Raw genomic sequence first — 56,221 nt, forward strand, 5'->3', positions numbered from 1 at the left:
GTCGTGAAGAAATGCGCCAGATGGGGATCACTGAAAGCCTGGTGGCCGATATGATTCAGAACAGCCCTTGCGCCTGGGTTGCGGTTGAAAGCGAAAAAATCATCGGTTTCTCTATGATTTTGCCGGATGAAGGCTGCCTGTTTGCGGCATTTGTTCTCCCGGAATATGAAGGCAAGGGAGCGGGACGCAGACTGGTGATGGCCGCTGAGCAGGAATTATTTAAACACCATGATATCGCCTGGCTGGAAACCGATAAGAACAGCCGTGCTGCGAACGTTTACCTGCATCTCGGCTGGGGCAATAAAACGGATATTAATGACACTGATATCCGTTTAGAAAAGGCCAGAGGATAACGCTCTGTCAGTTAAGGATACGCATTGCGCCGGGAGACTTGCCTGTTACACGCTTAAAAGCCCGGCTGAAAGCGGCCTGTGAGGAGTAGCCCAGCCGCTGGGATACCAGGTCGACGGTGATTTTTTCTGACGATAACCAGCGGACAGCGAGGTGCATCCGTACTTCCGTGGCATACCGCAACGGTGGAATACCGATGGTGGTCTGAAACCTTTCGGCGAAGGCGGATCGGGATATATGCGATTCAGCGGCGAGTTCTGCCACGCTCCAGTCGCGGCCCGGTTCGCGGTGAATCGCCAGGATGGCCCGAGCCAGACGCGGATCGCGCAGTGCTGCAGCGAGCCCCTGGCTGGTGCCGCAACCACCCTCCACCCACCCTCTGATAAACATCGCCGCAACCACATCGGCCAGCCTGGCAAGAATCCCGGCATAGCCCACGCGCCCGGAACATATCTCACGCTTCATCGCATCCAGGATATGCATCAGTCCCGGCCAGTTAGCCCCCTTCGCATCAGCACGCATAACCTCAGGCATCACGCCTGCCAGTCGTTGCATGCTTCCCAAATCAATTTCCATGCAGCCAAAGAACAGCACGGCACCTGGCGTTTCCTGGGTGCTGGGACAGGTATCAATGCCACTCACGTTTTCATCCAGGGGTACCGTTTCAAAGTCATCGATATCCATCACGTCAGCGGCTGTTGCCGACATTAGCTGGTGCTCTCCGCCGTGAGGAATAAACAGGGCTTCCCCGGCTGAAAGCGAGAAACAATCGCCGTTTGCAGTCTGAAGCACCGCATCCCCCACCGCGACATAGTGCAGGTAAGCATGGCCGGGGCGGCTGGCGAAATTCAATCCAAACGTATTGCCCGTTTGAATACGCTGATACCGCACACCGTTAAGTCGCAGACCAGAAAGCAGTTCACTGATGAGTTCAGATGAGAGGGCAAAAGGTGAAGTCATGACCATATTCGGGTTTTCGGGTAATAAAGGAGGTTTTTAGAGCATAGCTCATCCAGCCACACCTGAATAGACTTCATCCTTTAACCCCTTTACCTGGAAACTCAGTCATGACCAATGAAGTCTCTATCAGGCAGCACAAAGCCGTATTAACCACCGATGAGCCAATCCGGCCTGCCTGGCGGGCGGTGTTTTCGTTAACCATGGGTGTTTTTGGCCTACTCACCGCTGAATACCTGCCGGCCAGTTTATTAACCCCGATGGCTCAGGATTTTGGTGTGTCCGAATCTCTTGCCGGACAGGCCGTCACGGCGACGGCGGTCATTGCGTTATTTGCCGGATTACTGGTCCCGCGATTTACGCGTGCGTTTGACAAGCGCGCCGTACTGTTGAGCTTCACTGCGTTGATGGTCTTTTCAAACCTGCTCGTGGCGCTCTCTTCAGGCATTGTCATGCTGCTGGCAATGCGCGTCTTGCTGGGTATCGCACTGGGTGGATTCTGGAGCATGGCTGCGGCGGTGGCGATGCGCCTGGTGCCAGAAAGGCTGGTGCCGCGCGCCCTGTCGATCATTTTTAGTGGTATCGCGGTAGGTACGGTGGTTGCCGTGCCGCTGGGAAGCTATCTGGGGGGGATTTGGGGCTGGCGTAGCGCCTTTATTGCCGCTGCCGCGGTGGGTGTCGTCACTTTGCTTTTCCAGTATTTCACGCTGCCCGGAATGCCACCGCTGATTCGGAGTAAAACGGCATCGGTCTTTTCTCTACTGCGACGGCCTGGTGTTAGCATCGGTATGATGGGGTGCGTGCTGGCACACACCGGCCAGTACGCGCTATTTACCTATATACGGCCTGCGCTGGAAGGTCTCGCACAGGTGGATGCCGAAGGGCTGGCGTTACTGTTGCTCGGATTTGGGCTGGCTAACTTTTGCGGGACGCTGTCGGCGGGATGGCTGATGGAACGCAGCTTGCGTTTGACGCTCATCATGATGCCCGCTCTGGTGGGTGCAGCCGCACTGGGCATGATCATCATGCCACTATCGATAGTGGGGCTCACGATGCTGGTGATGCTGTGGGGTCTGGCATTTGGCGGCGTACCGGTGGCGTGGTCAAACTGGGTCGCACGGACGCTTCCAGATGAAGCAGAGAGTGCGGGAGGTATGGTGGTCGCCGCCGTTCAATCCTCCATTGCTGCCGGTGCGGCCATCGGTGGCCTGATATATGGCATCAACGGCGTGACGGGGGTATTTATCACAGCGGCATGCATCATGTTCAGTGCCGCGCTGATTATTGCCTTCCGGGTCAGAGTCTCTTCATCACCGACAGAAACGCAAAGCAGGACATTTCACTGACACGTTAACCACGCCGGGGACATCGCGTCCGTTCAGCTAGCGGAGTAGCCCACAAGCCGTTATCAATGCGGAAAATCACAGACATCTTTTAATGTAATGGGTAAAAGCAGAAGAGGCGGGTTCTGCTTTTACCCTTGTAACAACGGAATCTACACGGTCAGTATCACACTTCCTGTTGTACGTCCGGCTTCGAGGTCAGCGTGTGCTTTCGCCGCCTGCGTCAGGGAATATTCCGCTCCGACGGGATTTTCCAGACCATTCTGCAGGGCCGCCATGAGGTCGCTGGCCCCCTGTCTGTAGAGATCGGGGTCGTCAGCATAGGCAATGGAACTTGGCCGCATCAGTGCGATTGAGCGGGCGAAGCCAAGATCCTCTACACGCACCGGTGGAATAGGCCCGGCAGGCTGACCCAGGCTTGCGACAATGCCAAAAGGGCGCACCACGCCGAGCGTTGCAGCAAGCATGTTTCCTCCAATCCCATCAATGGCAAGATGCACCCCGCGACCCTCCGTAATTTCGCGCACGGTTTCCGCCCATGCCGCATCGGTATGAAGCAGCACTTCAGCGGCCCCTGCATTCTGCACAATGTTCACTTTAGCAGCGGACCCCGTTGTCCCAATCACCCTGGCACCTTTCATGGTTGCCCAGCGGGTGACAATCTGGCCCAGACCGCCCGCGGCAGAATGAACCAGCAGCCAGTCACCCGCTTTAACCTCCCGTACCTTGTGAAGCAACATATGTGCGGTAAGCCCCCTCAGCATCGAGCTTCCGGCGGTCCGAATCGTTACCCCATCGGGTATTTTAATGAGCCGACTGGCAGGGATATTCCTGAGTGCTGTATAGGCTCCCATCGGGTTCCCGGTATAAGCAACGCGGTCCCCGGGGATAAATGCGCGAACGTTATGCCCCACGGCCGTTACCACTCCGCCCCCTTCAAAGCCGGGCACTGTCGGGGAAGAGGACAAAGGGTAAAGCCCTGAACGGAAGTAAATATCCACAAAGTTGACGCCGATCACCTCATGCTGAATCTGAACTTCATCGGGGCCCGGTTCATTCTGCGTCATTTCAATGGCTTTAAGGACGTCGGGACCGCCCGGCTGACTGATAACGATGGCTACTGACATATTGCTGTCCTCACTGTTTACGTGAGAAAAATTATAAAGTCGTTTATGTCAGGAAAAATACGGGTATAAAAGAACCATGTATGTGTAAAAATGCACAAGGAAAGAGTGAATGGACTGGCAGGATTTACATTACTTTCTTGCTCTGGCCCGCTGGGGTTCCATGTCCGCTGCGGCAAAAGAGCTTCACGTTGACCATGCCACCGTAAGCCGCCGCATCGCCGCCCTCGAAACTTCGCTCGGCCTTCGTCTTACTGAACGATTGCCCCGGCGTACCGCGCTGACGGAACAAGGCAAAGTCATCGCCTCTTTGGCTGATGAAATGAACAGGATTGCCGACCGGGTGGGTATACAGGCGAAGTCGCTGTCTGCTGCGCCAGCGGCGGCTGTCAGGATCAGCGCATCCCCGGCGGTGGCTGCACAGCTGATTGCACCGGCCGTGGCTGAGTTTACGCAGCGTCACCCGACTATCTCACTCTCATTATCAGGCGTATCCCATCATGTTCAACTGAACAAAGGCGAGGCTGATATCGCGGTCCGTCTGACAAGACCGGATGATCCCGATTTGCTGACGCGCCGTATCGGGACGATGCGTTTCGGTCTGTATGCTTCACCTTGCTGGCTGGATAAGCCGCCCGACAGTTGGGTATTCATTGCCTACGAGAACTCGCTGGATCATGTGACGCAGCAGCAATGGCTGGAATCCCTGCTGGACGGAAGGCGGATTATATTCAGGGCCAGCGACCTGATGGCACAGCAGCAGGCTGCAAGGAGTGGGCTGGGCGTGGTGACGTTACCCTGCTTTATGGGGGACAATGACAGCTCGCTGATAAAACTGCCTGTCAGTTCGCGCCCCCCAGGCAGGAGCATGTGGCTGGTTGCCTATCCAGAGTACAGACGCGATCCCTTCGCGGTGATGGTCATGGAATTTCTGGCTGATGTTATTGGCAAGGCATGTCCGCCTGACAGAACGCCCTGAACCGTGATGTGGGTGACTTCTTCCATGGAGTATATTGACCAGCCCCCGGGTTATTAACGTATCGCGATGTTGGCTGTGAATTCAACCGATGGATCCAACACAATAAACCGTTGAACTCACATAACATTTGAGACATTAATAACAATATCCTCCCAACTCCCTGCCCGGACGGGCCATCAGCCCAACTTCTTTAACCAGCATCGCCGAACCATCAGAAGAGGCGTTTCGGGCCTCTGCGGAGGGGTCTTATGGCAAGGGCACAGAGCTTAGATGCGCAGCTCTGTTAACTCTCTCAGGTTATGACTCAAGAGTGCCTCCGAACATGCGCATAGTATTGAGCTGATCGATGCTATAAGGCCGGGAAATCCAGTCACTGTCGAACTGCTCAACGCCGAATTCTTCATGATTAATACCATTTATGGCAATAATTCGACCATTAGGAAGTTCAACCTGATAGTTAGGCCTGACGCCTGTTCCTGACATACCGATACGTATACAGATATTCTTGTCATTTACTTTCGGATCTTCAGATTTTCTGCGTCGTTCCGCAAGATCGCGTGCAGCCGACTTCATCTTTTCGAAATGATCTAAAGGGATATCCTTAAAATTACCGTCCCATGACTTATCCATACAGCCTCCTAAAACTCAGATTAATGCGCCGCATTTGCAGCAATGTCGTCAGGCGCGAATGATAACTTCAATACTATCGACTGAAACCTCATACTTTTTAGATAACAGTATCTTCGCTTGCTGAATTGTTATCCCTTCTGGGAAAGGATCTTCCTCAAGTACAGCCTTAGGTGGCTCAATCGTCACTTCAGGCATCTTTTTGAATTTTAGTTTATTTTCCTCAATACCCAATTCAAAAAGTGATGAGTAAGCAACGGGGTTTCGAGCGCCATCCCACATGTCCGGGTATGCTACTTCAGCGTACTGGCTGACTTTGACTAGCCATCTTTTAGGATGCTTTCCATCCCATTCAGGGGAAAGTAGGACGTCCGATATCATGCCAACAAAAAAGGCGTATTTGTGCGGGGCGGTTACGGTTCCCCAGTCGTCATTATGATTATCAGCAGGGTCTCTGTTCTGTACACAAACCACGTATTTACAACGCGATGCACGTTTTTCACTGAGAACCCAGGCGCTAGATCCTCCATCACTTATCAGACGATCAAGACCACGGGCAGTGAATACAACCAGAGCTGAATCGCTCATATACATCTCCTTAGTAAAGTATTAGTCAACTATATACATAAAAATAGATAGTCAACATAATGCAATAAAAAGTATATAAATGCATGTGAAAGTATCTTGGAGCAAGCCATTAAACTGGTTTTAAGCAGGAGTTCTGGACGTCGTGGTTAGAATTTGTGGGTTTCTGACACTTACCGTCAGACTCGTAAGCTTCACTGAACCGACAGATGCGGCGTTTCAATCTGGTGGCAGAGGTCTGAAGGTTCATTCAGAACGCTCAGCGCAACAGGCATAGCATCCCTGTTTCGCATTGTGTATCTGGATATAACTAATCAGCGGATCGGCAAAAAAAAGGCCAATAAGATTTTCAGAAAATTGTCCCTCACAGATATCTGCCCGTCTTAAAAAGTGATTTTCATCATAGGCCCGCAATGACAGCACTCTGGTTTTCATCACCTCAGGTAATTCATTGAGGTAAATGCCTTGTTGGGTACATACCTCCCATATATAGATGGCATGAGAGCCGAAATAAGGGGTATCTGCAGGCTGGTAGATGTGGTTGATCAGAAGCGCGGTTTCGCCAGCAGGGATATCGCACAACGAGATTCTGTCGGGATAGCCGGGGTAGCTCACTACCGTTTTTCTGATGGCACCGTATCTTTTTAGATAGGTATCGCTCTGTCCAAAAAGATGGGTAAACTGCTCGGCTCTCAGGCCAGAAATTCTGTATTTCATCATGTCTCCTGTGGTTTTCAGCATGACATTAGCGGTTATTTGCAGGAGGAACTCGCTGTTATCGGTCAGGGAAATTATCACTTAGCTTTAACCGAGGCGCGGACATCCCCTTCTTACCGTCCCTGCCCTACGCTTTCACTCATCAATGATGTACTCAAATTTTTGGATGACATCATTGTGAGCGACTGGCACAGGCCCAACGACAGACTTTTCGGAAGCCATCATGGACAAGAAAGCAAAGAACATACTGTTCAAAACATATTGGAGCAGCAGCGGCTGGCTCTCTGAACAAAAGACCGCCCCCGACGACTTCGCTTATGCCAAATCCCAGGGGATGATGTTCGATCCGGTCAACGTGACCCACGACGAATGTCTGGAGAACGTCCTGGCGATGGCGAAACGGATGTCGCCAACCAAAGCGGCACACGCCTTTCTGGCCAGCCTGTCGGCAAAAAGGCTCGACTGGCGGTCAGGCATCGCCTCATACAACCTCGCCCGTCAAATGGTTCCACATCAATACGCGCCGGTTATCAGCGGGCAAAGTTTTCGGCCGGACGGTTCCATAGAGAGCACGAGCCATACCTGCAGCGTTTGCCGGAATGTCGTACCCGGCCTCACGATTGGCGCTGAGCGCTATGAGAATGAGGATCTCAACGTCCTCAATTTCGAACGCATTAAGTGGGGCGGCGTCCGTCACGGCCAGCTGATCTATACGTGGTTTGATCTGCAAGAGTTGGAACGCGCCGATATTCCAGAGCCGACGGAGGAGGACATCGTAATCCTCCAGAGCATCCTCTCGACCATCGAATCAAGCCAACCGACCGACCATGCCGGTGCGCTAGAAAAGCGACTGGCTGCCGCCGTTAAATCGTCGAAGGACGAACGACGTACAATCATCGACATCCTTGCCCACCTGGACGTGCTCAGGCCAGCATCCTTTGATCGCCCGATTCACGGCAAGAGCGACTGGTCAGCGGCGGCCGCAGCATGGCGTGGCGAGGACAAATATGACAGGGAGGCTGTTCGCCTCTACTTTGGGGAATGGTTGTATCGCTGATTCAGGCTCTGTCGCGTTAACGGATGAACGATGAAAATCGGGGTCGTCGTCGTTTTAGACGACCAGCAGATAACAGGAGCCCTTAGTTTTCAAGTGCAGCCAGGATAGCAGCTTCCATTTTCTCGGGGGAGGTGAACGGGGCAAAACGCTTCAGCGGTTTGCCGTCGCGTCCGATCAGGAACTTAGTGAAGTTCCACTTGATCCGTCCACCCAGCACGCCGGGCAAGGCGTCTTTCAGGTAACGAAACAGCGGGTGCGTAGCGTTTCCGTTGACCTCCACTTTCCCGAACATCGGGAAGCTCACGCCGTAGTTGATGTGACAGGTCTGCGCGATGTCGTCGGCACCGCCGGGTTCCTGCTTACCGAACTGGTTGCAGGGGAAACCCAGCACCACCAGCCCCTGTGCAGCATACTTCTTGTAGAGCGCCTCAAGGCCTGCGTATTGTGGCGTGAAGCCGCAATGGCTGGCGGTATTCACCACCACAACCAGCTTGCCAGCGAAGTCGGCCATCGGGATGAGCTCGCCACCCAGACTGGTGGCGGTAAGTTGGTGAAAGGCGGTCATATCGGGATCCTCAGATCGTCTCTTGTTCAGGCTGACGTGAATTAAAAACGTACCGGCGAAACATCAGCCAGATGAAAAGAGCACAGAGCGCAATGCCTGCCAAAATCATATAGGCGAAGCTCCATGACGTATGGCTTACGATGACGCCAGCCAACGCCGGACTGAATGAGGCACCCAGCCCCTGGAGTAACATAACCAGCCCAAGCGCTGCGTTGATATGTCCTGAGCCATTAAACAATGAGGCGATAAGTCCGGGTACGGCCACGCCCAAAATTCCCGCACCGACACCGTCTAACGCCTGGACTGGAAATATAACAAATTCATTGCCCCAGAAAGACGCAATCGCGGCACGAACAGGTAATACGATCAACGCAATGACGATAAGCCTGGCATAGCCATACTGTGCGGCATATCTTGCCGTGAGCAATGCAACAGGGATCATCACCGCCTGAGAAATCGCGACCGTCAGGGCGGCATAGGTGCCAGGCGTAAACAGGGAACCCGAGGGAGAGGAGGCGACCTGCATGCTTAACATCGGCAGTTGTGCCGCATTGGCCAGGTGGAAGAGGAGCAGTGTCACCCCCGTTACCGCCAGTTCAGGTCGCTTTAGCAACGCCAGAACAGAGACCGAAACCGTCGGACCTTCGTGTTTTTCCACCCCTCTCGCGACATCATGGTCAATATCGTTTTTATTAATCGCTAATGTACACATCACGGCGCATACCGCCATCGTGGTCATCAGTAAAAACACGGAACCCGTGCCCCAGACCCAGCAGGTTATCGCTGCCAGCACCGCCACCGCCATATTACCGCTATGGTTGAAGGCTTCATTTCGGCCCATCTGCGACAAAAAACCTTTCTGACCGGCGATGCCTAAGGTGATGCCGGCAATGGCTGGCGCGACGATAGCGGCCGCGATACCGGTAATGATTTGCGATAAAATCACCACGACGGAAGTCGGAAAATACCAGAGGGCAAGCGCGCTCAAGGTAATGAGCAGGGATGAAGTGATAATTAACAGACGTTTGTAACGCGTGGCATCGACGATCATCCCTGAGGGGAACGTGGCTAACAATCCGGCCAGGCCCCCCACCGTCATCACCAGACCAATTTCTTCTGCCCGCCAGTGATGGGACACCAGAAATATACCTAAAAACGGCCCCAGCCCATCGCGGACATCCGCGATAAAAAAGTTGAGCAAACAGAGAACTTGCAGTGAACGTAATCTCATCAACATTCGCCCCAGAAAGAATCGTCATCACGAAAAACCCCGGCACGATGGCCCGGGTTAATTTGCCTGGCTTTTGATTGTTCAGTACTTGAAGAACCTTGCTGTTTATACGCGTGAACCCGGCTCAAAAATAGTGCTCATCTCCTGCCCCGTCAACGTCATTGCCACAATGGGACGACGAGAAGATGGGGGAAATGGCGTTAAGGGTCAAGGGGGCATGGGGAATGTCGTCGGAGCAGGGTGCATTCCGCAGATGGAGAGGAGAACTAAAGGCCAGCTTTGAGTGAAGAGCGGACCTTGGCGTTCTTTGTAAAAATCCAGTTTGTGTTGTTTTGCACTAGTTTAGAGACGAAAAATATTGCGTCGGTGATTTACCCAGCGCTTTTCTGAACATCGTAATAAACGCGCTGACCGAATCATACCCCAGAGTCCCGGCTACGCGCTGCACGGACTGACCTTCAGCCAGATGGCTCAGGGCAATCATCAAATGCAGTTGCTGACGCCAGCGCCCAAAGCTCATTCCTGTCGCCTCTTTTATCAGCCTGGCCAGCGATCTTTCGCTGGTGACCAGATGTGCAGCCCACTGCTTTAACGTTCGCCGATCATCAGGCTCATTAAAAAGTGCCTCCGCCATATTCCGGATTTTAGGATGATCGGATACGGGAAGATGGAGCGCTTCAACCGGCACATCCGGAATATGCTCCAGCAGCACCGCTGCGAGCCTGGCCGTTTTACTGTCAGGAGAATAATCATGTTCCTGCCCGGCCAGATACAGAACAAGCTCGCGGACCAGAGAAGTAATCGCCAGGGTACAGCAGATTTCCGGCATCGCTGCCGCGCCGGGTTCGATAAACAGAAAGCAGGTATCTGCATTCTTCGTGACCCGGCAGTTGTGTGGGGTTTCACCCGGAACCCAGACAGCATGTCCCGGTGGAACAAGCCACAGCGCATCCTGAACCTCACAACTCACTGCACCACGTAAAGAGATAATAAGTTGTCCCTTACAGTGAGCATGCGGACTCTGCCCGGCATACTCGCCTGATGATGATACATGGAGGGCGATAGCAGCCTGACTGAAAGCATCAGCATCAAAATCTTCAGGTGAAGTCACCGGTTTTTTCTTATTAAGTGGCATGATTTAGCTATATGTTGTCAGGTTATCTATATTCTGTAACTCATGCGTACTTTAAAGTCTTTCTTTTTTCCAGAGAAAGTCAAATTTATGCCCCACACTTCGAACAAGTGGCCTTCAATCATACTTGTAACCGGTATCCTTTTTATTGCCATTAACCTGCGCGTTCCCTTTACCGCTATCGCTCCCGTTTTAGAACACATTCGCCATGATTTTGGGCTGAGTATGACTGCCGTTGGGTTGCTTAACTCGCTGCCCTTACTGGCCTTTGCCGCCTTTTCTCCTCTGAGCGCATCTATCTCCCGGAAGTTCGGTATGGAACGCACCCTTTTTGGTGCCCTGGCAGTGATTTCTGCAGGCATCCTGCTTCGCTCCACAGGCAGTATCTGGGCGCTTTATGGCGGAACAATTTTCATCGGTATCGGGATTGCCTTGGGCAATGTCCTGCTGCCTGGCCTTATCAAACGTGATTTTTCCGGCAATATGGCCTCCGTGACGGGGGCGTATTCCATCACGATGGGCGCCGCTGGCGCAGTTGGCTCTGTCATTGTCATTCCTCTTGCACTGAGCTGGGGCTGGAACATCGCACTGGCGATGCTCGTAATTTCGCCTCTACTTGCGCTGCTTTTATGGCTGCCCCAGTTAAAGAAAAAGCATCAGCTGCCAGCATCGGGTGAGAAAAAAGCGGCGCCCGTCGCGGTCTGGCGCTCGCCTCTGGCATGGCAGGTCACCTTATTTATGGGCCTGAATGCGATGCCGTTTTATGTTGCTGTCGGCTGGCTGCCAGCCATTCTGACGGACAATGGACTCTCCTCAGCCCAGGCCGGTGAAGTACACGGCATTCTTCAGCTGACCACCGCCATTCCCGGCCTGATTCTGGCGGCCACGCTGCGTCGCCTCAACGATCAGAAAGCAGCCGCTGCCGGCGTCAGCCTGTTAACCGCTGCGTCCTTTATCGGCATCCTGTACCTGCCGAATCTGGCGATGCTGTGGGCTGCTCTTCTCGGCTTCGGCTCGGGTGCCAGTATGATGCTGGCCCTGACCTTCATCGGGCTACGTACCAAAAATGCCGGTGACGCCGCCGCGCTGTCAGGCATGGCGCAGAGCGTCGGTTATCTGATGGCGGCGATGGGTCCGCTGCTGCTGGGCAAAGTACAGGAGTTGTCCGGAGGCTGGACATTGCCATTACTGATGACCGCAGCAATCGCGGTCGCTGGTGCCTGCACAGGAATGGCTGCCGGACGAAATGCACACCTGGAACCGGCACAGCAGTCGGGCTGAATTTGCCGACAAAACAGGAGAGCGCTCTGTTCTCCTGCTGCGGATACTCTCCATTATCGTTCCGATAAATATCCCTGCTACTTAAGGCGACCTTTTACAGAGAAGACCGTTTTTGACCTGCGCCATCGTTAAAAAGCCCGGCGACCCAGTCAGCAAAAGCACGCACTGCGGGAGAGAGAAAACGCTGATGCGGATAGAGCATCGTCACCGGCACTGAAGGTGGCTGCCAGTCCGCCAGAACCTCGACCAGCTTGCCTTGCTGCAGATTCTCCGAAATCACATTCTCAGCAAGCTGCGCCAGCCCAAAACCCTCAAGACACAGTCTGATATAGAGTCCCGTTTCGTTAACGGCTGCATCTCCTTCTACCGGAACGGAAAGCATCTCAGTGCCACGCGTAAAACGCAGTTCATTGGTCCGTCTTCCCGAACCGGAAAAGTAATGGATTGCCCGATGCTGCGACAACGCTTCCGGCGTCTCAGGGATACCGTACTCCCTGAGATAGTCCGGCGAGGCACAGGTCACCCAGCGAAACCGGCCAAGGGGACGAGCAACCAGCGTGGAGTCGGTTAATTCCCCGGTTCTGATGACGCAATCCACACCTTCCTGAACAAGATCAACCTGCCGGTCGCTGACGCCAATCATCAGATAAATATCCGGATAGAGCCGGTAAAAATCTTTCAGATTCGGCATGACGATAAAATGGGCGATCCCACCGGGCATATCTATCCGCAGTCGCCCCTGGGGCCGCCTGACGGAATCGGTCAGGCTGGATTCCGTGTGTTCAATCAGTGAAAGGATTTCCCGGCACTGCGCAAGATACTGCAGGCCTTCAGGAGTGAGTCTGACCCGCCTCGTCGTCCGGTTAAGCAGACGCACCTGCAGGTATTTCTCCAGATTTTTAATCGTGCTGGTGACGGTGGAAGCTGGCAGTGACAGTGTCTCTGCCGCGCGCACAAAGCTTCCAGCTTCAGCAACCCTTATAAAAACCTGCATAGCCTGAATCCGATCCATCATCCTGCTCCTGGGTAAAAGTGAGTCTGATTATTCGCGAATTATGAATTATGAAAACGGTTTAAGCATCTTTTTCAGGATAATGGCGTGGAGTATCGTTTCCTCATTAATCAGGAAGGAGGCAGGTTTAATGACAGATTACATCAGAAATATTGTTAACAATCAGACTGACACGCCATCGGCAACGCTGATTCGTGGCGCAACGATACTGAGCATGGACGAGCGCATGGGTAATATAGAGCGCGGCGATATCCTCATCACTGGGTCGACTATTACTGCCGTGGGCCATAACCTGGACGCATCAGGTGCTCATGTGATTGATGCCAGCAACATGATCGCCATGCCGGGAATGGTCGATTCTCATCGCCACGCATGGGAAGGACAGCTGCGCCGCATTAACCCAAACGCCACCTGCCTGGACGACTACAGCAACGCCACGCACTTCTCCTTCGCTAAATATTACCGGCCTGCCGATATCTATGTTGGCAACCTGCTGACGGCGCTGGGCGCTATTGACGCGGGCATCACCACGATGATCGATAACTCGCACAACAGCCGAACCGCAGCGCATTCCGATGCCGCCGTGGAGGCCCTGCTTGATACCGGCATTCGTGCCATTCATGCTTCCGGCGCACCGGTAGCTGGCGAATGGGATAAAGCCCACTGGCCGGGAAACTGGCAGCGTCTGCAGGATAAGTATTTCACCGACAATCCTGAAAGCCTGGTCTCTCTCGCCGTCATGGCCCAGCTGGAGCCGGAGTTGTGGGCCGAGGCCCGCAGGCTGGGACTGTCGATTGTCACTGAGTTCTTTGGCGCTGAGATGGGGGCTGAACTTGAGTCGCTGCATCAGCAGGGGCTGCTGGGTCCGGACAATATTTTCAATCACTGCACGGCGCTGCCCGACCGGGGATGGAAAATTCTGCGGGAGGCCGGTGTCCGGGTGAACGTCTGCCCGCGCTCAGATTCGCACTATGGCATCGAAAGCGGGATGTTCGCCATTGAGGCCGCGCAGCGTCATGGCATCAACCCTGGCCTGAGCGTAGACAATGAAACGTCGTACAGCACCGACATGTTTATGGAGATGCGCGTCGCCTTTTACCTGCAGCGCGTGATGGGCATGCATCAGCAGCAGTGCTGCGATTCTGAACATGCGCTGAAAACGCTTCCGGCGGCGCAGCTCCTTAAAGCCGCGACTCTTGATGGCGCTGCCTGTGCAGGGCTGCAGGACAAAGTGGGCAGCCTGACGCCAGGCAAACAAGCCGACCTGGTGCTGATTAGCGTCAGTGATCTCAATCTTTACCCATCCGGCAATGCCTTTGGCACGGTGGTTCATGCCGCCGAGCGCAGCAACATCGACACCGTCATGATCGGCGGACGCATCGTTAAACAGAACGGTAAGGTGCTGGGCGTAGACAGCGCGCGACTACATGCGGCGATTGATGAGTCGCGTGAGCACCTTTTTGCAGCCTCTGGCTACCAGCCTGACATTTTTTCTGACACCTTCCTGCCGCTGGTGCAGGCCGACTGACCAGGATGAAAAGCATGGGCATGATCTATTACGTAATCGCTTTTGCCGCAGGTCTTGGGATCACCCTGCAGACGACCCTGAACAGCCAGCTGGCAAAGGGACTGGGCGGCGACCCGGTCACTGCGGCGCTGTTTTCATTTACGGCGGGCGCGTTCAGTCTGGGGATTTACGCGCTGCTGCGGGGTGGGTTGATGACATCGCTGGCGGCGATCCCGTCGCAACCCCTCTGGAGTCTGGCGGGCGGAATGATAGGCGCATGTGCACTGTTCAGCTATGTCGTGCTTGCGCCGAAAATTGGGTTTTCAGCCCTGCTCGGGCTGGCGATTGTCGGACAGTTACTTTCCTCGCAGATGATTGATCATTTTGGCTTGCTGGGCGCTGTGCGGCGTCCGGTTTCGTTACTCAGGCTGGGGGGCATGGTTGTCATGCTGATCGGACTTGCCGTCATGCTTTTCGGCGATCGGCTCTCTGCACGTTTTCTGCAGTAACGGCGTTATCCACTTTTGCCATCGTGCATTACGACCTTTTATATCCGGAGGATTATCATGTTTTCAATTGCAGCTGAGGTCAGGAATACACTGGGAGAGTGCCCGCTGTGGTGTGAAAGAACCCGCAGGCTCTACTGGACTGACATCGAAGGCAGTGAGCTGCTCGCCTTAGGAGAAGACAATGACGCGGTTATGCGCTGGTCGCTACCAGAACGCCTTGGCTCCTTTGCTCTGACCGGACAAAGCCACATTCTGCTGATGGGGCTCGCATCCAGGCTGGCTTTTTATGATCTCAATACCGGGTTACTTACCCAGGTGGCCACCTCACCGGGAGAATCAGGCACCCGCATAGGTGATGGACGGTGCGACCGTGCCGGTAATTTTGTCTTTGGGACAATGGATGACGGTTATCCCGTAAAAGTTATCGGCAAATTTCATCGACTTAATGCAGCAACACTGACTGTTGAGACGCTTGCACTGCCCGATGTCGCTATCCCGAACAGCCTGTGTTTCAGCCCCGATGGTGGCACGATCTACTACAGCGACTCAATGCAGGGCAAAATCTTCTGCTGCGATTACCCCTCACTGCAAAACCGGCGCGTGTTCACCGAAATCGAAGGCAACGGGGCGCCCGACGGCTCCTGCGTGGATGGCATGGGCTATCTATGGAATGCTGAATGGGGAGGGAGTCGTGTTGTCCGTTACCGTCCGGATGGAACCACAGACGCTATCCTGTCATCCAATGGAATTCAGAGCACCTGCCCGACACTGGCCGGTGAGGGTTTCACCCGCCTCTATTGCACCACGGCTTCTGTGGGTCTTTCTTCGCCATCAATTTATGATGGTGCCTTGCTGAAGGCTGAGTCCGAAGTGAATGCCGGCTTATCAGAAAGCCGGTTTGCAGCAAATACAGTGTAACGATTTGGATACTAGCAGCACTGTATGTGCTTCAGGCTGAGAGAAAATGTCTGCTTCTGGCACTCAGAAGCCGCTCAGGCCCAGCATGGCGAGGAAAGAGCTAATATCAATCAGGACGCAACGCCAGTTCTGGCAAGCCTCATGGTTCCACGGCGCAATAATTCGCTATGATGATAAAAATGAACAGGATATCGAAGATGAAAACAGTCGAATTTTTGCTGTACACCATAAAACCCGGCACCGGGAAAGACTTCCACAGGATAATGACGGAGGAGAGTGCCCCACTTCACCGTTTAGCGGGTATGGATATCATTTCTTTTGGTATATCAGCCCATGACGACGATGCTTACTATTTGATCAGAGCTTATGACAGCCTCTCCCAGCTGAAATCCTCTCAGGAATCTTTTTATAACAGCGTAGAGTGGCGTCTTGGCCCCCGGCAGGCCATTGTCGATAGAATCAGCGTCAGCGTTAAGTCCGTGCTCATGCTTAGCAACAATGCCATTGAGAATTTGCGATCCAGCTGATTGTTCAGCGTGGGCTGACTGCCCATCACAGCTATAAAGGATGGAACTGTCGTCACATTGTTTGCGTGGCGAAAGGAAGTCTGATTGACGTCCGTATGGATGATCACAGAGTCGACAAATCGGGGCTGACTTTCCGATGGAAAAATGGAAACATCCTACGCTAAGCCTATTTCTTAGGCAGGCATGACAGGCATTTTTGAGCGGAGAGCAGACCTACAATGACTGTCTGCGTTTCCACTCATCGACGACATCACCTAAAGTTTTTGGAACATCATTACGTATCCAGGCCATAAATTCTCGATTAAATCGAAAGTCGTCTCCACACGCCTTAATCATGAAACGACGGACGTTTTGAGTGTTTTTATAGTTTTTATCCACATTCGTAGCACGTGTAAGCAATGAGCTATGCCAATCTATTTTCAATTTACCCCCCTGTAATGGTTTTTTTTGCATTTGTTCTTACCCGGAATGGTCTGAATGTCGACTTCATCGCCGGATATGAGCGACAAGCGGACATGTATCAAGGGATACATGTCCCTATATTTAACGTAAATCACGATATAAAATTATAAAAAAATCAAATCACAACCATAGAAATAAATCTCATTAAAGACTGATCCTGGACAGTAATAAATCGGGTAACAAAAATTGATAAAAATTATTGACTATATTGCTCGCTGTAGAATTTCACCTGGCAAACCATCAAAATCCCTGAACTCAACGGAAACGAAATCATGGTTCGTCAGAATTTTTCTCGAAGCCGCATTTGCAGGATCGATAATGGCGATGAGTGTGGATATTTCAAGATTTTCACTGGCTTTCTTAATCAGTAATCTGGTGACACAGCTGGCGATACCGCGCCCCCAGAATTCAGGTAATAGCATGTAACCAAGCTCGGCGGTCTGCAGTTTTTCACTAATATGCACCAGTTTAGCAAGGCCGATAAAATTACCTTTATTAGCATCTACAATCCTGAAACAGCCTAATTCTGCATTCCGTGCATTGTTATTAAGCATCTTTTCAAAATCATGGCATGCCTCATCATAGGGAATCGCACGCTCTGTGATCATAGCCATAACTTCTACGCTACTGACAAGTCTGAAATAATCGGAGAAACACATTTCTGTGAAATCTTCAAGTAAGATATCCATTTAACGCCTCATAGAACAGATTGCAGATAATGTCACTCCCAAGCTCACGCTGGCATCAATAATGACGTCACGTTGCTCCACGCCTATGGCACCTGATGATGCCCGAATACCCGATATCACTCAACCAGACAAGACCGTATGGTGTACACACTATTCATTTGCCAAGATGACAGCAAGCTGTCATCTTGGTGCTCTGCTGTCAAATTTAAACAGGGAATGACAGGAATGAATAAAAAAACAGTTCATCTCGCGATTTACGACACCATGGCTGATTGGGAGGTGGGTTATGTAATCGCACATTTAAACTCACCTGAATTCCATAAAAAACCAGGGATGTTTGAGGTAAAAACAGTTGGCAAATCGCTAGCGCCGATTATCAGTAAAGGTGGGCTAAAGATTGTTCCCGACCTCAGTCTGGACACGTTGGAACCGCAAAAAAGTCAGATGCTGATATTACCTGGTGCAGATATTGCTCTAAAAGGAGGGATTGATAGCTTTGTCAAAACAGCCTCTCAGTTCTTAAGTGCCGGAACCCCAGTTGCAGCCATTTGTGGGGCAACGGCTGCACTTGCTAAAGGTGGACTCTTGGATGAATTACCACACACCAGTAATGCAAAAATTTTTCTTGAAATGGTGGGCTATAAAGGTGGAGCCCACTACCAGGACCAACTGGTTGTAACTTCTGGAAACTTGATCACTGCGAGCGGAATTGCTCCAATTGAATTTGCGATCGAAATTTTCCGTAAACTTGATGTTTACTCCGACACGACATTGCGTGCCTGGAGTAAGTTATATAAAGACCACAATCCTGAAGGCTTTTTCGAACTTATGGCGGAACATAGCGATGAGTGAAACACAGGAAAAGCTGAGTACTTTAGCATTGACGACCTTCGCACTGAATGGCCTGTTTCTTACTGTTGCTGAACAGCTTACTGCGCCGGTAGGGATTACAGCAACCCGCTGGCAGGTCATTGGCGCGGTTCTGAAAGAACCCTTAACTCAGTCAGAAATTGCACGAAGGATGGGAATAACACGGCAGAGCGTACGCAGAACAAGTCTCCAACTCGTTGCTGAGGGAATGCTATATTTCACTTCAAACCCATCAAGCCGCAAAGCTATGCTGCTCCATCCGACAGAAAAGGGGTACGCGGTTGTCAATAAAATCAGTCCGCAACACGCTGCGTTTGCAAAGCAACTAGAAGATAGAATAGGGAAAGACAAGATGGCAGAAATTATTGATGCTATGACCGGACTGCGAAATACGCTCGAAGAAATTGTACGATCTTAAAAGCATGTGGGCTTGCCCATTTCCCGTTTCTGGAACACAACCCTGATGGCTTAGCGTGAAAACGATGATCTCATCAAGCTCATAGTTTCTGTCCGCTTCTGGCATTAAGCAGCCAGAAGCGGGACCCGGTCTGCTGTCTGCCATGGGCGAGGAGCGGACGTTGAGTGAGATTAAAGCTGTAAAAAAATGCAGACCTATAGGCCGATTCAGGCTGCAATTTATGTTTAGATAAATATCGAGAATGAGTATTTAAGCTTTTTTAAGGAGGGTACGTGCGCATTCGACCATCATCTCGATTGATCATTCTTTCGCCTGAAAATCACGTCCTGCTCTTTAGGTTCTGTCATAAAGAGGGTGCTCTGAGAGGAAAAACATACTGGGCAACGCCGGGCGGAGGGCTTGAAAAAAATGAATCTTTCGAGCAGGCCGCTATACGCGAATTATTTGAAGAAACGGGTTTGACAAGAACATTAACCGGACCACAAATAGCGTCCCGAACCTTCACAATGATGCTAACAAGTGGGGAGACGGTACTTGCTGAAGAACGTTTCTTTATGATTAATGCAAATACTGTCGATGTCGACCGCTCAGGGTGGAGTCGCAATGAAAAGGAAGTCATTCGCGATCATCATTGGTGGACAATAGAAGAAATCATACACACCAATGAGACAATTTTTCCACGCGACTTAATCATTAACATCCTTGAAAGCAAGTCAGCCGGATCTTCGACGTTAACTGCATCATGATATCCTGAACGTTCGCTTCTGGCACTCAGCAGACAAGCACGTGAAGCTGAAGGTCCGCTGAGAGCGAAAGCGGACATTCGCAATTTATCGATAAAAGATGCAGGCTTGTAAAACGGTCGCGCATTTATCTTGTAGAAATAAAGCTGGCTTTCTATATAGTTGGATGATGAACTTTTCAAATATCAGCAGGTAATTGCATGATCTTAAGTGTTAATCACGTTGGTTTTTCAGTTAAAAACATTGAAGACTCATTATTTTTTTGGACTCAGATTCTTGGAGGTAAACTATTACGTGAAGGAAAAATGTCCGGACCTATAATCGATGAGGTAACAGGTGCAAGGGGAGCTGATGTACGAATGGCTTTGCTTGAACTGGCTGATATTCGAATTGAATTACTACAATACAATAACATTGAGCAGCCAGAAGAACCTTCAGCGCCCTATATCCCAGGCTACGCTCACCTTGCTTTTAATGTAGAGGATCTTGATACGCTCTTGGGCAAAGTATCGGACTACGGCTGGAAGACGCCGGGTAAACCTCAGACAGTATTGTCAGGCCCCATGCAGGGAACCAGAGTAATATATTTACAAAGCCCTGATGGTCAGACGCTTGAATTGATGGAACGCAGTCAATGAGGCCCACATATCATGACCTGTTATCCTCTAATTAAAACAGAGATGTTTGCAAAGTCCGCTTTTGGGCACGAAGCGGACGTTGTCACATCCCTATTACGATTCAGCGCGCTGAATCCTCAGTTCATAAACTACGCAGGGTACATCGTAATGCTGTTCTATTGCTTTGTAAGTCATGCCTAATCGCTGCATCACGCGCTGAGAGGGAGCATTTTCAGGATCGGCAACAGCCACTAAATACGTTGCGCCTATCTGCTCTGCCGCGAAATCAATAATCGCTTTCGCCGCTTCTGTTGCATAGCCTTTGCCATTCTGTTCTGGGACGAGCCGCCAGCCAATCTCTAAGGGTGCACCCTCAACGTTTGCCAGGTACTGGAGGCATGCTGCGCCAACGATGGCCCCGGAAGCCTTCTCTTTGATAGCCCACCACGAAAATCCGTATTTCTGCCATCGGGCCTGAACACGCCTGATACTTTCCCAGGTCTCTTCTGGTGTTTTAACAATCCCCTTGCTGATATACCGCATCACGCCGGAATCGTTATCCATCACCCTTAAGCCTTCGTAGTGTGAGTCATGATAGGGTTCAAGCCTTAAACGCGCAGTTTCTACATTCATCTGACAATCCTATTGACTAGAAGGTATGACTTTTGGTGAATTTCTCCACATAAATCAACATAGCACGATGTAAGTAATGTGCGCTTCTGACATAAAGCAAACCGCCCAAGTGGATGACCCTGACAACCAGAAGCAAAGCCTCGCCTCACAACGAAGACTCTCTCCTGGATGATTTCAGTCTGCTACGACAGAGCTGGCGTGAAGAAACCTGAGTGGTTTCAGCATCAACGTCAACCCCCCTCTTATCCCGATCGCTAATCCTCAGAATCGTAAGTCGGCACTGTATACTCATCCGCAGTGAAGGGCTGCGGCACGCCCTTCACCATTCTGAATTCAGACACAATATCGCGGAGTTTCATCTTTTGCATTGGTGAACGTAAAGCAATATCGACGCGTACCTCACCGGAGTCCGGGAATGAATAATAAGTCTCAGGGATACAGAACTGGCTGTGGTCAATCTTTATCGCAGGGTGCAACTTGTTGAATCCAGACCTCTCGGGCGCATTACGATCTCTGATCGAGAGGTAATAAGCGTAATAATCACCAGGTTTTTTAATCGGGAAACAAAATCCATCATCAGTCCTTAAAACCGGTGCCATTTCATCCGAGGGAATATAGTCGCCCATCAATCCGCAACTGGTGAGAAGTGAGCTAAAAAGAGTCAAAAGCAGCATTTTTCTGATTATCATGAAAACTCCCTGGGAATGATCCCTATTTATCCTGACCGCTGGCGTCGTTGATCCTCAGCGGATAGTAGTGGGAAAACGTATTGTCTGTCACGCCCCTCCCCGGCATACTGAAATCACACCCCTTCACTGCAACAACCACCTAACCTCAGGGAAAGACAGGGAATGAAACCCACGCCAGGCGATATCTATTGTGTTTTTTATCCCAAGCTTCAGCAGTACGTAGCCTGCCAGATCACTGCGCTAAAAGAGGGCAACCTGGTCGCGGTGCTGGATCTCGACTGGTCAGGCGATGCCTTACCCGATGAGGCTGCGCTGGTCGCGATGCAGCCGCTGGTCTGTGATTTCTTTTTCTGGCGGGGCCGCTACGATCACACCTTTCTCTCCGACAGTGTCCCATCCCATTACACTCGGGTCGGGAATATTCCGCCTCTGGTGAATGAAGAGGTGAACAGCTACGGCGGCGGCTGGAATGTCGGCAGCAGCCTGTATCAGCAGCGCTGCTGGGATCGGATTGACGCGGAAAAGCGCGCACGTTTTAAAACCGCGTCCCGCGAGCGTCAGGTCACCCTGCCCGGCGGCGTGCTGCCTGAGAATGCGACGAAAATCAGCGATAATTTCCTGCAGGGCATCACGGATTATGCTGAACTGGACCGGCTGCCTTGCCTCACCTCACTCGACACTACGGAGGGCAACGCCAGGCTGGCGGAGTACGTTAATCAGCATGCCTTTATCTATGAACTCCACTGGTCATCCTCCAGCGTGACAACGCTCGATCTCAGCGGCAGCAAGCTGCAACGCCTGATCGTTGACCCTACGGGGCTGGTATCCCTGTCGCTCAACGACAATCTTAAGCTGCTCTCTTTCACCCGCCCCCCGGCTGCGGAATTGCAAATCAACAGCCGCTATCTTGGCCGTGACCTGACCGTTCAGCACAGGCAAACGCTGGCTGAACTCCAGGGGCTGGAAGCGCTGGGCGGGTTGCATTTAACCGAGGTGGCAGAAGTGGATATCGCCGCGATTGCCGATCATTACCCGACGTTAAACACCCTGCGCCTGTGGGGTAAGCCGGGCATGGTGAGCAATATGGCCAGCCTGTCACGCCTCGCGGATTTGCAAATGTTCACCACCGTTGATCTGTTTGGCTTCGGCCCGGAGGAGTTTCCTGCGCCGCCGCAGTTACCGCATCTCTCGCTACTGTGGATGAACAGTCTGCCTGCTGACGCGGCGAGTGCCATTAAAAAAGCCTGGAAGAAAGCCGCGTTATCGGGTGTGGATCTGGCGATCAAACAAGCGCGTAAACCGGCATGGCTGGCAGAAAACCTGAATAACCCGTTCCGGGACTGGGATGGCCGTGAACATATCAGTGCGGCCAACGCCAGGAAAGCCGCCACGCTGTATAAAAAAATGCTGGCCTCGCTGCGCACTATTGATGCCTCCAGCGAGGCGGCCAGTGTTACCGCCCTCGCTGAAGCCATGGTGCGCAGTTACACCGAGGCGTTTAATGCCATGGATCGCCGCAGCAACATCATTGAAACGATAGAGCGTGAAGAAATTGGTGAGGTGCTTTATGGTCTGTTATCCCTGATTGAGCAGCAAACCGCAGGGGCGTCAGAACCGTTTGATAAAGACCCGATGATGAATTTGTTCGATGAGTTACGTGATTTTTAACCTGACGATGAGGAGTTGAAATGAAGCTGATCGGTATGCTGGATTCGCCGTATGTGCGGCGTGTAGCGGTTTCACTGGCGTATTACGGCGTGGTGTTTGAAAACCAGCAGCTGTCGGTTTTCAGCACGTTTGACGCGTTTGCCCAGCTTAATCCGGTGGTGAAAGCCCCCACGTTGATTCTCGACGATAGCACGCAGTTGATGGATTCGTCACTGATCCTCAGCTATTTCGAGGCACAGGCTGACGCACAACATCAGCTACTTCCCTCAGCACCTGCCGCGCTGGCAACCGATTTAGCGCTGCTGGGTGTGATCCTGGCTGCCAGTGAGAAAGCCGTGCAGCACGTCTATGAGCACAACCTGCGCCCGGCGGAGAAACAACATCAGCCCTGGACCGATCGTGTTACCGGGCAGTTGCTGGCGGCCTGTCGCAAGTGGGAAGCCGCGCTGAGCACCCGCTCCACAGCGCAGGAAAAACCCGACCAGGTGGCGATCACCAGCGCCGTCGTATGGAGCTTTATTCAGCTGATGATACCTGATGTGGTGAAAGCAGATGCGTTCAAGGCGATTGCCGCCTATGCAGAGAAGTGGGAAGCGCTGGACGCGTTCAGACAATACCCGCAGAAATGATGCCATCGTCGTGGTGGTGTTAAAACCAACAGCGAGCACTCATTCTGCGGGGCACTACCTTTACAACGCAGGGCGTGAGACGTGCTCGGCCGCCGCACGGTTAGCCTTGCTGACGGCAGTCGCCAGCGTCGCGCCCTGTAATAACGTGGTGCACAGCATGCCCATAAAACAGTCTCCTGCACCGTGGGTACTGACCAGCGTCACTTTCTCTGCCGGCAAGGACTGGCTGGCACCGCCTTTCTCGCAGAACGCCACGCCATGTTCGCCAGCGGTTACCACCACGGCTGGGAAGCTCTGCCCCAGGCTTTCGGCAGCAAGGCACGCCGCAGACAGATTCGGCACCGCAATCTGGCTCAGGTCGCGCGCTTCAACCGCGTTCACCACCAGCAGATCAACGCTTGCAAGCATCTGTTCGCTGACCTCGCGCGCCGGGGCAGCGTTATAGCACACCAGAATGCCGCGCTTCTTCGCTTCGGCAGCGGCCTGATGATTAACGGCGTCCGGCACTTCATTTTGCAGCAGCAACATACTCACCTGTTGCCACAAACGGTCATCGCTGAGGGCATTGGGAGCAATCAGGTTATTAGCGTTAGACACTACCACCGCGCCATAGTCGCCCTCTGCATCCTGAATCGCCACGCTCATCCCGGACGGCACACCCGCTTTCACCGCCACATCCGCCGTGTTCACGCCATGTTGCTGGAGATACGTCAGCAAAAACTGCCCTTGCGCATCATCCCCCACGGCCCCGGCAAAACGCACCTTCGCGCCTGCCAGCGCCGCCGACACGGCCTGATTACCGCCTTTGCCGCCAAATTTATAGGCACAACTGCTGCCAATCACCGTTTCACCTTTTTCCGGGCGATGGTGTGCCGCCAGCATAATGTCGTAATGGAGACTGCCGATGACTAAGATGTGACTCATATTAGTATTCTCTGAGATCCTGGACTGCCTGCTGGGTTTTCTTCAGGTTCTTCTCCGCCGTCTTCAGATCCTTCTGCGCTATCGCCACAAACAGTGCATCCAGAATATTTAACTGGGCAATGCGTGACGCGGCGTTTTCCCCCAACAAATGCGAGCCCTGAGAGGTTGAATTGAGCACCACATGCGCGCTGCGCGCAATGGGCGACTCGGCATAGTTCGTAATCGCAATCACTTTGGCTCCGTTACGTGCTGCCAGTTTTATCGGGTCATTCACCGCACGCGTGGCGCCGGAATGACTGATGGCGATCACTACGTCGTCATCCGATAACACTGCCGCTGACATCAGCATAATATGCGCATCATCGTACACCGTGGTTTTAATCCCAATCTTCAACATCTTATGGGATAAATCCCGTGCAACGGCGGCAGAGCCGCCGACGGCATATAAATCGATATGTCGCGCCTTAAAAATAATATCAGCCGCCCGGTTGAATTCAGACACATCAAGAATAGAGCGTGTTTCTTCTATTGCCTGAATGGAGGTTCTGAAAACTTTTGCCAGTAATTGCTCCGACGAGTCATCCGCTTCAATTTCCGCATGCATCCCGGCGACTTCAGAATAGTTATAATAAATCAGACTACTTCTGAAATCTCTGAACCCCGAGAAGTTTAATTTCTTGGCTATTTTCACCACCATGGCTTCGGAAACATTATTTATCTGGGCAATTTCTTTAATCGATGTTTGCTCAGTTAAATCTGTTTTCGACGTAACGGAATCCACGACTTTCCTTTCCAGTGGCGTCAGGCTGGGTAAACGCATGCGTATTTGAGCGCCTATGGCTCGCGGGTCTTGCTTCATTACTTGCCTCGTGTCGCTCTGTCAATCAACATGGCTATGATAATAATAAGGCCTGTAGCAAGCAATTGATAAAACGCCTGAATATTGAGAAGCGTCAGACCGTTACGTAATGCACCGAGGATGACCGCCCCGATCAACGTACCGATAATACTGCCCTTTCCGCCCATCAGCGACGCTCCGCCAATGGCCGCAGCGGCAATCGCATCCAGTTCCCACAGGTTTCCGATAGTCGGTTCTGCGGCCCCCAGGCGGGCAATCAGGATCAGTGCAGCCAGCGAGGCCAGCACCCCGGAAATCACAAACACAGTCACTTTGGTGCGTTTAACGGGCACACCGGCCACACGCGCCGCTTCTTCATTGCCGCCCACCGCCAGAATATATTCACCCAGCGGGGTTTTGTTCATCACCACCCACAGGAAAACGGCAATCACCACCACCACCACAATCGGCGTGGGCACGCCAAATACAGTACTGTTGATCAGATTACGGAAGTCCATCGGAATCCCAAAGATCGGGTTGCCGTTGGTGAAGATCAGGGCTAAAGCACGGAACAGGGACAGCCCGCCCAGCGTCACGATAAACGGCTGTAATCCGGCATAGGCTACCAGCGTACCGCTGAACACACCGCACAGTGCACCAACGCCCAGCGTGGCCATTACCGCCAGCGGAACCGGCACCCCGGCCACCATCAGCGTGGCACCCAGTACGGCTGAAAGTGCCGCCGTCGGCCCCACGGAGAGGTCAATCCCGCCGGAAATAATCACCAGCGTCATACCAAGGGCAATAATGGCATTGATGGAAGACTGCTGAAGAATATTAAGCAGGTTAGGCAGCGTCCAGAATACCGGTGACAGCAGTGAAAACGTCACCACAATAATAAATAAACCAATCAGTGTTCCCGCATCGCGCAGATTAAATTTAAACAGCGCCGCTGACGGCACGTTAGGTTGCGTTTTATCTTGCGTCATCATCTTGATTACCTTCATTCGTTCTTAAGCCAGATCGTTAATCGCATAACGGGCGATGTTTTCTTCGGTGATAGCCTCACCGCTCAGTTCTCTGGTGATTTTCCCTTCACGCATAACCAGTACCCGATCCGAAATACGCATAATTTCTGGCATTTCAGAAGACACCACCACAATGGCTTTTCCCTGGCGGGCTAATTTTTCAATCAGATTATAAATTTCTGATTTGGCACCTATATCAATTCCCCGTGTTGGCTCATCAAAAAGAAACACTTTATTATCTGCGGCCACCCAGCGTCCGATAATCACTTTCTGCTGATTACCGCCGCTCAATGTGCCAATAGGCTTTTCAATATTCAGGGGGCGCAGGTTGAGGTCGGTCATCACCTCCAGCGCGACTTTATCGAGTTGACGCTGTCGCAATATTCCCGCGCGGGTAAATTTCATCATCGATGGCAGCGCCATATTCATTTTCACTGCGCGCTGCTTAATGATGCCCTCTTTTTTACGATCTTCCGGCACCAGACCGATGCCGGCCTTAATGGCGCTACTGACATTGAGATTTTTCACTGCCACACCGTCAACCAGCACACTGCCGCTGGTACGGGTATCAATCCCGGCAATCAGCTTCAGCAGTTCGGTTCGCCCTGCCCCGACCAACCCGGCAATCCCCAGCACTTCACCGGCATTTACGCTGAAGCTGGCAGGCTGAACCGCACGGTCGCGCCCCAGCCCCTCCACCCGCAGCACCTCTTTATCGGTGATATGCGACTGATGATGCACCTTCTCAATTTTGCGGCCGACCATCTTGGTAACAATGGTCTCTTCCGTTTCATCAGAGATGTTCACCACGCCAACTTGCCTGCCGTCACGCAGAATGGTGGCGCGGTCGCAAACCTTAAAAATCTCGTTCATCTTGTGTGAAACGTAAATCAGCGCCACGTTCATCGACTTCAAATCAGAAATCAGTTCGGCCAGCCGGTCAAACTCACGCGGTGTCAGGCTGGACGTCGGCTCATCCATCGCAATGATTTTGGCTTCATCCAGTAAGGCACGGGCGATCTCGACAATCTGCTGCTGCGATACCTTCAGATTCTTAATCGGCTCGTCCGGGTCGATGCTCGGATCAAGGCGGCGCAGAATGGCGATCGCCCGCTTACGCTGCGCCTTACGGTCAACAAAGCAGCCTTTGAAACGCGTCAGCGGCCTGCCGAGAAACATATTTTGCGCAACGGAGAGCTCAGGAACATGCTGCAACTCCTGGTGGATCATGGCGATCCCGGCCTGGCGCGCAGACAGTGGATTCTTCATCTGCACCACCACGCCGTTGACGCTGATCTCCCCGGAATCAGCGGAGCGCACGCCGGAGAGGATATTCAGCAGCGTGGATTTCCCCGCGCCGTTCTCACCGATTAATGCGTGAACTTCTCCGGGTCTGACGGAAAAATCCACACCCTGTAGAGCGGCCGCACTGCCGTAGGTTTTATTGATGCCGCGCATCGTCAGGCAAAACTGTTCCATACACCCTCCTGCCTTGATTACTGCTGAGCTAACAGCTGGCGCAGCTTGTCGTTATCTTTCGTCGAGAAGGCATCGGCATTATCTTTGGTGATCAGCGCCTGCGGAGTGGAGACCACGCGTGACAGCTTCTGACCATTAATCAGACGCAGCATCACTTCCATCGCCACTTCCCCCGTCAGAACCGGGAAGCTGTCGACGGTGCCGGTCAGCTCGCCGCGTTTGATAGAGGCATAGGCATCTGAAATCCCGTCGGTGCCAAACACCGCAGTCTGCGCCGATTTGCCCTGTGAACGCACGGCTTCCACCACGCCCAGCGCCATGCCGTCATTGTTAGCGTAGAAGCCAATCAGGTCCGGGTGCTGTTGCAGAATGGTTGAGGCTGCGTTGTAGGCATTTTCACGGCTCCAGTTGGCCGGAACGCTGGCTACCAGGCTGAATTTGCTGTTTTTCGCGATGGTTTCACGGAATCCTTTGGTACGCTGCGCGGCGGCGTAAACCCCAGGCTGGCCTTCAATCACCGCCACTTTGCCGCCCTTCGGATAGTGCTGGATAAACCAGTTCGCCACGCGTACGCCGTTGTCTTTCTGCACGTTACCGACGTAGTTCGCCACGTTTGGCATCACGGCATCATTAACGTTGACCACCGGAATGCCTTTGCTTTTCGCCACTTCATAGGCGGGTTGCATGTTGGCGTCCGTTTGCGGGGACACCAGCAGGCCATTGAAGCCCTGAGAGATCAGGGTTTCCGCGATTGACAGCTGCCCCAGCTGATCGTCCTCGTTAGCGGCCGCCTGGTACTCCACGGTGAAACCGTATTTCGCTGCGGCGGTTTTGTAGCCCTCACCCAGCGAACGCCAGTATTCGTTGGTCAGCGTTTTTGATACGCCGCCAATTTTCAGGGCTTTGTCCGGTGCCGGCAGTGGGCCGTACTTTGCCGTGAGCTGCGTCCAGTCGGTGCGATCGGGTTCAGTATCCGACTGCAACGGCGGCAGATCAGCGGCATAAACGGTTGAGCAGAACAGCGTAGCGGTGAGTACAGAGAGCAAGTGTTTTTTCATAATCTATCCTGTTATTTTTATAGGGTTTAACACCCGGAGAGACGTTTATTGCGCCAGCATAATGTCGTTAACAATCTGCTGGGAGGTGACGGCATCCTGACGGCTGATGGCGTCCAGCAAGGCAGGGTTATTGTCGAGCTTGTCGCACAGTTTCAGTAAACGGGTCACGGTGGCGATGTTGGTTTCGGCTTCACGCACCGGGTCAAGGCCGCTGGCATCCGGGAAGGTGTCGAAGTAATAGGCGCCGTTGTAGCCGTCACGCTTCATCTGCCAGAGGAACTCCAGCGTGGCACGCGGATTCACCGCAGCGACCATCAGGCCGTCATCGCGCTTGCCCCAGCCATCATTCAGGTCCAGGCCCAGCAGACGGGAACGGCGGGCAACCATCGCGGCAGCGTAAGCCGGGATTTCATTGGCGTAGAGCACATGTGCGAAGTCGAGGGTAATCCCCAGGTTCGGGCAATCCGCTTCTTCCACCGCCAGCAGACAGGTGGTCACGTTCGGGAAAATGGCAAATGCACGCGGCTCATTGGGTTTGTATTCGATGCTGACATCCATATCCCCGGCGTATTCCGCCACTTCACGCACTGCGCTTACCGCATCTTCCCAGATTTTTTTGTAGTCAGCCTGGAAGCTGTAATCAAACCCGTCCTGCCCCATCCACAGCGTCATGATGCTGGCACCAAATTCACGACCGGCATCAATGCCGCGTTTGGTCAGCTCAATCGCCTGGCGGCGGATTTTGGCATCCGGATTGGTGTAAGCACCGATTTTGAATTCCGGTGCATCCCAGCGCATCTGCATACCGTTTACCGCCAGGCCGACATCTTCAATTTTCTGACGCATGGTTTTCACATCGTCGGTGATGTGCTGAGGGTAGTTCAGATCCAGATGGGTCAGGCCTTTCGCCGTGGCAGCGCGCTCAATCATTTGCAGCACGGAAGGCTTGCCTTTCAGTTCAGGCCAGTAGCGAAAAGCGCCGGAAGCAAAGGAGTTAAGGCGTGTGGCAAATTTAAGTTCTGACATAGTTGATGTCCCTGGTCGTTGGTTTGTGAATTACTTTACAACTTCACATTTGTTTGTGAATAAGTGCACTTCTATCATCAACGATAATCTGCCGCAACACAGCGTGCGGTTTTAATCAGCAATTTGAGACGCAATTCACGAAATTTTGACTGGCGCGGCAGGAAAAACAAAAAAGTCACGCAACTGTGTGACAGGTCGCATTTTGCACAATTAACACAGAGTGAGCGGGTCTCTCCCCGTTGTGTGATGCAAACGAAAGATTTACTGTTCAGTTAATGCCAGTAAATTACCAGCGCACCCGCACAGGATGGAGACGTCAATGCAGCAAACCAAAATCACCCTCAGGAAATCCTTTTTCAGCACCACTCCGGTGGACATCGTCAGCACCGATGGCTGCCGTGCCGAACTGTTCACCTTCCCTTCCGGTATTGAAGCCGTGCGCCTCAGCAACCGGCGCGGGCACCTGATTATCCTGCCCTATTATGGGCAGATGATCTGGCAGGCGGTGTTCGATGGCGTCGACCTCACGATGGAGAGTCGCTTTCGCGAACCACGCCCGGCAACGGATGTCGTTGGCACCTACGGGTGTTTTATGTATCACTCAGGCCTGCTCCGTAACGGCAACCCCGGCGAGCATGACAGCCACGCCCTGCACGGCGAGATGCCGCTGGCCCCCATGGATAGCGCCAGTATTGAAACCGGCGAAGATCAAGACGGCCCGTGGATGGCGCTGGCCGGTGAGCGTGAATACCTGATGGGCTTTGGCGACCACTATATGGCACGTCCGCGTGTGGTGATCCGGCCTGACGATGCCACCTTTGGGGTTCATATGGCGGTGGAAAATCTCGGTCAGGATACGATGGATTTGATGTACATGTGCCACGCCAACTTTGCCTTTGTTGAAGGAGGCCAGATCGTGCAACCCACCGGCTTCAGTCGTGAGGATCTGGTGGTGCGCACCTCGGTGCCCGCCATCGTCAAGTCTGATGACAACTACCTTCAGCAGTTAGCAAAAATGCAGGAAGACCCCTCTGAGACAGCGGTGATCAGCACGGCTCTCGGCGTGGACCCTGAGCTGGTTTTTTATCTGAAAAACCTGAAGACAGCGCAGGACGGAAAGGTGCACGTAATGCTGCGCAGACCAGCAGGTGATGCATTCACCGTGAGTTACTCCCCGGATGAATTCTCGCATCTGGTGCGCTGGATTCTGGCTAACAACAAGCAAAAAGTGTGCGCCTTTGCCATGCCGGCCACCTGCGGCGTTGAAGGTCACTTCGCGGAACAACAGCAGGGCAATGTCCGATCGCTGGCCGGGGGTGAGCACGCCCGTTTCCACGTACAGCTGGGCTATCTGAATGTCGCTGAGGCGAAGATGAAAGACGCGATCATCCGCACTTCGCGTTAGCGTTTTTGCCGAAATTGCAAAACGGAGGTGTGAGCTGAATCAAATAAGGACACTTTGGTAGAGCAATAAATTTACTTTGAAAGTTTTTTCAGTAAAGTCGATGTCGTCAGACGGACATTTAATGCGGTTTGTTCCTGGCACAAAGAGAAGACGTGTTCGTTTTTGCCCTACACGCTAACGACGCGCACAACTCGTCCTGAAAGGTTAATTTTTGCCGATATCAACAATAAATAAGTGGGTTAAAAATGAATCGTCGCATCCTTGTTAAATTAATGAGTTTATCTGTCCTGATATCCATGACCGCAGGGATTGGCTGGTCAGGCATCGCTGCCGCTGCCGAGACAAAAACCATGGTCACCGTCGTGAAGACCGTGGGCGTTCCGTGGTTCAACATCCTCAACCAGGGGCTGGAGGAAGGCGGCAAACAGTTCAACCTCAAAACCTCCATGGTCGGCCCGACCCGTGCCGACCCGGCACAGCAGGTCAAACTGATTGAGGACCTGATCGCCAAGAAAGTGGACGTGATAGGGCTGGTCCCGCTGGATACGAAAGTGACCGCGCAGGTGGTAAAACGCGCACGAGATGCCGGGATCATGGTGATCACCCAGGAAGGGCCAAACCAGCCGGGGAAAACCTGGGATGTGGAGCTGATGAGCGCCCAGGCCTATGGTGAAGCACAGATGAAAGCGCTGGCACGTGAAATGGGTGAAAAAGGGGATTATGTCGTGCTGGTCGGCACGCTGACCACCACCGGCCATAACCAGTGGGCTGATGCCGCCATCGCTTATCAGAAAGCGCACTACCCTGATATGCGTCTGGCCGCCGACCGTTTCCCGGGGGCTGACTTTATCGATGAGTCTGAGCGCGTCACCCAGGATATTTTGAAAGCCTATCCTAAAGTCACCGGCATTATGTCGATGGGGTCCAACGGGCCGATCGGTGCAGGTAACGTGCTGAAAAAACGCCATTTAGAGAAGAAAATCGCGCTGGTGGGAACCACTATCCCTTCCCAGGCACGGGCCTACATTCTGTCGGGCGTGATCCGCGAAGGCTTCCTCTGGAACCCGAAAGAAGCCGGGCTGGCGATGACATCCGTGGCACGACTGGCGCTGGATAATACAAAATTTGAAACCGGTATGACTATCCCGGGCCTGGGTAAAGCCACGGTCGATACCGAAAACAACGTGGTGATGGTGGATCGAATTCTGATGATCACCAAAGATAACATCGCGGACCTGATCAAGCTCGGACTCTAAAACACACCGTTAATTATTGACAGGCATCGGGCTCCAGGGAGCCCGATGCCGATTCCTTGTACCCTAAATTAATGAAAGGGGTAGCCTGATGTCCGTTTTTTTACAGCTGAATGGAATATCAAAAATATTTGGCGGGGTTCATGCCCTGTCGAACGTCAATCTCACGCTAGAAAAAGGCGAGGTGCACTGCCTGTGCGGGCAGAATGGCTGCGGTAAATCCACGCTCATTAAAATCATGTCCGGGGTGCATCAACCTGAACCCGGCGGGCACATTACCATTGCCGGGGATCGCATCAGTCACCTGACGCCGGTAGAAAGCACCCGCCTTGGCGTTCAGGTGATTTATCAGGATCTGTCACTGTTTCCCAACCTGACCGTGGCCGAGAACATTGCCATTGGTCTGCACGCGGGGGGCCTGCGCCAGGTGAACTGGAAACAGGTTCATCAGCTCGCCCGCGATGCCATGCAGCGCATCGGCGTTTCGCTGCCACTCGGCGACAAAGTGGCCGATATTTCTATCGCGCAACGCCAGCTGGTCGCTATCTGCCGGGCAATGGCTGCCGATGCGCGGCTGGTGATTATGGATGAACCCACCTCCTCGCTGACGCGTCACGAAGTGGATGCCCTGCTGAAGCTGACACTGCAACTGAAAGAACGCGGTATCACCATCGTTTTTGTCAGTCACCGTCTGGATGAAGTGCTGGAAATTGCCGACCGGGTTACCGTGATGCGCGATGGCAAAATGCTCGGTACCTATGATGCCAGGGAGATGTCCGACCGCAAGCTGGCCACCCTGATGACCGGTAAAGAGTTCAGCTACCAGTGTGCCGCCAAAGATCGCCCGGAAACCGACACCGTGCTGGAGGTTCGCGGGCTGTCCCGCAAGGATGAATATCACGACATTACCCTTGATGTCCGCCGGGGCGAAATCCTTGGTCTGACCGGGTTACTCGGCTCCGGGCGCACTGAGCTGGCGCTGTCGCTGTTTGGCCTCACCCGCCCTGAACAGGGTGAGATTATCGTGAATGGTGAAGTCGCAGTAATGCGATCCAACAGGGATGCCATTCAACGCGGCATCGCTTATCTGTCAGAAGATCGTCTGGCACTCGGGCTGGTGCTGGAACAGTCCATCAGCACCAATATCACCCTGTCGGTGATTGAAAAACTGGTCAACAAAATCGGTTTTATTCGTGATGATCTCTATGCAGACACCGTGCGTCACGGCATCGACGCCCTGACCATCAAAGCAGGCAATCCTGAGAACAAAGTGAAAACGCTTTCCGGCGGAAACCAGCAGCGCGTGGTGCTCGCCAAATGGCTGGCGACAAATCCCAGCCTGCTGATCCTCGACAGCCCGACCGTCGGCGTGGACATCCACGCCAAAGACGGAATTTACGCCGTAATCAGAAACCTTGCCGCACAGGGCATTGCCATCATCATGATTTCGGATGAAATCCCGGAAATTTACTATCACAGCGATCGCGTGCTGGTAATGCGTGCCGGGCGGCTTAACGGCGAATATATTCCAGGTCGCTGCTCGGAAGAAGAATTGAAGGAGGCGGTCAATGCGTGATTTTTTCCAGCGTTTCATCCATACCCACGAGTGCCGGTTGCTGATTGTTATCACGCTGATGGTGATCTTCCTCACCCTGTTCACCCCGGAGTTTGCCTCGCTGCAAAACCTGGTGGATGTCCTTGGGGCAACATCATTTATCGGTATCCTCGCCGTCGGCCTGCTGGTGGTGATCATCACGGGAGGCATTGATATCTCCTTTGCGGCCACGGCCTCGATTACTCAGTTTGCCGCACTGACGGTGGCCAACCACTACGGCATCGGCTGGGTGGGGGTTTTCGCCATCGCTGTCGGGCTCGGGGTCGCACTTGGGCTGATTAACGGCCTGCTGGTGAATTCGCTCAGAACCTCGGCGCTGATTATCACCATCGCCACGCTGAACGTGTTCTTTGGCATTTTACTGACCGTCACCGGCGGTGCTGACATCTTTGCCCTGCCGGACTGGTTTACGGCGGGCTTTGAATTTGTTTTTCATACCGATGCTGACGGCATTCCTTACGCCGTGAACTTCCAGATTATCGCCATGTTCCTGGCCTTCCTGCTGACCTGGCTGCTGCTTAACCGCAGCAATGTAGGCCGTCAAATCTACGCCATGGGCGGCAATCCTGATGCGGCGCAGCGCGTGGGGTTTAACGTTTACCGATTGAATATGCTGGTATACGGCTATATGGGGGCGCTGGCAGGCATTGCGTCACTGGTGCAGGCGCAACTGGTGCAATCCGTATCGCCTACCGCGCTGGTCGGACGCGAACTGGATGTGGTGGCGGCCGTGGTCATTGGCGGTGCCAGTCTGACCGGCGGTTCCGGTACGGTGCTGGGTACCGTACTCGGGCTGGCGCTGATCGCGATTCTGCAAAATGGGCTGATCCTGCTCGGCGTGTCGTCGTACTGGTCGCTGTTCAGTACCGGTCTGGTGATCATCACCGCGATGATCATGATGGCGAGAGAAACGCGCAAACGTCACAAGCAGGCAGAACCCGGAGTGGCATCATGAAAAATCATAACAACAGCCTGTTAGATAACCTGCATCACCGCGTAGGGGCCACCAATGCCCGCCTGCTGGTGATGCTGGCCCTGATGGTCATCGGCCTTGGCCTGCTGGAAGGCAACAAACTGTTTGGCATCGCCGGGCTGCAGTCGATGGGCTTTCAGCTCCCCGAGCTGGGATTCCTGGCGCTGGCCATGATGATCCCGATGCTGTCTGGCGGTATCGACCTGTCGATTATCGCCACGGCTAACCTGTGCGCCCTGACGGTGGCCTATATGCTGGCCGCTCTGATCCCTGAAACTCAGGGTGTGGCCTGGGGCATGGTCCAGTTTGCGGCGATCGGTGCCGGGCTGGTGGTCGCCGCGCTGGTAGGTTTGCTCAACGGCATACTGGTGGCGTACGTGCGAGTGCCACCGATGCTGGCCACCCTCGGCACCATGACCGCGGCAAAAGGGCTGGCGATTGGTATCAGCCATGGCAATGTGATTTCCGGTTTCCCTGAGCCGATTGTCTTTATCGGTAATGGCACGCTGCTCGGCATTCCCGTGGCGCTGCTTATCTTTGCCGCCGTGATCGTGCCGTTAAGCATCTTCGTCAATAAAACCCCGCTGGGTAATGCTATTGCGATGATAGGTTCCAACGAACGGGCAGCACAGTATTCCGGCATCAATACACGACGCAGTCTGGTCTGGGTCTATCTGATCGCTTCCCTGTTAGCCGGTGTCGCAGGGATCATCATGATGGCACGCTTCGACTCGGCTAATGCGGCCTATGGTGAAAGCTACCTGCTGGTGGCGATCCTCGCAGTGGTGCTGGGTGGCGTAGATCCCTTGGGGGGATTTGGCAGGGTCAGCGGCGTGATCCTGTCGCTGCTGATCCTGCAACTGATGTCGACAGCATCCATACTGCTCGATCTCAGCCAGTTTATTACGCTGGCGCTGTGGGGGGCGATCCTGCTGCTGGCCTCCGGCGGTCTGGTGCTGAAAGAGTGGATGTCTGAACGCGCGAAAGCGAAGACGGCGACACGGGCTTATAAGGTCTGACGCCCCCTCATGGACGTACAGATGACCCACATTGATCGTCACCCGATCAATGTGGGAAATCATTACATTAGCCCCACTCTATGGGTCATGATATGTTTACGCGTTAACACACTGAGTAAGGAAATAAGGTGTCTCATGGTCAACTCTGCCGATGATGCAAGTTCGATTGGCCCCCGGTTACGCATGATGGTGTCGCTGCTGACCCCGCTGGAAACGAAACTGGTCAACGCGGTGCTCTCAAACGACTTTCATGAACGGGTTGCCCTGAAAGACGTGGCCAGCCAGTGCGACATGTCTGAAGCCATGGTGGTTAAAACAGCAAAAAAACTGGGCTTCAGTGGCTTCAGAGAATTGCGCAGTAAAGCGGCGGAATATAATCGCCTGCCGATCACCGAAATGCATCAGGAAGTCTCCCCGACGGATACGGCAGCGGAAATTGTCACCAAGGTGTTTCGCACTTCGGCGCAGGCGCTGGAAGAAACCCTGGCGATCCTCGATATGAAAGCCTTTGAACGTGCTGCCGAACTGCTGGCGAAAGCGCAACAGCGTGATTTTTATGGCTTCGGAGGGTCAGCACAAATCGCCCGCGATGCGGTGCATAAATTTCTGCGTATTGGTGCGCGCGCCACCGCCTGGGATGATCCCCATATGATGCTGATGTCAGCCTCATTACTGGGTAAAAATGATGTGGTGCTGGCGATTTCGCATTCCGGCCAGACCAAAGATATTCTCGAAGCCGTTAAAGCCGCACAGGCCAACCAGGTGCCGGTGATCGCTATCACTAATTATTCCGGCTCGCCGCTGGCCAATCTGGCCGATACGGTATTGTGCTCCACGGCACGGGGGTCTCCGCTCACCGGTGAAAACGCCGCCGCACGCGTCGCCCAGCTCAACATTCTGGATGCCCTGTTCGTGGTGGTGGCGCAAAGTGATTATGCTCATGCCGAGCAACAGCTCAACCGCACGATGATGTCTGTCGCCCACAAAAGAAAATAATCCGGCCGCTAGCCGGACTTATTCTGTTTGGGGCAGATCCTCATCCGGCGTCACAATGCGCACCAGATGAATAATCAGATACAGCAGCTCATCGTTGGTTAATGACACCTGCAACAGGTTAAACACATATTCGCCAATCAGCTGACTGGCGCGATAGTGATCGGGATATTCAGCCTTGACCTGGGTGAAAATAAAATCGTCTTTATTGGCGATCTGCCGCCCCTCCACCATCCGTTGAATAAAAAATTGCAGGTGGGTCAGGAAGCGCTGGTAGTTCAGGGAGTCCCGGTTGATCTCCACGCGAAAGTGATACTTGATGATATTGAAAATATCTTTCAGCATCTTCACCGACAGCAGCGTGGTTTCCATGTTTTGCACATCGGTTTGCCCGTTAACCAGATGGAAGGCAATATTCCCGGCCTCCTCTTCCGGCAGGTCAATATTCAACTGCTGGTTAAGCTGCCGCACCGCCTGTTGCGCCACGGCAAATTCACGCGGATAAAAACGTTTTACCTCAAACAGCAGCCGGTTCTGGATGGCAATCCCTTTTGTAAAACGCTCAACAGCAAAGCTGATATGGTCCACCAGCGTAAAAAACAGCTGCTCACTCAGCCGGCTGTTTAACTGGGCGCTGGCACGATCGAGCAGCTCCTGCACCAGCGGCAGCAAAGACTCCGGCGCGTTTTCAATCACCCGCAGATAGTCGCGGCGGGTCTGGCTTCCCTGCACGATAAAGATCTTCTCAATCTGTGACGCATCCAGCGTATCACCCACCTTACTGTTAAAGCCGATGCCCTTCCCCATCACGATGACTTCGTCATGGTCAGCGGTGCTGGAGAGCACCAGACTGTTATTCAGCACCTTTGCTACGGTCATTTTATCCATCGTGCTGCCATCCGGCCCCTGTGCTGCTGATTGTGCGCTCTGTTTTACCGGGTCGCGCCGTTGCTGGCAATCACCCGCTGATACCAGCCGAAGCTGGCCTTGCGGATACGCCGTAGATCTTTCACGTCATGCTCGCCGCGATCCACATATATAAAGCCGTAGCGTTTACCATAGCCCTGATGCGTACTGACCACATCAATGGCTGACCACGGGCAATACCCCATCAGCGGCACGCCATCCGCTATCGCCAGCTGCATTTGCGCGATGTGCTGACGCAAAAAATCGATACGATAATCATCGGCAATGATATCGCCTTCCTCCAGCACATCCGGCGCGCCCATCCCGTTTTCTGTGATCAGAATCGGCAAATGATAGCGTTCCCAGGTTTTACGCAACGTCAGACGCAGCCCGACCGGATCAACCACCCAGCCATACGGTGTTTTCTCCACCCAGGGATTTTCGGCTGCCCGATATACACCCGGTTCGCCCAGCATGATTTGCTGGTCACCGGCACGTGCGCTGATATCCGACGCATCACCCTGACTGGCGGCGATGGTGGCGGTCGAGTAGTAGTTAATCGCAATAAAATCCGGTTTACCCTGGCGTAAAATCTCAGCATCCCCGGCGGCCATCTGTGGGGCAAGACCGCGATCCTGCAGATAACACCAGGCCAGCGCGTTATAGCGCCCGTGCACCGCCACATCAAGAAAACTCCAGCAGCGCAGGGTTTCCCAGTTATGCGCGGCGATAGCATCTTCCGGGCGGCATGTGGCCTGATACATTGACGTGGTATTGATCGCCGGGCCAATTTTGCTGTCGGGCAACATCTGATGACACAGCGCCATCACCTGTGCCTGGGCCAGCATCATATGATGATTTTGCTGCCAGAGGGACGCTGGCGACGGCAGTTCACCACCGGGTGGCAGGCCAATGGCACCCGGATGCAGGATCATGGTGTTCTGTTCATTGATAGTCAGCCAGTGTTTCACTTTGCCGCCAAAATGACTGAACAGCGTACGCGCATACTCAACAAATGCCGCTATCGTTGCGCGGTTCTCCCACCCGCCCTGTTCCTCCAGGCACCAGGGCAGGTCAAAGTGATAAAGCGTGGCAATCGGCTCAATGCCGTGACGGTTCAGTTCATCAATCAGTCGCTCATAGAACGCCAGCCCCGGCGCATTCACCTCACCGACGCCGCCGGGAATGATGCGCGTCCAGGCGATGGAGAAGCGATAGGCTTTCAGTCCGAGTTCGGCGAAAAGCTGTACATCTTCGATGCAGCGATGATAGTGGTCGCTGGCAACGGTAAAATCTGCCGTCTCCTGCGGATGCTGGCACATATCGATAATCGACGGGCTTTTGCCATCTTCATTCCATGCCCCTTCCACCTGATAGGCAGAGGTGGATGCCCCCCACAAGAAGCCGTCCGGGAAAGGCTGGGATTGTTGATAAATCATGATACGCTCGCTTGTTGTTTTGGGGTCAGGGCCAGCAACGCTGAGCCGCCATTGACCTGGTCTGTAGCCAGATTCTGCACGATCTGATAGTCATCACTGTTGACCACCAGCACCGGGGTAATCAGTTCATATCCCGCGGCGGTAATGGCTGCGCCATCAAAGGTCACCAGCACATCCCCCGTATGGACACGATCGCCCACCTGTAATGAAGAGGTGAAATACGTGCCGTTCAGATTGACGGTATCGATTCCGACGTGGATCAACACCTCTGCGCCACTGTCCGACAAAATTCCCACGGCATGCTTCGACGGCAGAAAGGTCACGACCACCCCATTAACCGGCGAGAGCAGTTCACCACGATCCGGCACAATGGCCACGCCCTGGCCTAACAGGCCCTGAGAAAAAACGTCGTCCGGTACTGCCGACAGCGGCAGCACGCGCCCGCTCAGAGGACTGTGCAGGGTTTCACTCACCTGAGTTGATGGCGAGACGCCTGCTACCTGCACCGGCACAGGTTCGGCAGTCGCTTCATCCGCGGCTTTGGGATCATCAAAACCCAGTATCCAGGTCAGCGCAAAGGCGACGACCACCGCAATCAGGCAGGTCACCAGCGCATGCACAATATTCATCGGGTTTTCACCAATAAACGCCGGCAACGCTGCCAGGCCCGGTGAGACGAAGGCGTAGCGCACCAGCCCACTTAACCCGGCATAGATTCCGGCACAGCCGCCGCCGATCATCGCGGCAATCAGCGGGCGTTTTAACTTCAGCGTCACCCCGTATAACGACGGTTCCGTAATCCCCAGCAGCGCGGTAAAACCGGAGGACGATGCCAGCTGCTTCAGATCTTTATTTTTGGTTTTCAGTGCAACACAGAGCGTCGCCGCCCCCTGGGCAATATTGGAGGCCAGCATACCGGGGCCGTTAATCGTCTCAAATCCCTGGCGGGTCAGCTGCATGGTGGCAATCGGTGTCATCGCCCAGGCAGTGCCGGTGATCACCAGGAAGGGTTGCAGGCCGCCCATCAGCATTGGAATCAGCCAGCTGGCCTTGCCGTTAATCGCCGCCGCGCCGCTCGCCACCAGGTCATTGAGTAAAATCCCAAACGGCCCTATCGCCACCAGCGCCAGCGGTGCCGTCACCAGCAGCACAATCATCGGTTTGATAAAGAAGGTGATCATCGACGGTGACACGCGTTCAGCAAAGCGTTCCACCCACGACATGATCCACACGGTAAAGATGATAGGCAGCACGGAGCCGGCATAATCGGCCAGACGAACGTCGATCCCGATAAAGGTGATCTCCCCGCCTTTCGCCAGCATTTGCGCCAGGTTGGGGTGCAGCATCGCCCCGGCAATCGTCATGGCAAGGATGGGGTTGCAGGAAAACTTAATCGCCGCACCGTAGGCCAGCAGCACTGGCAGGAAGAAGAAGGCGGCATCAGCAATGGTATCCAGTAGCTGATAGGTGGTGCTGCTGACGCTGATCAGCCCGCACAGTTTCAGAATCGCCAGCAGGGCTTTGATCATCCCGGCGCCGGTGATTGCCGGGATAACCGGGGTGAACGTGGTGGAAATCACGCTGATAATCTGGCTGAAAATTCCGCCTTTTGCCGCCGCAGGTTTGCCGCCTGGCGCGGCATTGCCAATAGCATCCAGCATCGTACGGTAGGTCTGCTGCACCTGGTTTCCCACAACAATCTGGAACTGGCCGCCGCTTTCCACCACGCCGATCACACCCGGAAGTTTTTCAATTTCCGTCTCCTGTACCCGGCTGCGGTCGCTGAACTCAAGACGCAGACGTGTCGCACAGTGAGTGAGCCTGCTGATGTTATTTTTGCCGCCGCTGAGAGCTAAAATCTCATGGCCGAGTTTTTTATAATCCACGGTATTCCCTCAAAAAAAACCAAAAAAAAAGACCAAAATAAAAATGCGCCTCAATAAAGAGGTCATGCATTTTTATTTTGGTCTTGCCTGCTTTACCAGTGACATGCCGCAATAAAAAATGGGGGCAACCTGTAAAGCCGTTGCGCCGCGATTATCATCATTTCCGGCATTAACTGGCAATGACTCCCATAACAAAATGGGATCTGGCTCTCATCTTTATGCGGATAAATCCGGTCGCTACTGAATATACGTCGTCGCGGGCAGTCTGGCTTCAGGTCTGAGGCCAGTTTGAGCACGCCGGATCGGCAAAAGACGCATCCCTGCGGGCCTCGGCACGCGGCGTCCCTGCCGCGTGACGTCCGGCTTACCTCAAACTGGCCCCATCCCCGCAGAACCGTTGCTCGCGGTGGGTTTTAAAACCGCAACAACATGGCGCTCTCTGTGCATTGGTTTGGATGTTGACCTGGGTTTTGACGTTGAGGCGGCAATTAAGCAGCGCTGAGGAAGCGCAGTGAACCAGGACGAACCGCCAGGACGGCGGTGAGAGGGAGAGCCGGCACAGGGATGTGCCGTCACGACCAGTCCGTCGGTGAACGGAGCTGACGATGGCACCCGCTGAAAGCGGGCGATGCGCCTGCCGCAAGCCCGGATTCCAAAGGGTGGGGCGACTGCCGCCCTTTGGTCGCTCAGCCCGCGCAGCGGGAAAGCGAAACGCCCTTGACGTTGACCTTAACGTTGACCTTGACGTTGACCGTCATGCAGACCATCACCCCGGGTCAGGGGAAGTCCCTCCCGTGCTACTCCAGCGGCACGAACTTCAGCTCACTCAGCGGCTGCACTTTCTCTTCACGCACCATTTTGTATTCGGTGTCCGGCCCGAGCCAGCGGTTCCAGATGCGGTCAATTTCACCACCCTGCTCCATCGCCATCAATCCGGCATTCACTTTGGTCAGCAGCGCCTCATCGCCTTTTTTCATCCCAACGGCGACCGGTTCCAGCGCCATCGGCTCTTTGATCATCGCCAGCTTGATATTGTCAGCCGCAGCGCGGTTAACCAGCTGGGTGGCGGTCATACCGTTGGTGACAAAACCCACGGATTTATTCTGTTGCAGTGCTAAGTAGGCCGATGCGGTATCCTGGAACGTCACCGGCTTAGCCTGCGCCATGCGAATGGATTGTTCTGAGGTGGAACCTTTCGTTGAACTCAGGCGCTTGCCTTTGAAGTCTGCCGGGGTTTTATCGGCATTGGGGCTTTTCACCACCAGCACCTCTTTCGCAATGTAGTACGGATCGCTGAACTGGATCTGCGCAGCACGGCTTTTGGTGTAAGCGAGGTTGGCGATCAGCACATCCACGCGCCCGGTCGTCAGCACCGCGATACGGGCTTCAACGGAAACCGGCATCAGGTTCACCTTGACTCCCAGTTGACCCGCCAGCGCCTGACACAGATCAACATCCATCCCCACCAGCTGACGGGTTTTCGGATCCGGTGAGGAGAACGGCGGGACATCAGCGTAAACGCCACAGTTAAGCTGACCACGGCTGGCAATATCAGACAGCGTATCAGCCTGCGCAGACAGGGTGGCACTCAGCAGTAAGGGCAGGCAGATCGCCCACGACAGCGGAAGTTTCTTATTCATTATCGACAGACTCCGTTAATGTGCAGGTGAGATCAGTGCTGACGCAGATCGGTCAGGAAACGCTGGGCGCGCTCATGTGCGGGCCGGGTAAAAAAGTCTTCAGGCCGGGCTTTTTCGAGGATCTTTCCTTCATCCATAAACCAGACCGTGTCCGCCACTTCGCGGGCAAAATTCATTTCGTGTGTCACGCACATCATGGTCATGCCATCCCGTGCCAGACCGCGCATCACGTTCAGCACTTCCCCGACCATTTCCGGGTCAAGCGCCGATGTCGGTTCATCAAACAGCATCACCGGGGGCTTCATTGCCAGCGCCCGGGCAATCGCCACGCGCTGTTGTTGCCCACCGGAGAGCTGAGCGGGCCAGGCATTGGCTTTGTGTGCAAGACCCACGCGGTCGAGTAAAGCCAGCGCCTGTTGCTTCGCTTCACTGCGCTTCATCCCCAGCACTTTCACGGGTGAAAGCATCACGTTGTCGACCACCGACAGATGCGGGAACAGGTTAAAACTCTGGAACACAAAGCCAATGCGCGCCCGCAGCTTGTTCTGCTGCATGCCGCTGCCGTGAATATCATGACCATCGAACACGATCTGCCCCTCCTGGATCGGCTCCAGGCGGTTGACGGTGCGGATCAGGGTAGATTTGCCAGAACCGGACGGGCCACACACCACCACCACCTCACCGCTGTTCACTTCCGCGTTGAGGTCGGCCAGAGCGTGATACGCGCCATACCACTTATTAACCTGATTAAACCGGATAATCGGATGCATGCCTTACTCCTCAATAACGGGTTTGGTCACCAGCAACGTGCCGGACTGTGAAGAGGCCACTGGATGGCTGCGATTACGTTTCTGCGCAATGCGCCGCTCCAGCCAGTTCGCCAGCCACGTCAGACTGAAACAGATGATGTAATAGCTCAGTGCCACAATGGCAAACACCTGGAAAGGTTTGGTCAGCAGCTGGTTGTTGACCTGGTTGGCCGCAAAGGTCAGCTCAGGAACGTTGATCACATAGCCCAGCGTGCTGTCTTTAATAATCGAGACCAGCTGGCTGACCAGGCTTGGTAACATGTTGTAGAGCGCCTGCGGCAGGATCACCAGACGGAAGGTGCGGGTGTAGCTCATGCCCAGCGCACGTGATGCCTCGTACTGCCCCGGCGGCAGTGCCTGGATACCGGCACGGACGATCTCCGCGATATAGGCACTTTCATAGATCACCAGGGTGATCAGCATGGTGCCGAAGCCGCTCAGGGTGTGCCCCAGTAACAGCGGCAGACAGAAGTAGGTCCAGAACACCACCATCAGCAGCGGGATGCCGCGCAGCACGTACACCCAGGCGGTCGCTGGCCAGCGCAGCCAGCGGTAAGGTGAAACACGTGCCACGCTTAGCAGTACGCCGAGCGGCAGCGCAAACACAATCGCCAGTACTGACACCAGTAAGGTACAGAGCACCCCGCCCAGCGGGCCGTTCGGATACTGTCCCATCAGGAACAACATGCCGTTCTGCTGTAAAATCGTCAGCATTTCCATCATCAGACGTTACCTCGCATAGACACGTTGGAAACGTTGCGCCAGCAGCGCACCCGCGCCCATCAACAACAGAGAGAAGAACAGGTAACAGAGCGTTGACACCAGGTAAGCTTCAAAGGTACGGAAGGTGTAGTTTTCGATTTCCCGCGTCACGTAGGTCAGGTCTGCCACGCCAATCACCATCGCCAGACTGGTATTTTTAAACAGCAGCACCGTGTGGTTAATCAGCGCAGGCAACGCATTACGAATGCCCTGCGGCAGAATGATCAGATGCATCGACTGCATATATCCCATGCCGAGGGCGCGGGCGGCTTCCGTCTGCCCCTCCGGCGTGGCACGCAGGCCGCTGCGGATGTCCTCGGAAAAATACGCCGCCTGGCACAGCCCCAGCGCCACCAGTGAGAAGACAAATTCGGCGTTGAAATCATTCAGCCACATCTGCACCGATTCCGGCAGCAGCGTGGGAATGGCGAAATACCACATCATCAGCTGGATCAGCGTGGGCACATTGCGGTGATACGAGACATAAGCGGCCACCAGCCACTGCAATACGCGCAGGTTACTGAGGCGGATCACCACCAGCAGCATCGCCAGTACCATCGCCAGCAGCCAGGAACCCAGCGCCAGTTGCAGCGTCAGCAGCATGCCGTCGATGATCATCTGCCCGTACTGGCCATGCAGAATGACGCTAAAATCAAGTGAACCGTTCATTGTCGCTTGCCCTCAGTTAATCGGCTTGTCAGCGGATGGCATCACCTGGACGCATGGTTGACAACCCACCCGGCACCTGGAGCGTCGGCGTGATCTCGATATGACCGATATTCACCGCCACCGGAGCGGCCAGCGCGAAGGCAACGGTATCGGCGATATCTTTGGCCTGCGGCAGTTCGAAGCCGTCGATAAACTGACGGCGCGCCCCCTCTTTATCACCGGACACGTTACCGAAGATATCGGTCGCCACCCGGCCAGGACAGATTTCGGTGATACGCACACGTTTGCCATAACAGTCGACGCGCAGCTGACGCGAGAGCGCATGCACACCTGCTTTCGTGGCGTGGTAAATCGAGTTGCCACCGAAGTTGTAGATCGCCGCAATCGACGTAATGTTGATCACATGCCCGCAGTCGCGCTCCATCATGCCCGGCACCAGCAGGCGGCAGAGATGCAGCACGGCACGCAGGTTCACATCCACCTGGGTGTCTACATGCTGTTCTTCGGCACTAAGAATGGAGCCAGGATGTGAAACACCGGCGTTGTTGACCAGAATATCGATCGGCAGGTCGCGGCAGACTTCGGTCAGTGCGTTAACATCCGCAACATCTACCACGTGGGGAATACAACCGGTCCGGGCGGCCAGGCGCTCCAGCTCATCACTGCGGCGCGCCAGCGCATGCACCACAATGCCCTCTTTGCACAGGCGCTCGACGATGGCTTCTCCCATGCCGGCGGATGCGCCGGTGACCAGGGCCGTTTTGTAATCTGAAAAAGGCATAATGCACTCCTGTTATTCTTCTGGTGTTTTGACTCTATCCCCCTGGGCTTGCCAGGGGGTAAGAGGTTAAGCCTTTGTGGCAATAAGCCACTCTTATAACCGGGCTTAACGGGCTTTTTGTTGTGACAGCGATCTGATTTCTCCGCCATTTGCCTGGATATCCCGGCGCAGACGCGCAATCAGTGCCAGCGCCCCCGGCGTGTCACCGTGCAGCAAAATGGAGGACACATTCATCGGCAGCCGTGTGCCGTCGATGGCGGTGATGGACCCGGTGGTCAGCAGGTTAATCACCCGGCGGCTTACCTCTTCAACATCATGAATAACTGCCCCCGGCGACCCCCGCGGCACCAGCAGGCCATTGGCCTGAAAAGCCCGGTCGGCAAGGAAGGTGCAGGCGACATGCAGCCCCAGCGCCCGTGCGCAGCGTTCAACGGCGTTGCCCGGCGTGGTGCTGATAATCAGTGCGGGATCAAAAGCCTGCACCGCCTGTAACAGCGGCCGTGCCAGCGCCTCCTCTTCTGCCGCCATATTGCCCAGTGCGCCGTGAAAGCTCATGTGCGTCAGCGGATAGTCGGCGGCACGGGCAAAGCCGGATAACGCCCCCAGTTGATAGGTGACATCGTGCGCAAGCCTGGCCGGGTCGATCTGCATCCGGCGGCGACCAAACCCCTGTAAATCCGGGAAACCAACGTGGGCACCCAGGTCAACACCGTGCTGTTTCGCCAGCGCGACGCTGCGAGCCATAATGGTGGCGTCGCCCGCATGAAATCCGCAGGCCACGTTCGCCGAGCTGATCAGTGCCATCAGTCCGGCATCATCCCCGAGGGTGTAGTCGCCAAAGCCTTCGCCGAGATCGGCGTTAAGATCGATGCTGCGCATGGCTCTGTTCCTCTGTCTGTGGTTTTTCCTGCGGCAGCAATTGCATCAGCGCCTGGGCGTACTCCACTGCCTGACCTTGTGTCGCCTCAATGCTAGTCAGGATGCCGTCCTGCGGCGCACGGACCGGCAGGCAAAGCGGCCCGGCCTGAACCAGCGCCAGCAGGCAGCCTGCTTCCACCGGCCCGGAAACGGGGCCGACGTTTTTACCGCTCAACGGGTCCTGTAACCAGAGGCGGCCCGGCATCGGTGCCGTGACGGCAACCGGCATGACGGGCACCGTTATGGCAGCAACCGGTTCGGGGGCAGCGACGGGCCGCTGACTTCCCGGCTGACAGGTCATGCGAATGGCATAGTCCGCGCTGTTAATTTGCAGGCTGGTCAGGCCGCTACGCTGCATCTGATTGACCAGGCCCTGTAACTCTCGAAATGCTAACATTCGTTCTCCTTTTATCGGGTCAGCCCGCGCTGCGGCGGTAACGTTCAATCTGATGACACAGGTTATCCAGCCAGCGGTCCTGCACCTGCTGTGCCTGCTGCGCCTGAAGCAGATCCACTTCCACAAAACGTACCTGGCTGCCCACCGGCACCTGTCCCAACAGCCACATGTCGGCGTCTATCACCGTCCCCAGTTTCGGATAGCCTCCGCTGGGTTGCGCATCACGCATTTGAATAATCGGCTGGCCGCTATGGGTGACCTGGATAACGCCAGGGATGATGCCGTGAGAACGCATCTCCAGCGGCACTTTTGCCACCAGCCCTTCGCCTTCCAACCGGTAGCCGTAGCGGTTGCTTTGCGGTGTGATACGCCACGACTGCTGCCAAAAGCGCTGGACAGATTCCGCCGTGAAGCGGGTGTATTCGGCCGCGGGCAGCACGCGGATGTGCGGCACCTGCAATGAGCCTGCTTGCAACGTCAGTCGTGGTGAGGGAATACCGAAGTCAGAGGCACCACGATAGTCAGGGGTGCGGGCGTTCAGCCGGTCGCCTGCGCTGAGGCCGCGTCCCTGCCAGCCGCCAAATTCACCGCGTAACTGCGTGCTGCGCGAACCGAGCACCCGGGGAACATCCACCCCACCCGGCAGGTGCAGATAGCTGCGGGCGGAAAAACGCGAGGCATTGAGCGTCAGCACTTGGCCTGCGCGGGCGTGTGCCACCCACCATGCGGGAACCGGCTTTCCGTCCAGCGAGGCCTGGCTGTCACCGCCGCTGAGCGCAAACAGGCCATCGCTATGAAAACGGACACGGAAAGGAAACAGCGGGACTTCAATCACTGCGTCGTCCGGGTGGTTACCCAGCAGCGCATTACCGAGGCGCAGCGCCAGAGGGTCCATCACCCCCGCCGTACCGACGCCGTAATGCAGCGCGCCGAAGCGACCATTATCCTGCACGCTGGTGAGCGGTGTGGTGCGTTCAATTTCGATCATGCCAGCACCTTTCCCACGCGAAAACGAATGCTGTCACCGGGCTGCAAACGTACCGGCGGTTCAGCGTGGGCATCAAAGAAGATAAAATCCGTGCGGCCGATGGTGTTCCAGCCGCTCGGTCCGGCGGAGGCGGAAACGCCCGTCTGCACACCGCCAATCGACACTGAACCACCGGGAATGCTCTGCACCGGGGTACTGCGGCGTGGCGTGGCGATCTGCGGGTCCATATTGCCGAGATAGCAGTAACCGGGATGGCTACCGAGGGCATAAACCGGATAGAGGGGTTCGCTGTGGCGCTGAACGATTTCCTGGATCGTCATACCGGTGTGTTCCGCCACATCGCAGATATGCGGCCCCGGTTCGCCACCGTAGATGACGTTCAGTTCGATGATGCGCCCGGAGAAGGTTTTACTCTCCCCCCGCTCCCACTGGCGCAGCAGCTGTTCCGGCAGCAATGCGGCCCCGCACCACTGTGGGTCGAACACCAGCATCAGGTTGTTCATCCCCGGAACCACGCCGCGAATACTGTTCAGCCTGGCGCTGTAGTCTGCGAGCGCCCAGATGCGCTGCTGGTTCACGAGTGAGAGTGCCCCCGGCGCTTCAAACAGCAGAGCGTGGGTGCCCAGCCAGCTGATTTGCGGTGCCTGTAACTGACCTGCTGGATCCATTCCTCATCCTCAACATCATATCCGTCAACGGAAAGCCCGACATAAGGCCACTGTAGCCCGGTCGTTCTGCCAGTCTGTAAGAGGGTTTCGCTTTAGGGGGATAAGACAGACTTATTACTCTTAAGATTTTGCGTGCATGAGGTGCATACCATCAGCACGGGTCGATCGAAAAAGATGATCGACCCCTACAGAGTATCGCCGCCTCCTTCAGAAGATGACCTTACCCCACCAGCGTCAGTGGGCGATTGTCCTGGGTGCGTTCGGCCATCAGCGCCAGCAGGATTTTTTTCACCGCCTCGGCAGGCTGTGAAAGCGGCAGGTGATCCGAGGTACAAAATGAGAGTGGCGCCTGAATGCCCGGGTCGACAATCTTCGCCATGCGTGCATGGGCCTGCGCCACCATGTTGCGCGCAATGGACTCCGGCAGGATAGTGGCACCGAGGTTCTTATCCAGCGCCAGCGCCAGTGTGGAGGCTGACTCAATTTCACATTTTACGCTGTAAGAGAGGTTTTTCTGCACGAAGGCTTCATCGACCAGTTTGCGCATAATGTTGTAAGGACGCGGCAGGAACAGCTCCAGATGCGCAATCTCTTGCAGGGTAACGGTTTTACCAAAGCTGGCGGCGCCCTGCGGCGTCACCAGATACAGGTCCTCTTTCATCAGCGGGATAAACGCCAGCCCGTGCACCTGACGGTTGCCATACAGCACCGCCATATCCATACGCCCACTCATGATCAGTTCACTGAGGGTGGTGCCGAAGCTTTCATTAAAATAGAGCAGAATGCCCGGATGCTGTTTACGCACTTCTTCCATCAGCGGCAGGGCCAGCAGCGAGGCCGCCGTACCGGGCGCCAGCCCGACCGACACCTGCCCACTCAGTGCCTGCCCGGCACCATCAATGGCACTCTGTGCCTGTTCGCACTGGCGCAGGATCGCCTGGGCGTGCGCATAAAGAATATTGCCCGCCTCGGTGGGCGTGACGCCGCGTTTGGTGCGGATCAGCAGTTGCTGTTTGACTTCGCCTTCCAGCGATGCGAGCTGCTGGCTGAGTGCAGGCTGCGCGATGTGCAGAATATCAGCTGCCTGAGTCAAACTGCCGACATCGACAATTTTGATAAAGTATTTGAGCCGCCTGAGATTCATCGTGACCTTCCTCTTCTGCACTGCGCTGCGGTAACAATCGGGTGAAGGGGAATATAGCAAGATCCAGACCACTCTAAGGGTGAGCGCCGACACATCAAGAAAGTTAATATGTAAAACAGTGAGATAGATCGCTATTTTAACCGTTTTTTAACATCCTTTTTCTCCGTTCTGTGATGCAGCGCTGCACCAATAAATGGCTTTTGCTTATGGCTCTGCCCCATCCATAAGCTTTCGCTCTTGAATCAGAACAAACTCCTCTTAGCCGAAGCGCGCCGGTGTTCGTAACTTAAGGCTATTACGCCACCGACCGGAGTGTTGCCATGAGTGCCATCCATATTGCTAATCGCGTTACCCGCATTAAACCCTCGCCGAGCAGTACCGCTTCCGACCGCGCCAATGCGCTAAAACGTGCCGGAAAATCGATTGTTAATCTGGTGGTGGGTGAGCCGGACTTTGACACCCCCGCGGTGATCCGCCAGGCCGCCAGCGCCGCGATTGAGCGCGGTGAAACGCGCTATACACAGAATAACGGTACCCCGGCACTGCGTGCGGCGATCGCAGAGAAGTTCCTGCGTGAGAACCGCCTGACGGTAAATGCCGATGATGTGATTGTCACCAACGGGGCCAAGAGCGCCATTTTTAACGCCTTTGCCGCTACGCTGGAAACCGGCGATGAAGTGCTGATCCCGGCACCTTTCTGGGTTTCCTATCCGGATATGGTGCTGGCCTGCGATGGCCGCCCGGTGATTGTCACCTGTAGCGAGCAGGACGGGTTCAAACTGACGCCGGAAAATCTGCGTGCGTCGATTACCAGCCGCTGCCGCTGGCTGCTGATTAACTCCCCTTCCAACCCGAGCGGTGCCAGCTATACGCGTGCCGAGCTGCGCGCGCTGGCCGATGTGCTGCTGGATTACCCGCATCTGGCGATCATGACCGACGATATCTACGAGCATATCCGCTATGACAATGCGCCGAATGTGCATCTGCTGGAGGTGGAGCCGCGCCTTGCTGACCGTACCCTAATCGTCAACGGCGTGTCGAAAACCTACGCTATGACCGGCTGGCGTATCGGTTATGCCACCGGGCCTAAAGCATTGATCGCGGCGATGGGCACGCTGCAATCGCAGTCCACCAGCAACGCCAGCTCCGTCAGCCAGGCTGCGGCACTGGCGGCGCTGAACAGCGGTACCGAATTTATCACCCACAGCCTGGAGGTTTACCGCCAGCGCCGTGACGATATGGCCGCACGTCTGAATGCTATTCCCGGGCTGAGCTGCCGTCTGCCGGAAGGCGCCTTTTATCTTTACGTCAACTGCGGGGGGCTGCTGGGGAAAACCACGGCGGAAGGGCAACGTCTGTCCACGGATAACGACGTGGTGCTGTGGTTGCTGGATACCGCAGGTGTTGCTGTGGTGGCCGGGGCTGCTTACGGCCTGTCGCCTTATTTCCGCCTGTCGATTGCTACCGATTTACCTGCCTTGCAACAGGGCGCGGATCTGATTGCCGCTGCCGTTGCCAGCCTGAACTAAACGAGGATTGTTATGACTGTTGGTAACCGTATTTTCTTACAACGTGATTTACAGGCCGCGCCTTATGTTGAGGCGTTTCGCACCCTGCCTGCGGCTGTAGTTGCAGACTGCATGAGCCGTCTGCCTGCGCTGGCCTGCGATATTCGGCTAATGAGCAATCCGTCCCATTCCACCATGTGTGGTCTGGCGGTGACGGTCAAAGCCCGTTCCGGTTGTAATCTGATGCTGCATAAAGCGATGGATATGGCAGGGGCGGGTGATGTGATCGTGGTGTCGAACGAGGGCGATCGGAGCCAGGCGCTAATGGGGGAAGTGATGACCACCTGGGCACGCCAGCGCAATATTGAAGGACTGGTACTGGACGGCGCGATCCGAGATATTGAAGGCATCAGCAAGATGGATTATCACCTGTACGCTGCCGGCGTCACGCCCGGCGGGCCGTTTAAAGATGGCCCTGGTGAGATCAATGTGCCGATTGCCTGTGGGAATATTCATGTCTCGCCGGGCGATATTATTCTCGGCGATCACGATGGCGTGATAGTGATCCCCAAAGCAGATGCTGCGCAGATTCTGGAAGCCGCGCAGGCTTATCTGATTGTTGATGAGCGCAATTTTGAACTGGCGAAGCGCGGGGAGCTGGAGCGGGAGTGGATCGACCCCTGGCTGGCCGGTAAGGGCGTAGAAGTGATTGACGGGCAGTATTAAGCTTTTGCGATCTGTCGCAGGCTCTGCTGATCTGCACGATTGTCCAGGTCAACGTCAACGTCAACGTCAAGGGCGTTTCGCTTTCCCGCTGCGCGGGCTGAGCGACCCAGGGTGGGCAGTCGCCCCCACCCTGGGGACCCGGGCTTTGCGGCAGGCGCTGCGTCCACTGCGTGGATGCCTTCGCAAGCGTCGTTCACCGACGGAGCGGTCGTGACGGCACATCCCTGTGCCGGCTCTCCCTCTCACCGCCGTCCTGGCGGTTCGTCCTGGTTCACTGTGCTTCCTCAGCGCTGCTGAATGCCGCCTCAACGTCAAAATCCAGGTCAAAACCCGAACCCATCCCAAAGCCCAGAATTCTGATTCCAGTCAATCCGCAGAGATCGTCACGTTCTGATGCTTTTAAAACCCACAGCGAGCGCTATCTTGCGGGGAGGGGGCCAGTTTGAGGTAAGCCGGACGTCACGCGACAGGACGTCGCGTGCCGAGGCCCGCAGGGATGCGTCTTTTGCCGATCCGGCGTGCTCAAACTGGCCTCAGACCGGAAGCCAAACTATCCGCGATAAAAAATGCCTGGGGATCCCTCAGAGGTCGACCACTACAAATAATCGCTGACTTATTTTGTGTGGATATTTCTACTCCACGGGCGTGACCGCCCCCTTCCCTGCAAACCATCCCGCCAGATTATCCACCACATTTTGTGCCATCGCCTGACGCGTCTCGACCGTTGCACTGGCAATATGCGGCATCAGAACCGTGTTGGTCAGCGCCGCAAAACGTGTATCAATCGTCGGTTCATTGTCAAACACATCCAGTCCTGCCCCGCGAATGGCATGATTTTGCAGTGCTTCGATCAGATCATCCTCATTCACTACCGCCCCACGGGCAACGTTAATCAAAATGCCCTCTTTCCCCAACGCGCTGAGGATATCCGCATCCACCATCTTGCGATTACGTTCATCTCCCGGCACGGCCAGCACCAGGAAATCACTGAACTGCGCCAGCTGATGCAAATCGCCAAAACGCTGCCATCCTGGCTCACTGCTCTGGCGACTGTTGCAGTAACCGACCTGCATATCAAAGCCCGCACAGCGCCGGGCAATAGCGGCACCAATCTTACCCAGCCCCATAATCCCCACGCGTTTACCGCACAGCTTATAACCCAACTGCGGCGGGCGTTCCTGCCAGGCCCCGCTGCGCAGAAACGCATCCTGCGCCACGATCTGTCGTGACACACCAAGCATCAGCGCCAGTGCCAGATCCGCCACGTCATCCGTCAGAATGCCGGAGGTGATGGTCACCGTGATATCGCGATCGCGGGCAGCCGACAGATCGATACCATCGGTGCCAACACCAAAAACAGCGATCAGTTCCAACGCAGGCAGCGCAGCCATCAAATCAGCCGCCAATCCGACATCTCCCCGGGTGGCAACCGCTTTGATCTTGCCTGCATGTTCCTCAAGAAAGGCAGCCATGTCCGTCTGTTCATACAGACGATGACAGTGATAGTGCTGGTGCAGAACCTCGCTCAGTTCCGGCATCAGTGGCTGAATAATCAGAATGTCCTGTTTCATTGCGGGTACCTTTATTATTAACGTCAGGGTAAGAGGAAAAACACGTTAATAACCTGGCAGACTTTCACTCTCCCTCCAGCAACATTCTACTTATTACCTGATAAGGTGAACTTATTGCTGCGCGGTGCGGGCTGCTGCAATCATGCCGTCCAGCCACGCCTGATGACCATTGATCATCGGATTGGGGCGGGCAGACGCCAGATCGCGGGCAGGTTTACCGTTCTGTGTTTCCTGCGTCAGCAAGCGGACGCGGCCGCCCGGCAGCGCTTCAATCAGCCAGGCATGATGCACATCCAGGCGGCTTTCGCTGTCGTCACCGCACCAGCCATGCCAGGCAATGCGTCCTGCGCTGCCCGCCAGCGGTGGCTCAAATTCGTTCACTTCGGCCTCGACCAGGAAACCAAAAGTGGTAAAGCGGAAGCGTGCGCCATCCGTCAGTCGTGGGCCAGTGCCATCGTGGAAATGTATATCACTGGCATTGCTGTAGTAATCCGGCCATGCCGCCGTATCGGTCAGCTTGTCCCACAGGGCGGCGACGCTGACCCCGGTGATGACCATTTCATTGGAGGCAAAGTTATCGCTAAAACCGGGAATATAGCCTTGTGGCCAGTTAATGCTGTTCATCGGGAGTGCCTTCATTAAGATTGAATTCACCGCTATGCTGCACCGGCCTGAGACATAAAACCAATCGTCATTTTTTATTTAAGATATTCTATATTCTAATATTTTAATCAGTGAGTCTGCACCATGGCCGATCTCCGAACCCTTGATCTTAACCTGCTGAAAACCCTGGATGCCCTGCTGGATGAATGCAGTGTGACACGCGCTGCTCAGCGTCTGGCCCTGACGCAACCCGCCGTCAGTGGCATGCTGACCCGGCTGCGCGAATGTTTTAACGACCCGCTGTTTATCCGTAACCGTCACGGCATTACGCCGACTCTGCGTGCGCTGGAGCTGGCCGCTCCGGTGAAGCAAATCCTGGCTGAAGTCAGCCTGCTCCTGCAACCGAAGGTCTTCGATGCTGCCCGTGCGCAGATGTCGCTGCGGATTGCCGCCACCGATTACGCGCTCAGTGCCGTAGTGGTGCCGTTTATTACGGCGCTGCGCCAGCAGGCACCGGGAGTGCGGGTCAGCGTGCAGCCGGTGGTCAACGAACAGCTGGCCGCACAGATGGCACAAGGAGAGGTGGATATGGCGCTGGTCACGCCGGAGACCACGCCACCTGACCTGCATGCCCACCCGCTGTTTGAGGAGCAGTATGTTTGCCTGTTGCGCACCGGGCATCCGGATGCAGCATCGGGTGCGCTCTCACTTGACCGCTTCTGCGCACTCGACCATGCACTGGTGTCACACAGCGGCACACAGTTTCGTGGTGTGACCGACGAGGCGCTGGCCACATTGGGTCGCGAGCGTCGGGTGACGCTGGCAGTGAACAGTTTTCTGGTACTGCCTGAGATCCTGCGCAGCAGCGATCTGATAGCCGTTGTACCGCAGCGACTGGCGCAGCATACCCACGGTTTGATCCAGCTCGCGCCGCCTTTGACGATCGTCGGGTTCAGTAAAAGCGTGGTCTGGCATGAACGCAGCCATCGCGATCCCGGGCATCGCTGGCTGCGTACACTGTTGTTAAAGATGCTAACCCACTGATACAGCACTCACAGCTTATCGTCCGCCGTATCACGTGCCTTAGTGTGGCGCACTGTTTCCCGTATTTTCTCACTTTACAGGTTGATTATGTCTGCACTGTTTACTCCTTTCACACTGAAAGACGTCACGTTACGTAACCGCATCGCCATCCCACCCATGTGTCAGTACAGCGCCGAAGAGGGCCTGACCACTGACTGGCATCAGGTGCACTACCCGGCGCTGGCGCGCGGTGGTGCCGGGCTGGTCATTGTCGAAGCCACGGCGGTGTCACCGGAAGGCCGTATCACTCCGGCATGTACCGGGCTGTGGAA

59 protein-coding genes (2 of these 59 only partly in view) are annotated in these 56,221 nt (G+C 54.7%); 25 read left to right on the forward strand and 34 right to left on the reverse strand.

Annotated elements, in window-relative coordinates; translation table 11 throughout:
* Nucleotides 1–353, forward strand: partial view of a GNAT family N-acetyltransferase gene (locus FY046_RS02390; protein WP_167863690.1) — the 3' portion only. The gene continues 85 nt to the left of window position 1, outside the view; 353 of the gene's 438 nt are visible here — the last part of the coding sequence; the start codon falls outside the window, past its left edge; the stop codon is at nt 351–353.
* 7 nt (nt 354–360) lie between these two features.
* On the opposite strand, the gene FY046_RS02395 is transcribed toward FY046_RS02390, so the two are convergent.
* Nucleotides 361–1,311 carry an AraC family transcriptional regulator gene (locus FY046_RS02395; RefSeq protein WP_339458013.1) on the reverse strand — a complete coding sequence of 317 codons (951 nt, stop codon included), beginning with the start codon at nt 1,309–1,311 and terminating at the stop codon, nt 361–363.
* Nucleotides 1,312–1,418: 107 nt separating this feature from the next.
* Here FY046_RS02395 and FY046_RS02400 point away from each other — a divergent pair, with 107 nt between their 5' ends.
* Nucleotides 1,419–2,654 carry an MFS transporter gene (locus FY046_RS02400; protein WP_446185704.1) on the forward strand — a complete coding sequence of 412 codons (1,236 nt, stop codon included), beginning with the start codon at nt 1,419–1,421 and terminating at the stop codon, nt 2,652–2,654.
* Between the two features lie 149 nt (nt 2,655–2,803).
* Here the strand turns inward: FY046_RS02400 and FY046_RS02405 are convergent, their stop codons facing one another.
* Complete coding sequence (locus tag FY046_RS02405) at nt 2,804–3,778, reverse strand: quinone oxidoreductase family protein (RefSeq protein WP_446185705.1); 975 nt, start codon at nt 3,776–3,778, stop codon at nt 2,804–2,806.
* 109 nt (nt 3,779–3,887) lie between these two features.
* On the opposite strand from FY046_RS02405, the gene FY046_RS02410 reads away from it, so the two are divergent.
* Nucleotides 3,888–4,754 (forward strand): LysR family transcriptional regulator, encoded by an 867-nt coding sequence (locus FY046_RS02410; protein WP_133841617.1) that lies wholly within the window; start codon nt 3,888–3,890, stop codon nt 4,752–4,754.
* Between the two features lie 297 nt (nt 4,755–5,051).
* Here FY046_RS02410 and FY046_RS02415 read toward each other — a convergent pair whose 3' ends face one another.
* The 3 genes from FY046_RS02415 to FY046_RS02425 form a co-directional block, all read right to left on the reverse strand.
* Nucleotides 5,052–5,384 (reverse strand): hypothetical protein, encoded by a 333-nt coding sequence (locus FY046_RS02415; protein WP_171149178.1) that lies wholly within the window; start codon nt 5,382–5,384, stop codon nt 5,052–5,054.
* Nucleotides 5,385–5,432: 48 nt separating this feature from the next.
* Complete coding sequence (locus FY046_RS02420; protein ID WP_171149177.1) at nt 5,433–5,969, reverse strand: hypothetical protein; 537 nt, start codon at nt 5,967–5,969, stop codon at nt 5,433–5,435.
* Nucleotides 5,970–6,212: 243 nt separating this feature from the next.
* Entirely contained in the window at nt 6,213–6,683 is a 471-nt protein-coding gene (locus FY046_RS02425; RefSeq protein ID WP_446185706.1) for a DUF1203 domain-containing protein, read from the reverse strand.
* A gap of 223 nt (nt 6,684–6,906) precedes the next feature.
* Here FY046_RS02425 and FY046_RS02430 point away from each other — a divergent pair, with 223 nt between their 5' ends.
* Entirely contained in the window at nt 6,907–7,740 is an 834-nt protein-coding gene (locus FY046_RS02430; protein WP_446185707.1) for a hypothetical protein, read from the forward strand.
* Between the two features lie 82 nt (nt 7,741–7,822).
* Here FY046_RS02430 and FY046_RS02435 read toward each other — a convergent pair whose 3' ends face one another.
* The 3 genes from FY046_RS02435 to FY046_RS02445 all read right to left on the reverse strand — a co-directional run bounded on the left by FY046_RS02435 (nt 7,823) and on the right by FY046_RS02445 (nt 10,671).
* A complete protein-coding gene (locus tag FY046_RS02435) occupies nt 7,823–8,305 on the reverse strand; it encodes a glutathione peroxidase (RefSeq protein WP_446185708.1) in 483 nt (160 codons plus the stop codon).
* A 10-nt stretch (nt 8,306–8,315) separates the two neighbouring features.
* A complete protein-coding gene (locus FY046_RS02440; protein WP_171149174.1) occupies nt 8,316–9,536 on the reverse strand; it encodes an MFS transporter in 1,221 nt (406 codons plus the stop codon).
* Between the two features lie 337 nt (nt 9,537–9,873).
* Complete coding sequence (locus FY046_RS02445; protein WP_446185709.1) at nt 9,874–10,671, reverse strand: AraC family transcriptional regulator; 798 nt, start codon at nt 10,669–10,671, stop codon at nt 9,874–9,876.
* 87 nt (nt 10,672–10,758) lie between these two features.
* On the opposite strand from FY046_RS02445, the gene FY046_RS02450 reads away from it, so the two are divergent.
* Entirely contained in the window at nt 10,759–11,949 is a 1,191-nt protein-coding gene (locus FY046_RS02450) for an MFS transporter (RefSeq protein WP_446185710.1), read from the forward strand.
* Nucleotides 11,950–12,043: 94 nt separating this feature from the next.
* Here FY046_RS02450 and FY046_RS02455 read toward each other — a convergent pair whose 3' ends face one another.
* Nucleotides 12,044–12,961, reverse strand: coding sequence for a LysR substrate-binding domain-containing protein (locus tag FY046_RS02455; protein ID WP_042569315.1), 918 nt, complete (start codon nt 12,959–12,961; stop codon nt 12,044–12,046).
* A gap of 130 nt (nt 12,962–13,091) precedes the next feature.
* Here FY046_RS02455 and FY046_RS02460 point away from each other — a divergent pair, with 130 nt between their 5' ends.
* From FY046_RS02460 to FY046_RS02475, 4 genes are all read left to right on the forward strand, one after another.
* Entirely contained in the window at nt 13,092–14,489 is a 1,398-nt protein-coding gene (locus FY046_RS02460; RefSeq protein WP_446185711.1) for an amidohydrolase family protein, read from the forward strand.
* Between the two features lie 14 nt (nt 14,490–14,503).
* Nucleotides 14,504–14,977 (forward strand): DMT family transporter, encoded by a 474-nt coding sequence (locus tag FY046_RS02465; RefSeq protein ID WP_004958554.1) that lies wholly within the window; start codon nt 14,504–14,506, stop codon nt 14,975–14,977.
* A 57-nt stretch (nt 14,978–15,034) separates the two neighbouring features.
* A complete protein-coding gene (locus FY046_RS02470; protein WP_446185712.1) occupies nt 15,035–15,895 on the forward strand; it encodes an SMP-30/gluconolactonase/LRE family protein in 861 nt (286 codons plus the stop codon).
* 197 nt (nt 15,896–16,092) lie between these two features.
* Nucleotides 16,093–16,422, forward strand: coding sequence for an NIPSNAP family protein (locus FY046_RS02475; RefSeq protein WP_446185713.1), 330 nt, complete (start codon nt 16,093–16,095; stop codon nt 16,420–16,422).
* Nucleotides 16,423–16,635: 213 nt separating this feature from the next.
* Here FY046_RS02475 and FY046_RS02480 read toward each other — a convergent pair whose 3' ends face one another.
* Both FY046_RS02480 and FY046_RS02485 read right to left on the reverse strand, forming a co-directional pair.
* The gene (locus FY046_RS02480; RefSeq protein ID WP_133842120.1) at nt 16,636–16,845 is read right to left on the reverse strand and encodes a DUF6434 domain-containing protein; all 210 of its coding nucleotides are present in this window, start codon (nt 16,843–16,845) and stop codon (nt 16,636–16,638) included.
* Between the two features lie 242 nt (nt 16,846–17,087).
* Nucleotides 17,088–17,573, reverse strand: coding sequence for a GNAT family N-acetyltransferase (locus FY046_RS02485; RefSeq protein WP_446185714.1), 486 nt, complete (start codon nt 17,571–17,573; stop codon nt 17,088–17,090).
* Between the two features lie 225 nt (nt 17,574–17,798).
* Here FY046_RS02485 and FY046_RS02490 point away from each other — a divergent pair, with 225 nt between their 5' ends.
* The 4 genes from FY046_RS02490 to FY046_RS02505 all read left to right on the forward strand — a co-directional run bounded on the left by FY046_RS02490 (nt 17,799) and on the right by FY046_RS02505 (nt 20,242).
* Nucleotides 17,799–18,425 carry a type 1 glutamine amidotransferase family protein gene (locus FY046_RS02490; RefSeq protein WP_446185715.1) on the forward strand — a complete coding sequence of 209 codons (627 nt, stop codon included), beginning with the start codon at nt 17,799–17,801 and terminating at the stop codon, nt 18,423–18,425.
* Nucleotides 18,418–18,861, forward strand: a complete 444-nt coding sequence (locus FY046_RS02495) for a MarR family winged helix-turn-helix transcriptional regulator (protein ID WP_167863678.1) — start codon at nt 18,418–18,420, stop codon at nt 18,859–18,861. The genes FY046_RS02490 and FY046_RS02495 overlap by 8 nt, the downstream gene beginning before the upstream one ends.
* A gap of 272 nt (nt 18,862–19,133) precedes the next feature.
* Nucleotides 19,134–19,607: an NUDIX hydrolase gene (locus tag FY046_RS02500; protein ID WP_446185716.1), complete on the forward strand. Its 474-nt coding sequence runs from the start codon at nt 19,134–19,136 to the stop codon at nt 19,605–19,607.
* A 197-nt stretch (nt 19,608–19,804) separates the two neighbouring features.
* A complete protein-coding gene (locus FY046_RS02505; protein WP_015697722.1) occupies nt 19,805–20,242 on the forward strand; it encodes a VOC family protein in 438 nt (145 codons plus the stop codon).
* Nucleotides 20,243–20,335: 93 nt separating this feature from the next.
* Here the strand turns inward: FY046_RS02505 and FY046_RS02510 are convergent, their stop codons facing one another.
* Both FY046_RS02510 and FY046_RS02515 read right to left on the reverse strand, forming a co-directional pair.
* Nucleotides 20,336–20,854 carry a GNAT family N-acetyltransferase gene (locus tag FY046_RS02510; protein ID WP_446185717.1) on the reverse strand — a complete coding sequence of 173 codons (519 nt, stop codon included), beginning with the start codon at nt 20,852–20,854 and terminating at the stop codon, nt 20,336–20,338.
* A 254-nt stretch (nt 20,855–21,108) separates the two neighbouring features.
* The gene (locus FY046_RS02515) at nt 21,109–21,543 is read right to left on the reverse strand and encodes a putative T6SS immunity periplasmic lipoprotein (protein WP_446185718.1); all 435 of its coding nucleotides are present in this window, start codon (nt 21,541–21,543) and stop codon (nt 21,109–21,111) included.
* Nucleotides 21,544–21,705: 162 nt separating this feature from the next.
* Between FY046_RS02515 and FY046_RS02520 the strand changes: the two genes are divergently transcribed.
* Both FY046_RS02520 and FY046_RS02525 read left to right on the forward strand, forming a co-directional pair.
* Nucleotides 21,706–23,211, forward strand: a complete 1,506-nt coding sequence (locus tag FY046_RS02520) for a hypothetical protein (protein ID WP_446185719.1) — start codon at nt 21,706–21,708, stop codon at nt 23,209–23,211.
* A 20-nt stretch (nt 23,212–23,231) separates the two neighbouring features.
* A complete protein-coding gene (locus FY046_RS02525) occupies nt 23,232–23,840 on the forward strand; it encodes a glutathione S-transferase (protein WP_446185720.1) in 609 nt (202 codons plus the stop codon).
* 60 nt (nt 23,841–23,900) lie between these two features.
* Here FY046_RS02525 and FY046_RS02530 read toward each other — a convergent pair whose 3' ends face one another.
* From FY046_RS02530 to FY046_RS02555, 6 genes are read right to left on the reverse strand one after another with little or no spacing between them, the layout of a single operon-like run.
* Complete coding sequence (locus tag FY046_RS02530; protein WP_339506655.1) at nt 23,901–24,764, reverse strand: ribokinase; 864 nt, start codon at nt 24,762–24,764, stop codon at nt 23,901–23,903.
* 1 nt (nt 24,765) lies between these two features.
* The gene (locus FY046_RS02535) at nt 24,766–25,623 is read right to left on the reverse strand and encodes a MurR/RpiR family transcriptional regulator (protein WP_133841603.1); all 858 of its coding nucleotides are present in this window, start codon (nt 25,621–25,623) and stop codon (nt 24,766–24,768) included.
* Nucleotides 25,623–26,594: an ABC transporter permease gene (locus FY046_RS02540; protein ID WP_446185721.1), complete on the reverse strand. Its 972-nt coding sequence runs from the start codon at nt 26,592–26,594 to the stop codon at nt 25,623–25,625. The genes FY046_RS02535 and FY046_RS02540 overlap by 1 nt, the downstream gene beginning before the upstream one ends.
* 21 nt (nt 26,595–26,615) lie before the next feature.
* Nucleotides 26,616–28,109: a sugar ABC transporter ATP-binding protein gene (locus FY046_RS02545; protein WP_133841601.1), complete on the reverse strand. Its 1,494-nt coding sequence runs from the start codon at nt 28,107–28,109 to the stop codon at nt 26,616–26,618.
* 17 nt (nt 28,110–28,126) lie between these two features.
* The gene (locus FY046_RS02550; RefSeq protein WP_133841600.1) at nt 28,127–29,167 is read right to left on the reverse strand and encodes a sugar ABC transporter substrate-binding protein; all 1,041 of its coding nucleotides are present in this window, start codon (nt 29,165–29,167) and stop codon (nt 28,127–28,129) included.
* 45 nt (nt 29,168–29,212) lie between these two features.
* Nucleotides 29,213–30,193 carry a TIM barrel protein gene (locus FY046_RS02555; protein WP_133841599.1) on the reverse strand — a complete coding sequence of 327 codons (981 nt, stop codon included), beginning with the start codon at nt 30,191–30,193 and terminating at the stop codon, nt 29,213–29,215.
* A 319-nt stretch (nt 30,194–30,512) separates the two neighbouring features.
* Between FY046_RS02555 and FY046_RS02560 the strand changes: the two genes are divergently transcribed.
* From FY046_RS02560 to FY046_RS02585, 6 genes are all read left to right on the forward strand, one after another.
* On the forward strand, nt 30,513–31,598 hold the full coding sequence (locus FY046_RS02560; RefSeq protein ID WP_446185722.1) for a DUF4432 family protein: 1,086 nt from the start codon (nt 30,513–30,515) through the stop codon (nt 31,596–31,598).
* Nucleotides 31,599–31,870: 272 nt separating this feature from the next.
* Nucleotides 31,871–32,854 (forward strand): substrate-binding domain-containing protein, encoded by a 984-nt coding sequence (locus tag FY046_RS02565; RefSeq protein WP_234472508.1) that lies wholly within the window; start codon nt 31,871–31,873, stop codon nt 32,852–32,854.
* An 88-nt stretch (nt 32,855–32,942) separates the two neighbouring features.
* On the forward strand, nt 32,943–34,427 hold the full coding sequence (locus tag FY046_RS02570) for a sugar ABC transporter ATP-binding protein (RefSeq protein WP_159336360.1): 1,485 nt from the start codon (nt 32,943–32,945) through the stop codon (nt 34,425–34,427).
* Nucleotides 34,420–35,421: an ABC transporter permease gene (locus FY046_RS02575; protein ID WP_167863670.1), complete on the forward strand. Its 1,002-nt coding sequence runs from the start codon at nt 34,420–34,422 to the stop codon at nt 35,419–35,421. Before FY046_RS02570 ends, FY046_RS02575 begins: the two co-directional genes overlap by 8 nt.
* Complete coding sequence (locus FY046_RS02580; protein ID WP_159336358.1) at nt 35,418–36,458, forward strand: ABC transporter permease; 1,041 nt, start codon at nt 35,418–35,420, stop codon at nt 36,456–36,458. The genes FY046_RS02575 and FY046_RS02580 overlap by 4 nt, the downstream gene beginning before the upstream one ends.
* 135 nt (nt 36,459–36,593) lie before the next feature.
* On the forward strand, nt 36,594–37,454 hold the full coding sequence (locus tag FY046_RS02585) for a MurR/RpiR family transcriptional regulator (RefSeq protein WP_133841593.1): 861 nt from the start codon (nt 36,594–36,596) through the stop codon (nt 37,452–37,454).
* Between the two features lie 18 nt (nt 37,455–37,472).
* Here FY046_RS02585 and licT read toward each other — a convergent pair whose 3' ends face one another.
* From licT to nac, 13 genes are all read right to left on the reverse strand, one after another.
* Nucleotides 37,473–38,330, reverse strand: a complete 858-nt coding sequence (gene licT, locus FY046_RS02590) for a BglG family transcription antiterminator LicT (protein ID WP_133842119.1) — start codon at nt 38,328–38,330, stop codon at nt 37,473–37,475.
* A gap of 53 nt (nt 38,331–38,383) precedes the next feature.
* The gene (locus FY046_RS02595) at nt 38,384–39,796 is read right to left on the reverse strand and encodes a glycoside hydrolase family 1 protein (protein ID WP_133841592.1); all 1,413 of its coding nucleotides are present in this window, start codon (nt 39,794–39,796) and stop codon (nt 38,384–38,386) included.
* Nucleotides 39,793–41,682, reverse strand: coding sequence for a beta-glucoside-specific PTS transporter subunit IIABC (locus FY046_RS02600; RefSeq protein WP_227534758.1), 1,890 nt, complete (start codon nt 41,680–41,682; stop codon nt 39,793–39,795). Before FY046_RS02600 ends, FY046_RS02595 begins: the two co-directional genes overlap by 4 nt.
* Nucleotides 41,683–42,479: 797 nt before the next feature.
* Nucleotides 42,480–43,322: an ABC transporter substrate-binding protein gene (locus FY046_RS02605; RefSeq protein ID WP_200643493.1), complete on the reverse strand. Its 843-nt coding sequence runs from the start codon at nt 43,320–43,322 to the stop codon at nt 42,480–42,482.
* 32 nt (nt 43,323–43,354) lie between these two features.
* A complete protein-coding gene (locus tag FY046_RS02610; protein WP_133841589.1) occupies nt 43,355–44,092 on the reverse strand; it encodes an amino acid ABC transporter ATP-binding protein in 738 nt (245 codons plus the stop codon).
* Between the two features lie 3 nt (nt 44,093–44,095).
* Nucleotides 44,096–44,854 carry an amino acid ABC transporter permease gene (locus tag FY046_RS02615; RefSeq protein ID WP_446185723.1) on the reverse strand — a complete coding sequence of 253 codons (759 nt, stop codon included), beginning with the start codon at nt 44,852–44,854 and terminating at the stop codon, nt 44,096–44,098.
* 6 nt (nt 44,855–44,860) lie between these two features.
* Entirely contained in the window at nt 44,861–45,562 is a 702-nt protein-coding gene (locus FY046_RS02620) for an amino acid ABC transporter permease (protein WP_133841587.1), read from the reverse strand.
* Nucleotides 45,563–45,590: 28 nt separating this feature from the next.
* Nucleotides 45,591–46,343 carry an SDR family oxidoreductase gene (locus FY046_RS02625; RefSeq protein ID WP_133841586.1) on the reverse strand — a complete coding sequence of 251 codons (753 nt, stop codon included), beginning with the start codon at nt 46,341–46,343 and terminating at the stop codon, nt 45,591–45,593.
* Between the two features lie 105 nt (nt 46,344–46,448).
* Entirely contained in the window at nt 46,449–47,222 is a 774-nt protein-coding gene (locus FY046_RS02630) for a LamB/YcsF family protein (protein WP_446185724.1), read from the reverse strand.
* A complete protein-coding gene (locus FY046_RS02635) occupies nt 47,203–47,658 on the reverse strand; it encodes an acetyl-CoA carboxylase biotin carboxyl carrier protein (protein WP_133841584.1) in 456 nt (151 codons plus the stop codon). The genes FY046_RS02630 and FY046_RS02635 overlap by 20 nt, the downstream gene beginning before the upstream one ends.
* A gap of 19 nt (nt 47,659–47,677) precedes the next feature.
* Nucleotides 47,678–48,646 (reverse strand): 5-oxoprolinase subunit C family protein, encoded by a 969-nt coding sequence (locus FY046_RS02640; RefSeq protein ID WP_212813015.1) that lies wholly within the window; start codon nt 48,644–48,646, stop codon nt 47,678–47,680.
* On the reverse strand, nt 48,643–49,314 hold the full coding sequence (pxpB, locus tag FY046_RS02645) for a 5-oxoprolinase subunit PxpB (protein WP_446185725.1): 672 nt from the start codon (nt 49,312–49,314) through the stop codon (nt 48,643–48,645). The genes FY046_RS02640 and pxpB overlap by 4 nt, the downstream gene beginning before the upstream one ends.
* Nucleotides 49,315–49,534: 220 nt before the next feature.
* Nucleotides 49,535–50,458, reverse strand: coding sequence for a nitrogen assimilation transcriptional regulator NAC (gene nac / locus FY046_RS02650; protein ID WP_200643498.1), 924 nt, complete (start codon nt 50,456–50,458; stop codon nt 49,535–49,537).
* A gap of 320 nt (nt 50,459–50,778) precedes the next feature.
* Between nac and FY046_RS02655 the strand changes: the two genes are divergently transcribed.
* Both FY046_RS02655 and FY046_RS02660 read left to right on the forward strand, forming a co-directional pair.
* On the forward strand, nt 50,779–51,987 hold the full coding sequence (locus FY046_RS02655) for an aspartate transaminase (protein WP_167863662.1): 1,209 nt from the start codon (nt 50,779–50,781) through the stop codon (nt 51,985–51,987).
* A gap of 12 nt (nt 51,988–51,999) precedes the next feature.
* Complete coding sequence (locus tag FY046_RS02660) at nt 52,000–52,692, forward strand: RraA family protein (protein ID WP_200643500.1); 693 nt, start codon at nt 52,000–52,002, stop codon at nt 52,690–52,692.
* 632 nt (nt 52,693–53,324) lie between these two features.
* On the opposite strand, the gene FY046_RS02665 is transcribed toward FY046_RS02660, so the two are convergent.
* Together FY046_RS02665 and FY046_RS02670 are read right to left on the reverse strand one after the other, a co-directional pair.
* Nucleotides 53,325–54,263: a 2-hydroxyacid dehydrogenase gene (locus FY046_RS02665; RefSeq protein WP_133841578.1), complete on the reverse strand. Its 939-nt coding sequence runs from the start codon at nt 54,261–54,263 to the stop codon at nt 53,325–53,327.
* A 111-nt stretch (nt 54,264–54,374) separates the two neighbouring features.
* On the reverse strand, nt 54,375–54,887 hold the full coding sequence (locus FY046_RS02670) for an SRPBCC domain-containing protein (RefSeq protein WP_133841577.1): 513 nt from the start codon (nt 54,885–54,887) through the stop codon (nt 54,375–54,377).
* A gap of 123 nt (nt 54,888–55,010) precedes the next feature.
* Here FY046_RS02670 and FY046_RS02675 point away from each other — a divergent pair, with 123 nt between their 5' ends.
* On the forward strand, nt 55,011–55,910 hold the full coding sequence (locus FY046_RS02675) for a LysR family transcriptional regulator (RefSeq protein ID WP_133841576.1): 900 nt from the start codon (nt 55,011–55,013) through the stop codon (nt 55,908–55,910).
* 87 nt (nt 55,911–55,997) lie between these two features.
* Nucleotides 55,998–56,221 carry the start of an NADH:flavin oxidoreductase/NADH oxidase gene (locus tag FY046_RS02680; protein ID WP_171149144.1) on the forward strand. 877 nt of this gene lie beyond the right edge of the window, so only the first 224 of its 1,101 coding nucleotides appear in the window; its start codon is at nt 55,998–56,000; the stop codon falls past the right edge of the window.

Source organism: Erwinia sp. 1181_3, assembly GCF_052824965.1.

What these genes read in the sequence shown, in the direction of transcription:
- FY046_RS02395 (WP_339458013.1), bottom strand. Translation starts at nt 1,311, where the DNA reads ATGACTTCACCTTTTGCCCTCTCATCTGAACTCATCAGTGAACTGCTT.
- FY046_RS02400 (WP_446185704.1), top strand. Translation starts at nt 1,419, where the DNA reads ATGACCAATGAAGTCTCTATCAGGCAGCACAAAGCCGTATTAACCACC.
- FY046_RS02405 (WP_446185705.1), bottom strand. Translation starts at nt 3,778, where the DNA reads ATGTCAGTAGCCATCGTTATCAGTCAGCCGGGCGGTCCCGACGTCCTT.
- FY046_RS02410 (WP_133841617.1), top strand. Translation starts at nt 3,888, where the DNA reads ATGGACTGGCAGGATTTACATTACTTTCTTGCTCTGGCCCGCTGGGGT.
- FY046_RS02415 (WP_171149178.1), bottom strand. Translation starts at nt 5,384, where the DNA reads ATGGATAAGTCATGGGACGGTAATTTTAAGGATATCCCTTTAGATCAT.
- FY046_RS02420 (WP_171149177.1), bottom strand. Translation starts at nt 5,969, where the DNA reads ATGAGCGATTCAGCTCTGGTTGTATTCACTGCCCGTGGTCTTGATCGT.
- FY046_RS02425 (WP_446185706.1), bottom strand. Translation starts at nt 6,683, where the DNA reads ATGAAATACAGAATTTCTGGCCTGAGAGCCGAGCAGTTTACCCATCTT.
- FY046_RS02430 (WP_446185707.1), top strand. Translation starts at nt 6,907, where the DNA reads ATGGACAAGAAAGCAAAGAACATACTGTTCAAAACATATTGGAGCAGC.
- FY046_RS02435 (WP_446185708.1), bottom strand. Translation starts at nt 8,305, where the DNA reads ATGACCGCCTTTCACCAACTTACCGCCACCAGTCTGGGTGGCGAGCTC.
- FY046_RS02440 (WP_171149174.1), bottom strand. Translation starts at nt 9,536, where the DNA reads ATGAGATTACGTTCACTGCAAGTTCTCTGTTTGCTCAACTTTTTTATC.
- FY046_RS02445 (WP_446185709.1), bottom strand. Translation starts at nt 10,671, where the DNA reads ATGCCACTTAATAAGAAAAAACCGGTGACTTCACCTGAAGATTTTGAT.
- FY046_RS02450 (WP_446185710.1), top strand. Translation starts at nt 10,759, where the DNA reads ATGCCCCACACTTCGAACAAGTGGCCTTCAATCATACTTGTAACCGGT.
- FY046_RS02455 (WP_042569315.1), bottom strand. Translation starts at nt 12,961, where the DNA reads ATGGATCGGATTCAGGCTATGCAGGTTTTTATAAGGGTTGCTGAAGCT.
- FY046_RS02460 (WP_446185711.1), top strand. Translation starts at nt 13,092, where the DNA reads ATGACAGATTACATCAGAAATATTGTTAACAATCAGACTGACACGCCA.
- FY046_RS02465 (WP_004958554.1), top strand. Translation starts at nt 14,504, where the DNA reads ATGGGCATGATCTATTACGTAATCGCTTTTGCCGCAGGTCTTGGGATC.
- FY046_RS02470 (WP_446185712.1), top strand. Translation starts at nt 15,035, where the DNA reads ATGTTTTCAATTGCAGCTGAGGTCAGGAATACACTGGGAGAGTGCCCG.
- FY046_RS02475 (WP_446185713.1), top strand. Translation starts at nt 16,093, where the DNA reads ATGAAAACAGTCGAATTTTTGCTGTACACCATAAAACCCGGCACCGGG.
- FY046_RS02485 (WP_446185714.1), bottom strand. Translation starts at nt 17,573, where the DNA reads ATGGATATCTTACTTGAAGATTTCACAGAAATGTGTTTCTCCGATTAT.
- FY046_RS02490 (WP_446185715.1), top strand. Translation starts at nt 17,799, where the DNA reads ATGAATAAAAAAACAGTTCATCTCGCGATTTACGACACCATGGCTGAT.
- FY046_RS02495 (WP_167863678.1), top strand. Translation starts at nt 18,418, where the DNA reads ATGAGTGAAACACAGGAAAAGCTGAGTACTTTAGCATTGACGACCTTC.
- FY046_RS02505 (WP_015697722.1), top strand. Translation starts at nt 19,805, where the DNA reads ATGATCTTAAGTGTTAATCACGTTGGTTTTTCAGTTAAAAACATTGAA.
- FY046_RS02510 (WP_446185717.1), bottom strand. Translation starts at nt 20,854, where the DNA reads ATGAATGTAGAAACTGCGCGTTTAAGGCTTGAACCCTATCATGACTCA.
- FY046_RS02515 (WP_446185718.1), bottom strand. Translation starts at nt 21,543, where the DNA reads ATGATAATCAGAAAAATGCTGCTTTTGACTCTTTTTAGCTCACTTCTC.
- FY046_RS02520 (WP_446185719.1), top strand. Translation starts at nt 21,706, where the DNA reads ATGAAACCCACGCCAGGCGATATCTATTGTGTTTTTTATCCCAAGCTT.
- FY046_RS02525 (WP_446185720.1), top strand. Translation starts at nt 23,232, where the DNA reads ATGAAGCTGATCGGTATGCTGGATTCGCCGTATGTGCGGCGTGTAGCG.
- FY046_RS02530 (WP_339506655.1), bottom strand. Translation starts at nt 24,764, where the DNA reads ATGAGTCACATCTTAGTCATCGGCAGTCTCCATTACGACATTATGCTG.
- FY046_RS02535 (WP_133841603.1), bottom strand. Translation starts at nt 25,623, where the DNA reads ATGAAGCAAGACCCGCGAGCCATAGGCGCTCAAATACGCATGCGTTTA.
- FY046_RS02540 (WP_446185721.1), bottom strand. Translation starts at nt 26,594, where the DNA reads ATGATGACGCAAGATAAAACGCAACCTAACGTGCCGTCAGCGGCGCTG.
- FY046_RS02545 (WP_133841601.1), bottom strand. Translation starts at nt 28,109, where the DNA reads ATGGAACAGTTTTGCCTGACGATGCGCGGCATCAATAAAACCTACGGC.
- FY046_RS02550 (WP_133841600.1), bottom strand. Translation starts at nt 29,167, where the DNA reads ATGAAAAAACACTTGCTCTCTGTACTCACCGCTACGCTGTTCTGCTCA.
- FY046_RS02555 (WP_133841599.1), bottom strand. Translation starts at nt 30,193, where the DNA reads ATGTCAGAACTTAAATTTGCCACACGCCTTAACTCCTTTGCTTCCGGC.
- FY046_RS02560 (WP_446185722.1), top strand. Translation starts at nt 30,513, where the DNA reads ATGCAGCAAACCAAAATCACCCTCAGGAAATCCTTTTTCAGCACCACT.
- FY046_RS02565 (WP_234472508.1), top strand. Translation starts at nt 31,871, where the DNA reads ATGAGTTTATCTGTCCTGATATCCATGACCGCAGGGATTGGCTGGTCA.
- FY046_RS02570 (WP_159336360.1), top strand. Translation starts at nt 32,943, where the DNA reads ATGTCCGTTTTTTTACAGCTGAATGGAATATCAAAAATATTTGGCGGG.
- FY046_RS02575 (WP_167863670.1), top strand. Translation starts at nt 34,420, where the DNA reads ATGCGTGATTTTTTCCAGCGTTTCATCCATACCCACGAGTGCCGGTTG.
- FY046_RS02580 (WP_159336358.1), top strand. Translation starts at nt 35,418, where the DNA reads ATGAAAAATCATAACAACAGCCTGTTAGATAACCTGCATCACCGCGTA.
- FY046_RS02585 (WP_133841593.1), top strand. Translation starts at nt 36,594, where the DNA reads ATGGTCAACTCTGCCGATGATGCAAGTTCGATTGGCCCCCGGTTACGC.
- licT (WP_133842119.1), bottom strand. Translation starts at nt 38,330, where the DNA reads ATGACCGTAGCAAAGGTGCTGAATAACAGTCTGGTGCTCTCCAGCACC.
- FY046_RS02595 (WP_133841592.1), bottom strand. Translation starts at nt 39,796, where the DNA reads ATGATTTATCAACAATCCCAGCCTTTCCCGGACGGCTTCTTGTGGGGG.
- FY046_RS02605 (WP_200643493.1), bottom strand. Translation starts at nt 43,322, where the DNA reads ATGAATAAGAAACTTCCGCTGTCGTGGGCGATCTGCCTGCCCTTACTG.
- FY046_RS02610 (WP_133841589.1), bottom strand. Translation starts at nt 44,092, where the DNA reads ATGCATCCGATTATCCGGTTTAATCAGGTTAATAAGTGGTATGGCGCG.
- FY046_RS02615 (WP_446185723.1), bottom strand. Translation starts at nt 44,854, where the DNA reads ATGATGGAAATGCTGACGATTTTACAGCAGAACGGCATGTTGTTCCTG.
- FY046_RS02620 (WP_133841587.1), bottom strand. Translation starts at nt 45,562, where the DNA reads ATGAACGGTTCACTTGATTTTAGCGTCATTCTGCATGGCCAGTACGGG.
- FY046_RS02625 (WP_133841586.1), bottom strand. Translation starts at nt 46,343, where the DNA reads ATGCCTTTTTCAGATTACAAAACGGCCCTGGTCACCGGCGCATCCGCC.
- FY046_RS02630 (WP_446185724.1), bottom strand. Translation starts at nt 47,222, where the DNA reads ATGCGCAGCATCGATCTTAACGCCGATCTCGGCGAAGGCTTTGGCGAC.
- FY046_RS02635 (WP_133841584.1), bottom strand. Translation starts at nt 47,658, where the DNA reads ATGTTAGCATTTCGAGAGTTACAGGGCCTGGTCAATCAGATGCAGCGT.
- FY046_RS02640 (WP_212813015.1), bottom strand. Translation starts at nt 48,646, where the DNA reads ATGATCGAAATTGAACGCACCACACCGCTCACCAGCGTGCAGGATAAT.
- pxpB (WP_446185725.1), bottom strand. Translation starts at nt 49,314, where the DNA reads ATGGATCCAGCAGGTCAGTTACAGGCACCGCAAATCAGCTGGCTGGGC.
- nac (WP_200643498.1), bottom strand. Translation starts at nt 50,458, where the DNA reads ATGAATCTCAGGCGGCTCAAATACTTTATCAAAATTGTCGATGTCGGC.
- FY046_RS02655 (WP_167863662.1), top strand. Translation starts at nt 50,779, where the DNA reads ATGAGTGCCATCCATATTGCTAATCGCGTTACCCGCATTAAACCCTCG.
- FY046_RS02660 (WP_200643500.1), top strand. Translation starts at nt 52,000, where the DNA reads ATGACTGTTGGTAACCGTATTTTCTTACAACGTGATTTACAGGCCGCG.
- FY046_RS02665 (WP_133841578.1), bottom strand. Translation starts at nt 54,263, where the DNA reads ATGAAACAGGACATTCTGATTATTCAGCCACTGATGCCGGAACTGAGC.
- FY046_RS02670 (WP_133841577.1), bottom strand. Translation starts at nt 54,887, where the DNA reads ATGAACAGCATTAACTGGCCACAAGGCTATATTCCCGGTTTTAGCGAT.
- FY046_RS02675 (WP_133841576.1), top strand. Translation starts at nt 55,011, where the DNA reads ATGGCCGATCTCCGAACCCTTGATCTTAACCTGCTGAAAACCCTGGAT.